A 53,981-nucleotide genomic window follows, 5' to 3' on the forward strand; every position below is an offset into this window, starting at 1 on the left:
GCTGCCAGCTCCTCGGCCGCGGCGAAGAGCTCCGCCGACTCGTCGGCGCGTCCCAACGCGCCGACGGCAGCGGCGTGTACGGTGCGGGCCGCGGTCTCCGTCAGCCGCTCGCCCGCCTCGGTGGCCCGCTCGATCTCGTCCCGCGCCAGCTCGGCGGCCCGCTCGGCGCGCCCTGCGGCAAGGTGCGCCCACGCGGCGATGTGGACGGCACCGGACCCGGTCACCTGGTCCAGCAGCGCCAGAGCCGCCTCGGGGTCGCCCTGCCGGATCCGCCATTCGGCCTGCGCGGTCAACACCTCGTGCTGGGCCTGGCGGTCGGTGTGCACCACCGCCCAGCGCAGCGCGGTCTCCAGCAGCTCGGCCGGGTCACCTGCGGCCGTACGCATGCTGACCCGGGCCCCTGCGAGCAGCGCGTACGGCGTCGACCAGTCGGGCTCGGTCCGCGACGCCTCCACCGCGGCGGCGGCCTGGGCCGAGGCCTGCTCGCACTCCTCCAGCAGCAGATACAGCTCGGCCAGGTTGGCCCGCTCGAAGGCGACGGTCGCCGGATCGCCCGCACGCTGGGCGACGGCCAGGGCCCGGTGCCCGGTCTCGACGGCCTCACTCAGCCGGCCCGCGCGCCGTGACTGCTCGCGCTGGACGGACAGGACGGACCCGAGCAGCCTGGGTTCGCCGAACGCCTCGGCGTGCGGCAGCGCCGCGTCGGCGACCGGCCCGGCTTCGGTGAACCGTCCGTCCAGGGCCAGTGCGGCCGCCTGCAGCATCAGCGCCCGTCCCCACAGGCCGCGCCGCTCGGGACCGACGACCCGTTCGGCGGAGGCGCCGGCCAGCCGGGCCGCTTCGACGGCCTGCGCGTAGCGGCCGACGGTGAGACAGACCGCGGCCCTGCTGGCGTGATGGACCGCGGTCGCCCGAGCGGAGGTGGCGGGACCGGGTGGCTGGGCGTCGAGCAGGGCCAGGCCCTCCTCGGCGGCGCGCACCCTGGCCAGCACGTCGGCGAGCCGGCCCGTGGCCAGCACGAGCCCGTCCGCGTCGCCGCGTCGCCGCAGGTCCTCCACCGCCCCGCGCAGCAGACGGACGGCGTCGTCGTAGCGGCCCATCCGCTGGAGCACGGCGCTGTGGTCGATGCGGGCCCAGGCGGCCTCGGCGGTCAGCGAGTCGAGCAGACCGGTCAGCTCGGCGTAGTAGTGGTCCGCGGTGTCGTTGGCGCACAGGGCGGCGGCCCGCTCCGCGGCCTGGCGCAGATAGCCGGTGGCGCGCGGGTCGTCGGCGCGGGCGAGGTGCGCGGCGAGGGTGTCGACCGCGTCGGGGCTGCGGCGCCGGACCACGTCGGCGTACGCGGAGTGCAGGAGCCGGCGGCGGGCCGCGGAGAGCTGCTCGTAGCAGGTGAGCCGGATCAGCGGGTGGCGGAAGGCCAGTCCCGGGACCGGGCGGCCGTCGACGACCACCGCACGTTCGGTGAGCACGGACGCCGCGACGGCCGCGTCCGCGCCCGCGGTGGCGCTCGCGGCGGGTATCCGTGGGTGCATGCCGTCGGCGGCGACGTCCAGCACCTCCGGCAGCGCGGCGTTGCCGCCGGCGACGGCGACCACCTCCACCACCCGGCGGGCCTCGGGGCCGAGCCGGGCCAGTCGCCCCGCGACGAGCTGGCGTACGCCCTGCGGAGCATGGACCTCCTCGGGTTCCCCGGCGTGCTCGCCCCATTCCCGCGCGAGCTCCAGGGCGAACAGGGGGTTGCCGAGCGACAGCTCCCAGACCCGCTCCGGGGCCGCGGTCCCCTCGGGCAGACCCAGGGCGTGCGCGGCGAGCGCCAGGCAGTCGTCGCGGCCGAGTCGCTCCAGCCGCAGTCGCCGGGAGAGCCCGGCCCGTTCCAGGGCGTCGAGGGCGGCCTGCCGCGGGTCGGTCTCGGCCAGTTCACCCGTCCGGCAGGTGACGGCGAAGCGCCAGCGGAGGCCGGCGGCGGACGCCCGCCGGGCCAGATGGCTGAGGAGCTGGAAGGAGCCGGTGTCGGCCGCGTGCAGATCGTCGAGCACGACGAGGACCGGTACCGCCGCTCCGAGGTCGCGCAGCAGTCCGGCCGCCGCGCCGAACAGCCGCTCGCGCTCCTCCTCCGGGCTGCGCGCGGCGTCGATGCCGGTGCGGCCGAGTGACGGCAGCAGCGCGGTCAGCTCCGGGTACTCGACGCCCACGCGGGCCCGGTCGGCCGCCGGCCGGTCGACGAGCCAGCCGTCGAACGCCTCCACGAAGGCGCCGTACGGGGTGCGCCCCTCCGCCTCGTGTCCGGCTCCCCACAGCACGAGGGCGCCCTCCGACGCGGCCCGCCGTGCCGCCTCCGTCACCAGCCGCGTCTTGCCGAGGCCGGCCTCGCCGGCGAGAAGCTGGACCGGAGGCGCGTCCTCGGCCAGCAGTTCGGCGAGCGCCCGGTCCCGGCCGTGCAGCGGAACGGGGGCCGGGACCCGCAGCGGAGCGGGCAGGGTGAAACCCGGCCCCGTCGAGGTCAGGCCGCTGCCCGGCGCGCCGAGGGCCAGCAGATGCAGTCGCTCGGTCGCTGGGCCGGGGCGGATGCCCAGCTCCACGTCGAGGATCTCGCGGCAGCGGTGGAACTGCCGGACCGCCAGTCGGGGCAGGCCCTGCCGGAGATACGCGTCGATCAAGAGCTGGTGGGCGCGCTCGTCCGCGGCGTTGTCGTCGAGGACGGCCCGGGCGGCCGCGGCCGCCTCCTCGGTGAGCCCGTCGGCCAGCAGCGCGGCGGCGTGGGCGAGGCGCAACCGGTCCCGCAGCTCGACGGCCCTCTCGCGGCGGGCCCGGGCCCACGGCGCGTAGCGGTCCTCGGGGAGCAGTTCCCCGGGGAAGGCCGCCAGGGCGTCGGCCAGCCGGCGGATGCCGCCGGCCTCCAGGGCCGCGACGGCCCGGTCCTCCGCCTCGTCGGCGTCGATCCGGACGGTGGCCGGTTCGAGCCTCAGCAGCTCGCCATCGGTGGTGAGGTAGGAGGAGACGGTGCGAGGGGCGAGCTCGGGTTCCAGGGCGCGGCGGGCGGCGTGCAGGGCGACCCGCAGGCTCCCGAGGGCGGCCGCGCGGTCGGCCTCGGGCCAGCAGGCCTCCATCACCAGCTGGCGGTGCAGCTGGTGGTCGGGAGCGACCGCGAGCAGCTTCACCAGGGTGCGGGCGCCGGGCCGCGGCCAGCGTTCGGCCGGGGCGGGACCGCTGTCCCGCGTGGCCCTGAATCCGCCGAAAAGGTGCAGCCGGAGCAGGGGGGCGGCGGTGGAACGGTGCTGTCGGTCCGCGATTTCCCTGTTCATGAGGGCAGCAACTGTAATCCGTCCGGTGCAGTGCGACCGACGGGTCCCGTGTGCTCTGTCGAACATACGGGACCCGTCGGTCAGCAGGTGATCGGACTCACGGCCTGTCGATGGTGAGCGTGGTCAGCTGGCGGATCGCGGTGTACGGACGGACGTACTCGTCCCCGGCCAGAGCGTAGGTGCGGTCGGTGCCGTCCTCGTCGAAGTTGAGCGAGACCACCTCGTCGACGCCGTCTCCGTCCAGGTCACCGGTGAAGAGCTCCTGGGCCCCGAGGATGATCTTGCTGACGGTGGGAAACGGGTAGTCCGTGCCGGCGGTGAGCACCGACGGTTCGTGGACTTCGACGGTCTGTACCCCGCCGGAGACCAGCAGGGTCTGTCCGTTCGGGCCCGTGGCCATCGCCGCGCTGCGGGTGTCGGCGTACATGTACAGCTTGTGGTCCTCGCCGTTCGCCGCGTACGTCCGGTAACCGGCGTTGCCGACCATGACCAGGCCCTGCGGGCCGGTGAACCAGTTCCACAGCGTCCTGGCGCCGCCGGCCAGGGCCTCGTGCAGGAGCTCCCCCGTACGGCCGTCGCGGATCTGGGTCGTGATGGTGAACTGGCCGTTGTACACCGGATCGTCGGAGACCTGGCGCGTCACGTACGTGTACACCACCGCGTGCCCGTCGGCGTACGGGATGCCCGCCGCGGCGAAGGTGCCGGCGCGCAGCGGGACTCCGTAGACCTTGCCGTCCGTTCCCGCACCGGGCTGCGGCGTGAACGACCAGGCGACCGAGCCGTCCCTGCCGTTCAGGGCCACGCCGCCCGCCGGGGTGACGTTCGGGGTGCCGGTCCCGCGGGTCTGGAACTGGGCGTAGACCCGTCCGTCGCCGGTCGAGACGTCGGCGAAGACGGCCTCGCCCACGCTCGCGGGGGCGGCGTACTCCCACAGCGGCTTGCCGTCGCCCTGGTACGCCCGGACCTTGTCCGTGGCCACCACGATCTCGGCCTTCCCGTCACCGTCGAGGTCGGCGGCGGCGGCGTTGCGCACGAACCGGCCGCCGCCGTCGACGACGGTGAGGACCTTGCCGGTCCGGGCGTCCACGACCGCGGTCGCGGAGTCCGCGGCGACGACGAGTTCGTCGCGGCCGTCGCCCGTCACGTCGGCCTTGACGACCTGGTGGACCTGGCCGGGCAGGACGGCGGTCCACAGCCGCTTCGGGGCCCCCGCGACCAGTGACGGGCCGTCGAAGGCGAAGAGCCCGTCGGACTGGCCGCCGACGACCAGGTCCTGCTTGCCGTCGCCGCTGATGTCCGTCGAGGCCGCGGTGAAGAGCCTGCCCTGGAGCGGCAGCAGGTCCTCCTGCTTGCCGCTGCCCATGTTGTAGACGCGTACGTTCTGGTTGTTGTCGACGGTGCGCAGGTGCCAGCCGTTGTCCTGGTGGTACGGCTGCGCCGCGAACTGCGAGGCGACCGGGCCGCGTTGTTCCCACCTGACGGCACCGTTGTTCCCGGCCAGTACGGCGAGCCGCGCGTGGCGGGCGGCTCTGCGGTTCTCCGCGGTGGTGCTGCCCCTGTCGTCCAGGTAGGAGGCGACGACCTTCCCGTCCACCGTCCTCAGGCCCCACGCCCCGCCGCCGTCACCGATCGAGCCGGGGTCGCGCTTGATCGTGCGGGACCACAGCGGCGTGGCGTCGTCGCCGTTCAGGGCGCGCACGGTGTTGGCGTTCAGAAGCAGGCCGCCGCTGTCGAGCGTGGACTCGCTGACGACGTACTCGGGTTCGGCGTCGCCCTGGACGTCACCGGTCGTCATGGCCAGCGGAAGCGCGTTGACCCGGGTGTCGAGGGAGGTACGGGTTCCGTCGGCCGGCGCGTAGGAGACGATCTCGTACTTCACGCCGTCGTTCGGATCGGACTGCTCCAGGGCGACCAGCCGGTCCCGGGCTGCGTCGAGGTACAGCCCGCGGGAGTACAGGCGGTTGGTCACCGCCCACTTGAGGCTGCCGTCCACGGTGTCCAGGACGAGGGTGTGCCCGCTCGGAGTCCTGTCGGGGCTGTACGCGCGGCTCTGGTTCCAGGAGGCGGCCAGCAGGCCCTTCCCGAGCGGCTCCAGACTGCTCCACGCGACGCCGGTGTAGGCGCCCGCGTCATGGGTCCAGGTCTCGCTGGGGACGAGCTTTCCGTCGCTCTTCGCGAAGCGGATGCCGTTCAGCGTCGTGCGGGAGCCGGCCTTCGAGTTGAGGTTGTAGAAGGCCGAGTCGGCGACGATCAGCGTCCTGTCGACGATCTTGATCTGGAACGCGCCCGCGTACAGCTTGGACCAGAGCGTCCTGCCCGTGGCGCCGTCCAGGACCGTGACGAAGGTCCCGGTGGGCAGGGTGGAACCGGGCGACACGAACGGGCGGTAGGGGTTGTCGCCGACCCTGGCGGTGAAGACCACGTCGGCCACGCCGTCCCCGGTCAGGTCGCCCGTGTCGTAGCCCTGGTCGGAGCTCGCGCTGAAGGGGCTGACCGCGTTGAAGCCCATGACGATGCGGGCCGGGTAGGGCTCGGCCTGGTACGGCCGGATCGGGGTGACCTGCCAGTCCGTGTACAGCGAGGTGGTGTCGCGCATCCACAGCTGCCTGCCGTCGGCGGTGCGGCGCTGCACGGTGCCCAGGGAGTGCAGGGTGAAGAAGTCGCCGTCGGTGCCGGCCACGGGAACGGTGGCGGCCATGCCCTGGACGCCCTCCATCGCCGACCGCTGGGTCAGCTTCCCCAAGGAGGCGTCGGTGCCGGTGCCGTCCAGGGACGACTGGCCGTCCGTGGCGGTGGTGTCGGTGGACCCGGACGGCACGGAGGTGTCCGGTCGGGCCGTGGTGTCCAGCGGGTCGTCACTCGCCCCGTCGCCGTAGACGTCGATCCGGGCGTGCCGGGCCAGCGCCTCGCTCTCGGCGGCGGTGAGGGTGAGCAGGCCGCTGTCGTCGGCGCCCAGGGCCGGCGGGGCGACGCTCAGCGTCAGGCCGGCCGCCACGAGGACGGAGGCGAGGCGGAGGCCTCGGTGGCTGATGGTGCTCATCACGCGCCCTTCCGGGAGAAGCGGATCGCGGTGGCGTCGCTCAGGACGCCCGCGTCGAAGGAGTACGGGAGGGCGTCGGTGCCGGCCTGGTTCTCGATGCCGACGGTCGCCGAGGCACCCCGCTGCAGGGTGTTGGCGCCGATGCCGCGGTACTGCAGGGTGATGGCGCCGGTGGCCTCGTCGAAGACGGCCTCGAAGGAGATCCGGACCGAGGTGTCGGCGGCGAACACCGCGTTGTTCCAGACGATGGCGAACTTCCGGGAACCCGGGCCGCCGGTGGTGGCGGTCTGGACGCTGGACTTCTTGTCCAGGACCAGGTCGTCCCAGAAGGCGGCGAGGATGCCGTTGGGCTGGGCGGCGGTGGGCAGTGCGGTGTTGGCGTAGTCGCCGAGGCGCGGCTGGAGGAAACCGACGAGTCCGTTGGTGGTGACCGAGGCGCTGGTGTACTCGACGCCGTAGAACGTCACCGGGAAGGGCAGCGTCACGGTGGTCGCGTCCTCGTCGCCGGTGAGGCCGGTCCTGGTGGTGCCCGCGATCCAGGAGGAGGCGACCGGGGCGCAGCTGTAGGTGCCGGCGGCGTCGGTGCGGTGGGGCAGCCGCACGGGGGCGGACTCGTCACCGTCGACGGTCAGGGCGCCGGTCCAGACGCCGTTGCACAGCACCGGAGCGGCGGGCGTGGCCTTGAGGGAGAAGGAGCCCTCGGCGACGTCGGGAAGGGTGAAGCGGCCGGTGGCGTCGGTGGTGGCGGCGGGTACGGGGGTGCCCGGGAGCTGCACGGTGGCGCCCTTGAGCGGATTGCCCGTGACGTCGACGACGGTGCCGGTGACGGCGTGGTGCGGGACGGCGGTCAGGCCGAAGTCCTTGGTGGCGTCTCCGCCGGCGGTGACCTGGTAGCCGGTCGCGGCGTCGGCGTATCCGTAACCGCTGAGGGTGAAGGAGTAGCTGCCTGCGGGCAGGGTCAGCCGGTAGCCGCCGTCGGCGGTGGTGGTGACGCTCCGGGTGTCGGTGTCGCCGGTGGCCTTGACGACCATGCCGCCGAGCGGGGCGCCGGTGACCTGGTCGGTCACGTGGCCGCTGATGACGGCGGCGGTGTGCGGGGCCGCGTCCACGGCGCCGAGGATGTCGAGCTTGCCCTCGCCCCACACGTTGTTCATCCCGGCGGTGCCGCCGCAGTGGGTGTCGTCCACGTCGCGGGCGGAGCCGTTCAGCAGCGCGCGGGTGGCGTCGATGTCACCGACCAGCGACGGCGCCTCGGACCACAGCAGTGCCACGGCGCCCGCGACGTGCGGCGTGGCCATCGACGTACCGTTGATCGCCTTGTACGTGGAGCCGGGCCAGGTGGAGCGGATGTTGACGCCCGGGGCGGAGATGTTCGGCTTCGCCGAGCCGTCGACCAGGGACGGGCCGAAACCGGAGAAAGAGGCGATCTTCCCACTGGAGTCGTAGGCGCCGACGCCGTACGAAGGGGCCTGCGCGCCCGGCGCGTGGGAGGTGGAGCAGGTGACGCCGTCGCCGTCGTTGCCGGCCGCGAAGGCCTCGAAGATGCCGGCGGAGTTCCACGCCTCGACGATGTCCTGGTAGAAGGTGGTGTCGCCGCCGCCCCAGGAGTTGTTGACGATGTCCGGCGCCAGGTCCGGGCGCGGGTTCTGCCCGTTGCGGTCGGTCGGGGCGAGGATCCACTGTCCGGCGGCGAGCAGCGAGGAGTCGGAGCAGGACGAGGTCTCGCAGCCCTTGGCGGCTATCCACTTCGCACCGGGCGCGACGCCGATGCCGCCCTTGCCGGCCATGGTGCCCATGGTGTGGGTGCCGTGACCGTTGTTGTCACAGGGGGCGCCGTTCGACGAGGCGCACTGGCCGGTGGGGTCGTACCAGTTGTAGTCGTTGCCGAAGGTGCCGCCGCCGAGGTTGCCCCGGTAGTTGTCGACCAGTGCCGGGTGGTTGAACTGGACGCCGGAGTCGATGTTGGCGATGACGATGCCCTCGCCCCGGGTGCCGTACTGGGACCAGACCTGGTCGGCCTTGATGTCCGCGACGCCCCACTCGGGGGTGCTGTCGCCGGTGGCGAGGGAGTCGGTGCCGGTGGTGGGGCCGGCCGTCCCGGAGGCGGCCTCCACCTCGTCCAGTGCGTAGTGGCGTTCGGGCACGATGGCGGCCACGTCGTCACGGGCCGCCAGTTCCTCGACCAGCGACTCGTCATCGGTGGTGACGAGCAGCGCGTTGGCGATCCAGAAGGGCCGGTAGCCGATCTTCTGCTGGTCCAGGAAGGTGCGGAGCGGCCCCTGGCTGCGGCCGGCCTCGGCCCGCAGGGCGTCGAACGCGGCCTTGGTCTTCTCCGCATGGCCGCGCTTGCCGCGGGCTGCGGAGAGGTCGGCATGCCGCTTGAGCACGACGAAGAAGGCCGATTCCCTGCCGGCGGCGACGGAGTCGAGGACTGCCGAGTCGACCTTGGACCGGGCGGCGTCCGCACCGGCGGGAGGCTGAGCGGCGACGGGTACCGCGCTTGCCAGCACAGCGGCGAGCGCGGCCGTCGCCCACAGGGCGCGTCTGCGGCCGGGCGTACGGGGCACGTGCATGGGACGGCTCCTTGATGAGCGAGTGAGGGGAGTGATCCCGGCGCGCCTCGGGCCGGTGCGCAGAGGGGGGATCAGGCAAAACGCACGTTAGACCAGGTGTCATTACTGGCCCGTTACAGCACTTCCGGCCGGCCGGTACGAGGAAGGATGCCGTGCTCGTACTACCAGCTGACCAAGAACCTGCTGTTCCTCAGCGGTGGAGGAATCAGGCGGCTTCCCAAAGGCCGGCTCCCAGGGTCCGGGCGGCCTTGGTGATGCTGCCCGGCATCAGGTGCCGGTAGGTCCGGTACGTCTCCTCGATGGACTTGTGGCCCATCCACTCCGCGACGTCGGTGATGGGGATGCCGTTCCCGAGGGCGTTCGAGGCGAAGTAGTACCGGAAGCCGTGCATCCCGACACCTTCCTCCGGCGGGAGGTCTTCGAAGAGCTTCTTCACCCGGCGTCGCTCCATGCCTTCGGTGAAGTAGCCGCCCGGGCCACGCAGCAGGTAGCCGTCCTTCGTGGTGCCGTACTTGGCCTCGTAGCGCTCGATCGCCTCCCGCACCGACCGGGGCAGCGGCACCTCGCGGAACTCCCCCGCCTTGCGGTGCTTCAGCTTCGCCGGCCTCAGCGTGTTGAAATGGATCTGCTCGCGCACGTATTCCGGCTCCTGGACGCCCTTCACCGGGTCGTCCGCCATGGCCCCCTTGGCGTAGGCGTCGCGCAGGATGGTCTTCAGGACCCGGAAGATGTTCACCTGGTTCCCTCGGCCGACCCCGTCGCCCTCCATCTCGTCCAGGAACCGCTCGACCACCATGGGCGGGACCGAGTTCAGCTTCCGCGATCCCGGGCGCGGGACGATGTGCACGTTGATCGAGCTGTCGACGTGCCAGCCGGTGGAGTAGTCCGTCATCCTGCGCTGCCGGGGCCGCCACTGCTTGGCGTATTCCTCTGAGACGGCTCCATGCCTGCTTTGTGCAGGTCAAGGGCGGTGTCGACCGTACACCGGAACGCCCCGACCGATGATTGCGAAGAACATCGCTCCGGTAAGGCGAGACAGGGCTTCGCGCCTGTGTTCTCTCGCCGCACCGGCGCCCGCTGGTCCGGCACCGGCAGTACGCAGGGGAAGGGCCCCGCCCCGGGGTGAACCGGGGTGGGGCCCTTCCTGTTGGTACTGCTCGGTCGGGCTACTCCTGGGCGGTGCGGCGACGCCGCATCCACCAGACCAGGGCCGCGCCGGTGGCGGCGATCGCGGCGGCGATGCCGGAGATCAGGCCGATCGGGGTGTCCGAGCCGGTGTCGGCGAGGCCGCCGTCCGGGTCCGGGCGGTTCGCCGGAGGCGTCGCGCCTCCGCTGCCGCCGGTGTCGCTGGTCGGGTCCGGGCTCGGAGACGTGGGCGGGGCGGTCGGGTCGGTCGGCTTGGGGCCGGTCGGCGTCGGCGTCGGCGTCGGGTCGGGCTTCCCGTCGTCTGTCAGGGCGGCGCCGTTGCCGCCCAGGAACGCGGTGTCGCTGTCGCGGGCGGAGGTCTCCGTGCGGACGGAGTCCTTTGTCGTGCGGGGCAGTTCACGGTGCTGGGCGGTGAACTCGACTGCGGTGACGTTCCGCTTGGGGGCCTTGGCGAAGTCGATGCCGCCGACGAAGAACGTGTAGATCCGGCCGTCGCCGAGGGGCCATTCGTAGGTGAAGTCGCCCTCGGTGAAGGACTTCACCATCTCCCTCCACACGGTCCGCTTGTCCCAGTCGGCGTTCTCCCCGCGAAGCGGCCACCGCTTCAGGTCGTTGCTGTTGATGAGGGGACGGAAGTCGGTGGCCTTCTTCGCATCCTGCTGGCGGATCCACTCGGCCGCGACGCGGGACTTGTAGACGCGGCGCAGGTCGGCGTACTTGGGGTCGGTGTTGATCTGCTTCTCGACGTGCGGGACGAGATACTGGGTGATCAGCCGGTGGCCGCGCTCCTTCTCCTCCTTGCTGAGCTTCTTCGAGCAGTCCTCTCCCGGTACGGGGGTGTCGAAGTCCATCGCCGCGTGGTTGACCTCCAGCGGGGCGTCGAGGATGTAGATCCCGCCGTCCTGCTCGCGGACCTTCGCCCGGCCGGGAACGATCCAGTTGCGTCCCGATCCCCAGCACGGCACCCCTTCGACCTTGGGGGCGGCGTCCATGAACTCCTTGCCCGGGGACTTCTTGGGGTCCATGGCGCGGGAGAAGTCCCGCTTCATCTCCATGTCGGCCACGAGGAGGACGCGGCCGGCGTCGGTTTCACCGAACGCCTTGTCCATGATGGTGTCGGGCTGGTCGGGGTTGAGGTTCACCCACTGCCGGTCCGGGGTGAGCGCAAGCCACGTGAACAGGGCGTCGGAGGCGAGTTCGAGCTTCGCCTGTCCGCCCCAGCCCGGGTTGTCGTCCTCATCGGGCATGAGGTCGGCCTTCATGGAGTAGTCCAGGGCCTTGCCCTTGACCGGGTTGCCGACGTACTGGAGCTCCAGGGTGGAGAAGTCCACCCCGCCCGGGCCCCGGCCGAGCGCGGACCGGGCGTTGTCCGCCAGGTACTGGTTCTGCAACTGCCGGGCCTGGGCCGGGTTCCGTCCCGACCCGTAGGCCATCGAGGCGCCCGGGCCCTGGGTGCCGCGGTTCGGCAGCGGGTTGAACACGTTGTACGTCTTCGTGTACTTCGTCTGCGGCCACAGGCCCTTCGCGGTCGCCCGACGCTCCGCGACCCGGATCGGGTTGCTCCCCGTCCCCCGCTCCGCCCGCAGCTTGTCGTTCTCGGCCTTGTAGTCGCGGAGGGTGGCCCCGTTCGGCTTCTCCGACGTGAACATCGTCAGGCGGTGCCGGGTGAAGTCGTACGTCGCGTCCTTGTGCCGCAGGATGATCCTGTCGGCCCGGAGCTGGGCCGGCTTGCGCTTCCCGTCGGACTTGAACTCCCCCAGTTCACCGGTGCGCTGGTTGTAGGAGTCGTACCGCCGGGAGGCGATCTTCTTGCCGTCCTTGTCGAAGATCTCGATCGTGACCTCGCACAGCCAGTCGGGACCGACCATGTTGAAGTCCTGAACCGCCTTGACCTCGAACACGCCTCCCTTCTGCTTGCTGACCTGCGCGCTGATCAGGTTGACCTTCCAACTGCCGAACGGCTTGGGGTTGTTCGACTCGCTCCGGTGCCGCTTGTAGCGGGAGTAGATCGCCTTGCGCATGTCCTCCGGGTCCTTGGAGGCCGCATACGCCTTGTCCCACTTGTCGATGTCCGCACGGCTGCCGGTGACCTGCCCCAGCTCGGCAGCGGTGGGCGCGGGAACGTTCTCGAATCCCTTGAACGCGTTGTTGTAGTAGTACTCCTCGTCCGGCCCGGACTTCGTCCAGTGGTGCTGCCCCGTCGGCGCACCCGAGTTGTTCGGCGTGCGCGGGACGGTCCTCTTCAGGTGCATCTGATCGCACCGCTTGCCACCGGTGATCTTCGCGTAGTTCCCGGGCTCGGCCGACGCCACGGACGGCAGGCCGACCAGCAGCACCGCCGCCGAGGAGACGACCGCCAGCGCGGCAGATAAGCGCCTTCTCAGGCGCTGTCGTATGGATGTTCTCACGTAGTGTCCCTGGTCGTGGGGGCCACGGGACTCAAAACTGCGAGGGCAGGCCGGACATGGGGCCCCCGTATCGTGCCCGCTCCTGCCGACGAACCACACTAGAGGCCGTCAACACCCCACGTACAAGCGGTTGTTGACGTGCCGTGTGATGACTCCGCGAAGATACTGCGCGGGTGGCGGCACGCTTCGGTAGGTTCGGACCCATGGCCACACCCCCCTCCGACTACGACTCCACCCGCCATCCCGGACTCCTGGCGTGGCTCGGCGAACGCCGGGCCGCCTTCGAGCCCTGGGCCCAGGAAGCGGGCGGTGTCGACCGGTTCGACTTCTCCGACGCCTCCCTCGACGTCCTGGAAGATCTCGTCAAGGAGTCGTTCGCCGAGTCTGCGGAGATCACCGCACGGCGCCGCTCCCCCTTCGTCCAGGGTGCCGTGTGGTACATCGGCGAGACCCTGCGCCGCCGGCGCGAGGGCTGGGTGTGGTCGTTCGAACCGGATGCCGCCTTCGGCCTGCTCCCGGCGTTCTATCCGCCGGTCCCTGATCCCGCTTACCTGGACACCCCCTGCGTCGGCGCACCCGACGCCAAGCCCGGCGAGCACTGGTATCCGCTGAACACGCTGCGCCGACTCCTCGCCACCGAGGACGAGTTCGACAACCCGATTAACGAACGACTCGTCGGCATGATCGAAGGCTGGTACGACGAGGACGAGGAGGACGACGAGTAGTCCGCACACTGGTGCCGGCGTCCAGGGTTCGGGCGGCCTTGGTGATGCCGCCCGGCATCAGGTGCCGGTAGGTGCGGGCGCCGGCCCTGGACCGCGGCAGAGCGGCCCGGGCCCAGAAGCTCGTCGGCGGCGCCGCTCGGGAACCGCGACTCGCCTCCCCGGCCGTCAGGCGTGCGGTACGACGGCCACAGGGCAGGTGGCGTGGTGCATCACGGCGTGAGTGACCGATCCGATGTGGGCGCCCCGGGCCGCCCTGCGCCGACCGACGACCACCATGCGTGCGTCCGACGCGGCCTCGACGAGATGCTCGGCCGCTCGTCCATGAGCGGACACCTCCGCCACCTCCGTCGCCGGAAACCTGTCCCGGAACGGTCGAACCGCTGCGGCCAGTGCGGTGGCCCTCTCGTCCTTCGCGGCTGCGCCGGGGTGGTGGACGAAGGACTCGTGCCACGTGTGCACGATCTCCAACGGGGCTCGGTGTCGCCCGGCGAAGTCGAACGCGAAGTCCAGCAGCTCGTCCTTGACGTCGTTCACATCCAGGCCGAGGACCACCTTCCGGCGGTTCCCTCCCCCGGACGCACCGGAGCTGTCCTTCTCGTATCCGGGGCGAACGAGAACCACCGGACGCTGCGCTCCGGCGACGACCTCCTGCCCCACCGAACCCACGACGAACCCCCGGACGCTACCCAGCCCATGAGAGCCCACGACGAGCAGCTCGGCCTCGGCGGCGGCGGTGAGCAGCACGCTGACGGGGGCGTCTTCGACCTCGTCGGCCGTCATGGCGAGGTCCGGCTGCCGGGAACCCACCCGCCGCTCGGTCTCGGCCAGCACGCCTTCCGCCGCGCCGGCACGGTCCTCGTGCGACACCTTCATCGCCCCCAGCTGGTGCTCCGCCCACCGTGTGGCGTACACCAGTCGCAGGCCGTCGCCGCGCAGCGCCGCCTCGTCGGCGGCCCAGTCCACCGCCGCCGCGCTTCCTTCAGAGCCGTCCACTCCCACAGTGACAGGTCGGGACACGCTGCTCTCCTCGCCTCGATCCATCGTCGACAGGCCCTCGCGGGGGCGCCGATCGGCATCCGTGTGCGAGGGCACCTGGTCAGGACGCTACCGATTCGCCGAACCAATGATGTGCACGGCGTTCGGCGGCGCTGACGAAGTACCCCGTCCGGCGGAGGGCACCGGGACACCCGCCCTTTCGGGGCCCTCCGTGATCGCCGTCGGTTCGGAGGTCCCGCACCTCGTCACTTTCCCCACCCGTCCGCGGGCGGGCCGGTCGGCCTCCGGTCGATCAGCCTCTCCTCGATGTCGCCGCCCGCGCCGAGCAGGCCGGTCTGCTCGAACGCGTGCGCCCGCATGAGACGGGGCAGTTCACGCCGGGAGAGCAGGCGGGCCAGTCCGGCGCCCGGTCCGCGGGCCGCGCCCGTGACGACGGCGGTACGTCCTTCCGGTTCCCAGGAGCGGGGCATGAGGGCCTCCGGTTCTTCGGTGGGGTCTCGTGTCCGGTTCCGCCGCGGAGCGGGCGACAAATGCGGCGGGGCGCTCCGAACCGGGCCTCGCCGCATCCGGCGGGCGCGTCCGGGGCGAAGACGGGGGACGGGGCGTACGGCGGCCCGGAGAAGGACGGATGAGGCATGACGCACACGCACTGGCTCTTCGGGGACCAGCTGGGGCCCGCCTTCCTGGCGCCGGGCGGGGAGGGACCCGCCCGTGACGCCCCCGTGGTGATGATCGAGGCCCGCTCGGTCTTCCGCCGCCGGCGCTTCCACCGGGCGAAGGCCCACCTCGTCCTGTCGGCGATGCGGCACCGCGCCGCGGAGCTCGGCGACCGGGTGACGTACGTGCGGGCGGAGACGTACCGGGAGGGGCTGCGGCGTGCCGTCGGCCGCGGCCGGGTGACGGTGCACCACCCCACCTCCCGGGCGGCGCTGCGCCTGGTCCGCTCGCTCGACGGCGTCACGGTACTGCCGCCGCGCGGGTTCCTCGTCGGTCCGGAGGAGTTCGCGGCCTGGGCGAGGGATCGGCGCACGCTCCGCATGGAGGACTTCTACCGGCGGGTCCGCCGCAACCACGACCTGCTGATGGAGGGGGACGACCCGGCGGGAGGCGTGTGGAACCTCGACCACGAGAACCGCGAGCCCCCGCCGCGCGGAGCCCGCTCGCTGGGCGCGCCGGCTCCGTACCGCCCCCGTGAGGACGGCATCGACGAGGAGGTCCGGCACGACCTGGACCGCTGGGAACGGGACGGGGACGTGTCCTTCGTCGGCCGGGACGGTCCCCGGGCGTTCCCGGCGGACCGACGGCAGGCGCTCGCCGCGCTGCGGCGCTTCCTGGACCACCGGCTCGCCGGCTTCGGCGCGCACGAGGACGCGATGCTGGCCGGCGACGGGGTGATGAGCCACAGTCTGCTGTCGACGTCCCTGAACCTTGGACTCCTCGACCCGGCGGAGTGCGTGGAGGGGGCGGAGGCCGTCTGGCGGGCGGGCGGAGCGCCGCTCCGGTCCGTGGAGGGCTTCGTCCGGCAGGTCGCCGGCTGGCGCGAGTACGTCTGGCACCTGTACTGGCATTTCGGCGAGGAGTACCGGGCGAGCAACCTCCTCGGGCACACGGGGGCCGTCCCCGACTGGTGGGAGGAGCTGGACGCGGACGCCGTGTCGGCCCGGTGCGTGGCGACGGCCCTGCGCGAGGTCAGGGACACGGGCTGGACCCATCACATCCCGCGCCTGATGGTCCTCGGCAGTTACGCTCTCCAGCGCGGCTGGGACCCGGCCGCCGTGACCGACTGGTTCCACCGCAGCTTCGTCGACGGCTACGACTGGGTGATGCTGCCCAACGTCGTCGGCATGTCCCAGTACGCCGACGGCGGCCGGATGACGAGCAAGCCGTACACCTCCGGCGGCGCCTACATCGACCGTATGAGCGACCTGTGCGGGCCGTGCCCCTATCGCCCCGACCGGCGGGTCGGCGACGACGCCTGCCCGTTCACGGCCGGATACTGGGCCTTCCTCCACCGGCACCGCGACCGGCTCGGCCGCAATCCGCGCACGTCCCGGCCGGTGGCGGGCCTGGACCGGCTGCGGGACCTGCCCGCCCTCCTGGCGCAGGAGCGGAAGCGGGGAACCGGCCCGCCCTGACGGCCCCGGGCCGCACGCCCGCCCCGCCGGGGGCGGCGCGGCCGGGCCACGGCACGAGGGCGGGGGGTGACCTCGCGGACACGGAGAGAGGACGGCATGAAGAGGATGACGGACGACACACGGTACGACGCGGTGGTCGTCGGAGCGGGGGCCGCCGGCCTCGCCTGCGCCGCCGACCTGCGTGCGGCGGGGCTGCGGGTGCTGCTCCTGGAGGCGGGGGACGCCGCGGGCGGGCGGATGCGCACCGACCGGGTGGCGGGCTTCACCGTGGACCGCGGCTTCCAGGTCTTCAACACCTCGTATCCGCAGGTGAAGCGGCGGGTGCGGCTGAGGCCCCTGAGGCTGCGGCCGTTCACGCCGGGGGTGCTCGTGCACACCGAGCGCGGGCCGCGCCGGTTCACGGATCCGAGCCGCCGCCCGGGCGAGGCCCGGGACCTGCTGCCGGGGCGGCTCGCGTCGGGCCGCGACCTGCTCGCGCTCTCCGTGCTGTCGGCGCGGGACGCGCTGGCGCCGGTGTCCGTGCTGCGGCGCGGCGCCGACGGGACCACGCGCGAGGCGCTCGCCGCGGCGGGCGTGTCGCCGCAGTTCGTGGAGACGTTCTTCCGGCCGTTCCTCTCCGGCGTGTTCCTGGAGGACCGGCTGGAGACCTCGGCGCGCTTCTTCCACCTGGTGTGGCGGAGCATGCTGCGCGGCACCCTGTGCCTTCCGGCCGAGGGGATCGGCGCCGTGCCCGCCCAGCTCGCCGCGCGGCTGCCGCCGGACACGCTGCGCACCGGGACCGTGGTGTCCGCGCTGGGGCCGGACGGCGTGGTCCTCGCGGACGGGCGCGAGGTGCGGTCGCGCGCGGTCGTCGTCGCCACCGGGCAGCGGGTCGCGGCGGAGCTGCTGCCGGGACTTCCCGTCCCGGACGGCCGGACGGTGACCACGCTGTACCACGCGGTCGACCGGCCTCCCCTGGACGAGCCCGTGCTGGTCGTCGACTCCGCGCGCCGGTTCCTCAACACCTGCGTCCTCACCGCCGTCCAGCCGGGGTTCTCCACCGACGGCCGGGCTCTGGTGTCCACGTCGGTGCTCGGCTCTCCCGGACCGTCGGACACGGCGGCGGTGCTCGCGGCCCTGGGCGAGGTGTACGGCGCGGACACGGGCGGCTGGGAGCCCGTCCACCGCGTCACCGTCCCGGACGCGCTGCCGGCCATGCCGGGACCGATGCCGCTCTCCCGGTCCGTGCGGTGGTCACCCGGCCGGTACGTGTGCGGGGACCACCGGGCGACCGGTTCGGTCCAGGGCGCACTGGCCTCGGGTACGCGGGCGGCCCGCGCGGTCCTGGACGACCTGCGGGCGGGCACGGCCTGAGGGGCCGCCCCCTCGGGGGAGGAGCAAGCGGCGGCCCCGCGTCCCCCTGTTCTCCGGAGGACTCCTGTTCTCCGGAGGACGCGAGGCCGTGTGGTGCGCGGACGTCCCCGGGGCCTCCGCGCTCCTTGGGCATCAAGGCGGTGTCGACGACGTGGACGGTGGCGTCGGCCGTCTTCACCTCGCCGCGCACGGCCTCGCTCATCCGTCGTGGTGCCGCGACTTCTCCGGCAGGCCCGCCTCGCGCCGCTCCTCGTCGCTCCACGCCTGCGTGTCGCGCGGCCTGACGTACGGTTCCCGGTCCGGCGGCATGCCACCGGCCACCGCGCGCCGGCGCAGCAGCTCGGCGTCGAACTCCAGGCCCAGCAGCACGGCCAGGTTGCTGATCCACAGCCAGACGAGGAAGACGACGACGCCGGCCATGGTGCCGTAGACCCGGTTGAACGAGGCGAACTCGGAGACGTACACCGCGAAGCCCGCCGAGGTCGCCATCCAGATCAGGAGGGCGAGCACGCTGCCCGGGGTGGTCCAGCGCCATCCGCGGCCCTCGGCGTTCGGGCTCGCCCAGTACAGCAGGGCGATCATGACCACGGCGAGCAGGAGGAGGGCGGGCCACTTGGCCACCGACCAGACCGTCAGGGCGGTGTCGCCGACGCCCAGGGCGTCTCCGGCCCGGCGTGCCACGTCACCGCTGAACACGAGCATGAGGGCGCCCGCGGCAGCCATCGCCATGAGTGCCGCAGTCATGCCGAGCCGGATCGGCAGCAGCTTCCACAGGGGGCGGCCCTCGGGGATGTCGTGGACGCGGTTCGCGGCGCGCATGAAGGCACCGACGTAGCCGGACGAGGACCAGAGCGCCACCAGGAGTCCGACCACGGCCATGGCGGTGCCGGTGCCGGCGTTGCCGCTCACCGCGTCCAGGCCCTGTTCCAGGACGTCGCGGGCCGGTCCCGGGGCCAGCTCGCGCAGGCTCTCCGTCACCCGGTCGGTGGTCCGCCGCCCGCTGATCCCGAGCAGCGAGACGAGGGCGAGCAGTCCGGGGAAGAGCGACAGGACGCCGTAGTACGTCAGCGCCGCCGCCCGGTCCATGAGCTCGTCGTCCGTGAACTCGCGCACCGCACCCTTCAGGACCGCGAACCAGGAGGCCCCGGGGAGATCGGCGGGCGAATCGGGGGCACGCTCCTCGACGCCGGGGCCCGGTCCGGCGGCCTCGGCGTCGGAGAGGTCGGGGGGCGGGGTCCGGGACTCCGGAGCCCGCCGTTCGGGGAAGTTCCGTTCGTCCATGCACCGGCGGGTACCCCCTTCGGCCGGTCCTACGCCGGAGCCCGCCGTCCCGGCCGTCAGGCCGAAGTACGGGCCGGGTGCCGGCGCCGCCACCAGCGGGGGCGGGTGCGGGGGTGCACGGCCCGGCCCAGCCGCCGGCCGACGGTCACGTAGCCGAGCAGCGCTCCCGTCGTGTTGAGGAGGACGTCGTCGATGTCGAAGGCGCGGCCCGTGACGAGCGCCCCCTGCACCAGCTCCACGAGCAGCATGGTGGCCGCGGTGAGGAGCGCGACGCGGAGGAAGCCTCGGGCCTTGCGGGACAGCAGCGGCAGCAGGATCCCGAAGGGGACGCCGAGGAGGATGTTGCCCCCGAGCTGCTTGACGGTGTCCACGAACGCGGGCCGGCCGAGGTAGGCCTCGATCGAGCGCCCGGGCGTGAGGTTGCTGTGGGTGAGGGGCACGGAGGCCGGCGAGGCCTCCAGCGTCAGCCGGGCCAGGACCACGGCGAACGCCACCATGCCCGCGAGGGCCGTGAGGGCGACGAGCGCCCGCACGAACCGGCCCGGTCCGGGCCGGACCGCGGCCCGGGGCGCCGCGGTGTCCGGCTCCTTCCGCTCCGGGCTCCCGCCGGCCGGTGCCACACCGCCGGCGCCTCCCCCGTCCCCTCCCGCGGGCGCACCGCCCCGTCCCTTCGACGCTCTCCGACCGGACATGAGCCGTCTCCTCCCCTTGGCGTCCTGGTGCGAACGGATCCCGCATACCCCCGCCGGGGGACCGCATGCCCTGCGGTCCCCCGGGGCACTCCCCTCCGGCCCAAGCCCCTCAGGGATCAACAGAGCTCTTTTCGTCCGGAGTTGGGTGTGGAAACGGCGGACTCGGGCATCCGGCCCGCATGGGAGAAGAGACCGAGAACAGACCCGCGCCGGCCCGCCGTTCGTGGAAGCGCCCCGGAGGGAGGTGGCCCCTCACCGCCGTCGTCCTGCTCGTGCTCGCCGTCGCCCTCATCCTGATCGGCCAGCTCCTCCGGCTCCCCGGCCTGGACGTCCTCGGGACGGACGTGAAGGACCGCACCGGCCCCGCGGTCCTGAAGTCCGTCCAGGACCTGAGCCGGTACGAGGGGGCTGCGGGGACCTACCAGGTGGTGGTCGACCTGGAGCACGACGCGCGGTTCCTGCCGGACGCGATCCGCGGCACCCGCACGCTGTACGTGGCGAGCGGCAGCGTCGCCTCCTACGTCGAGTTCGGCGGTCTCGGGGACGGCGCCGTGACCGTCGACGCCGACCGGACCGAGGCCATCCTCCGGCTGCCGCACGCCCGCCTGGCCGACCCGGCGCTCGATCCCGAGCGCTCGTACGCCGTGTCCAAGCAGCGCGGCCTGCTCGACCGCATCGGCGACCTCTTCTCGGACAACCCCGCGAGCGAGCAGGCCGTCCACGCCCTCGCCGCCCGGCGCATCGGCGACGCGGCCCGTGAGTCCGACCTGACGTCGCGGGCGGAACGGAACACCGCCGCGATGCTGCGGGAACTGCTGCGGGGCCTGGGCTTCGAGCGGGTGACCGTGACCTTCGTCTGAGCGGGATCCGCCGGGCCGGAGGGCGTTCCGCGGGGCGGGCACCCTCCGGCCCGACCGCGCCGTCCGGCCGACCGCGCCGTCCGACCCGACCGCACCCTCCGGCTCGACTGCACCCTCCGGCTCGACTGCGCCGTCCGGGTGATGCACCGGCCGTGACGCCCGTACCGCTCCTCCGACGGGGCAAGGGGTCCCTATGAGCACTCACGACGACGTCCGGGACGGCCCCGGACCCGCCGCCCCGGACGCCACCACCGTCGAGGCCCTCGGTTCGCTGTCCAAGGCCCTGGAGACCGTGGAGCGCGCCCGGGGCCACCTGTACGGCTTCCACCAGCTGACCGGCACCGCGGACTTCGAGCTCGACCGGGCGGTCGGGCTCCTGCGGAAGGCGGGGCACCACACCTGGGCGGACCGGGTGGAGACCGAGATCCTGGGGCGCAACGTCATCCCGGGCCACTGGACGTACCAGATCGTCGACGCCTACAACGAGACCTACTACGAGCCGTTCCGGGAACTGGAGCGCGCCGCGGTCTCGGCCCTGGCCGGCGGCCGCGAGCACCGCTTCGAGGCCCGGCTCCGGAGCGAGCGCCGCACTCCCGGCCACCCCGACCACTCGCCCGCGTGAGAACGGCTCCGGGGTTCCCGCACCGGACGCGTGTCCTGTACGGGAACCCCGGAGCCGTCCGGGCCGGTCGGATCAGCCGGCGCAGGTGCCGAGCAGGCCCTCGCGCAGGCGCTTCACGGTGCGCGCGAGCAGCCGCGAGACGTGCATCTGCGAGCAGCCCAGCCGTTCACCGATCTGAGCCTGGGTCAGTTCCTCGACGAACCGCAGGTGGATGATCCGGCGGTCGCGCTCGTCGAGGTCGGCGATGAGCGGGGACAGCGAGTGGAAGTCCTCCACCAGTGCCATGGCGGGGTCCTCGCTGCCGATGAAGTCGGCCAGGGAGGAGTCGCCGTCCTCGTCCTCGCCGCCGAGGGCGGCGTCCAGCGACGAGGAGTTGTAGCCGTTGGAGGCCAGCCGCGCCTCGGTGACCTCCTCCTCGGTGAGGCTCATCAGCTCGGCCAGCTCCTTGACCGTCGGCATCCGGCCGAGGCGGGTGCCGAGTTCCTCGGTCGCCTTGGCCAGCTCCACCCGCGCCTCCTGGAGGCGGCGGGGCACGTGCACCGCCCACGAGGTGTCCCGGAAGAACCGCTTGATCTCACCGACGATGTAAGGGACGGCGAAGGTGGTGAACTCGACCTCCCGCGACAGCTCGAACCGGTCGATCGCCTTGATCAGGCCGATCATGCCGACCTGGACGATGTCCTCCATCTCGTCGGCACGGTGGCGGAACCGCCCGGCGGCGTAGCGGACCAGGCTCATGTTCATCTCGATGAGGGTGTTGCGCGCGTACTGGTACGCGTGCGTCCCCTCCTCCAGCGTCGCGAGTTCCCGGAAGAAGACCTTCGACAGCGCCCTCGCGTCCTTGGGCGCGACCGCCGACGTGTCCGGGATCTGCGGCAGCGTCCCCGCTCCGGACTCGACTCGCGTGATCGGCATCGTGGTGACCGTCACACCGTTCCCCTTTCACGTGTATTCCTCGGATGCGTGCCCCTGAGGCTGCTCGCCTACCCGGACTCCTCACGTCCACACCCGTCAACTCCTCACGGGTTTCCGGTCGGTTCCCTCCTCCCGGTCGATGGGCAGACGAATCTCGAACCGGTCGTTCGTTCGAAGGAGAGTCATGGCACGGGATCCCTCGGTGAGGGCCGTCGGCTGGGCGCGGTCCCTGCCGATCGGCAGCAGCGTGAAGACGGCCCGGGACTGGACGCGCGAGCACCTGGCGGCGCTCGGCTGGGACCGTACCGCCCCCGGCGTGGCGGACTCCGTCGTGCTGACGGTCTCCGAACTCGTCACCAACGCCCATGTGCACGCCCGCAGCGACGCGCAGCTGATCCTCACCTGGGACGAGGAATGCCTGCACGTCACCGTGCACGACGCCTCGCCGCTGGTTCCCGAGCAGCGCAGCCCGGACGACGGCGCGCTGGGCGGGCGCGGACTCCTCCTGGTCGACGCGCTCGCCGACGACGTGCAGACCCGCCCCTGCCCGCGGGGCAAGGTCGTCACGGCCTGTTTCCGTCCGGCCGCCCCCGGCCGTCCCGGCTGAGGGAGCCGCTCCACGGTCCCCTCGCGCGGAAGGGTGTCGTCCCGTACGCCGTTCCGGAGCACCGCACTTCAGCTCCTCAGGGACGCGAGCAGCGGTTCCCAGTCGATGTGGCGCTCCTCCGTGCCCCGCGGCACCAGGACGAAGGTGTCGCGCAGGAAGCGGCCGAGTTCCTCCTGCCCGCACCTGACGACGGCGCGCCGTCCCGCCGGTCCGAGCAGCAGGAGGAGTCCGCCGTCGGGGGCGGGACGGAGCCGGATCTCCCCGTCGCCGGTGGGCTGGAGCGATCCGGTGAGGATCATCTCGCGGTCCACGCGCCACACCACCGGGTCCTCGCCGAGGACGTGGAAGGCGATGCTCAGGGCGTGGGGGTCGCGGGAGTCGTAGCCGACGGTGGTGTCGATCCGGACCTCCGTGTCCGGGGTGAGCAGGTCCATGGCCAGGGGCCGGGCGAGGACGCGCGGTGCGGGGAGCGGCGCGACGGGGTGCTGGGGCATGGGTCCTCCGGCTGAAAGGCTGTCGGGCGAGCGGGTGCCGTGTCCACTTGACCCGTCCCGCCCCTGTTACACCTCGTGCCGCCGTGGCGGATGTGCCGATGGTGTCGTGATGTGGTGAAGGCGGTGAAAGGTCGTCAGGGACCGCTGGGACGAGGGCACTCCGCCGCGCCGCTCGGGGTGTCGCCGTCGGGCCCGGCGGTCTCGGACCGGCCCGTCAGGTGCTCGTACGTGCCGGTGAGGAGGAGCAGCCGGTCGAGGAAGGGCGGTCTGCGGTCGAGGTGCAGCGGGACGCCCGCGGCCTCGGCGAGCCGGTGGAGGGCCAGCAGGGCGGAGAGGCCCGTCGAGTCGCACAGGGTCAGTCCGGCGCAGTCGACGCGGAGGTCCGCCGGGGCGGCCGCCGGGTCGAGGTGGGCCCGGGTCGCGTCCAGCAGTTCCTCGGCGCCGTCCCAGCACAGGTCACCGGCGAGGGTCACGTACAGGATCCCGTCGGGCGCGGCGACGGCCTTCACTTCGAGGGTGTGGTCAGGGGTGTTCACGCGTGGGGTCCCGGGGCGGGCGGGGCGGGTACGCGGAGGAGGGCGCGGCGCCCGGCGGCGAGGTGCGCCCGCGCGCGGGGGAAGTCGTGCTGGGCGTCGGCGAGCAGGTCGAGGGCGGCCACCAGCGCGTCGCCCGGGACGCCGCGGGCCCGGAGGATCCCGGCGGTCCAGGTGACGAAGCCGGTGAACAACTCGGCGTCGTCGACGTAGAGGGACGCGCCGAGGAAGTCGACGATGTGGGCGATGTCCTCGGCGGTCCGCTCCCGCTGCCGGTCGGTGTACGAGACCGTCGCGGGGACCGCGCCTGCGAGGCCTTGGAGGACCTGACGGACCAGCTGGGTCCGGGCGCGGGTGACCAGGGTGTACTCCTGGTCGGCGAGATGGGGCAGGTCCCCGGCGGGCCGGGCGGCGTCCGGCCGCGGCGGGCCGGCGGCGAGGAGACGGGCGGCGGCCCGGGCGTCCGGCGCCCACCCGTCGGCGCCCAGCAGGCGGGCGTAGCGGCCGTCGGGGCCGAAGGCGGCGCCGCCGACGAGGACGGGAAGCCCGATGGCCCGGACGGCGGTGACGGCGGCGTGGGCCGTCGGGAGCAGGACCGGCAGCGAGGACGAGAGGGCGACGACGTCCGTGCCGGTCTGGTGCAGGTGGGCGATGAGGTGGGGGGTGGGGACGTGCGCCCCGAGGTAGTCGACGAGGAAGCCCCGGCCGCGCAGGACCTCGGCGAGGAGACGGGCGGGCAGGGCGTGCCACTCGCCGTCGACGCAGGCGACGGTGACGCGCCGGGGCGCCTCCCCGGTCCCCGGCCGGGGGCCCGTCCCGTCCGCCGCGCGGTGGGCGAGGGCGGCGACGACACGGTCCTGGACGGCCGTGGCGGCGTGCTCCTGGGCGACCCCGATGCGCCCGGCGGCCCATGCCGCGCCGATCCCGGCCTGAACGGGGCCGATCACGTCGAGGAGGAGGTCCTCGGCCGGGACCCCGGCGTCGTGGGCGCCGAGGACGGTGGCGGTGGCCGCCGGTTCGTCCCTCGCCTCCAGGGCCGCCCACAGCTGTCGGCGGACGGCGGCGAGGCCGGCGGTCGGGGTGGTGGTCCGCGTACTCATGCGGTGTACCTGCCCCGGGTGCGGCCGTTCACCGCGGACAGGTGGGTGGTGTGCGGCGCGGTGATGGCGACGACCGCCATGTCGTCGTGAGGACCGCGGCCCACCCAGTCCCCGGCGATCATCTGCACGCGCTCGACGACGGCCTCGGCCGGGAGCCCCACGCATTCGGCGAGCACGGAGCGCAGCCGGTCCTCGCCGAACATGTCCGAGCCGAGCGGCCCGCCGCGGGCCTCCGTGATCCCGTCCGTGTAGAGCAGGCAGGTCTCGCCGGGCGACAGGTCCACGTTCGCCGACCGGCTGGTGACGTCGGGGAGGGCGCCCACCAGGGTCCCGCCGGTGTCCGCCTCCTCCACCTCTCCCGTGGCGCGCAGGACGAGCGGGCGGGGGTGGCCGGCGCTGGTGAGCCGGAGCCGCACCCGGCCGCCGGTGCGCCGCACCGAGGCCAGGACCAGGGTGGCGAAGCGGGTGTGCCGGGCGGTCAGCAGGGCGCCGTTGAGCAGCCGCAGGACGTCCTGGTGGTCGCCGGCGAGGGGCAGCAGGGCCTGCAAGGTGCTGCGGATCCGGCCCGTGAGCACGGCGGCGTCCAGCCCCTTGCCGCACACGTCGCCGAGGACGGCGAGCGTCTCCTGGCCGTCGTCGTTGCCGGGGTGCACGTCGTAGAAGTCGCCGCCGATCCGCTCGGTGTCCTGGGAGGTGCGGTAGCCGCCGGCGAAGTCGACCCCGCCGACGTGGTGGAGCTGGGGCGGGAGGAGTTCGGCGATCAGCGCCCGCGTGATGCGGGCCTGCTCCGCGTAGAGGCGCGCGGCCGACAGGGCGGCGCCGGCGCGGGCGGCGAACAGCCGGGCGAACAGCTCCTCCGAGGCGTCGAAGGCCCGCTGTCCGCCGCGCCGCAGCAGGATCAGGGCGCCCGCGGGCACGCCGTGGCCGGGCAGCGGGGTGACGGCGACGGACCCGGGGGTCCCTCCGAAGCCCTCGGGCACGGCCCAGGACGGCAGTTCGGCCGGGTCGATCCAGCGGGCGGGCACCGGCGGGAAACCCTGCAGCGCCTCGGCGAGACCGGGCACGAGGCTCGGGTCCAGGGTGAGCCGGGTCCGCTCGAATCCCCCGCCCATGGCGGTGACCACGGTGGAGCGGTTCCGCACGGGCGGGGAGATCACGAGGGCCGCGTCGCCGAGGTGGTCGGCGGCGAGCAGGGCCGCCTTCTCCAGGCAGCGGTCGGGGTTGAGCGAGGCCAGCAGCTGGGTGGACGCCTCGGCCAGGATCGCGTGGCGCTCCCGTTCGATGCGCAGGGCGTCCTGAGCGGCCGTCAGCTCGGAGTCGTCGACCAGCCACCAGGCCACGTCGCCGTGGCCGGACTCGGTGGGATGGGCCCTCAGGAGCCGGCCGTCGTGGCTGCCGCGCAGCGGGGCGCCTCCCGCCCGCGCCGGAGCCGCGGCGGCGGGTGTGCGTGCCGGGTGGGCCAGCCGCCGGTGGGCGTCGGCGAGCCAGCCAGGGACGACCTCGTCCAGCCACTTGCCGACCCCCATCCGCGGAAAGAGGTCGGCCGCGGCGGCGTTGAACCCCACGACGCCGCCCTCGCGGTCGGCCACCACCGCAGGATGCGGCGATCCGAGCCAAAAGGTGCTTCCCGCTCCCGTGGTCTCCCGGGAGCGGCCGGACTCGTCCTCGAAAACAGTCATAAGCGTGGCCCGCGCTTCGTGGCCCGCCACCTTCCCACTCGACGACAGCTCGTCCGCCCACCCTTCCGCAGGGGGCGCCACACATCAAGTGAACCCCCCTCTTCCGGTACGCATCCCCCTCTTCCCCGCGCTACCCCCACGATTCCGGCACAGGTGCTTCACCGGACCGCTCGCCCGCGCCGTCCTGGAGTCTCAGGAAGTCAGGGCGGTGGTGCCCACCACGGCGTCCCGGCCCCGGTGACGCCCCGGAGCGGTCCCGCCCGGGTTTCACGGACGGACGAACGGTCAGGCGAACGGGGACACGAATCCCTACTCATGTGCCAGGAGGCTCACATGGACGGCTGGCGTGCGGCCGCGGCCTGCCAGGAGGTCGACCCCGATCTGTTCTTCCCGGTGGGGACCGGCTCCCCCGCCCTCGCCCAGGAGGAGGAGGCCAAGAGGGTCTGCCGGCGCTGCCCGGTACGCGAACCGTGCCTGCGGTCGGCCCTGGCGCAGCCGCACCCGCCGTCGGGCGTGTGGGGCGGCCTGACCGAGGCCGAGCGGCTTGCTCCGGAACGCCGGGCCCTACGCCGGGCGGACGACCGCCGGTGACCGGCCGCCGGATCACGGCCCCGGCACCCCTGAGGCCCATGGTGCGCCCGGGAGGCTGGTGGTCCGTGGTGCGCCCGGGAGGCCGGTGGTCCGTGGTACGCCCGGCGCCCCGAAGGTTCCGTGGTGCGCCCGGCGGGCCGGTGAGCTGTCGGCGCGCAGGCGCGGCGTCAGCGCGATCGCCGGTCGGGCGGGTTCGCCGTGTCGGCGTACTCCGGCAGGAGGGAGAGGCGGGCGCGGACCCGCTTCCCTTCCGGGGCCGGCTCCACGGTCAGGCTCTCGCAGACGGCGACGACGATCTCGACGCCGTGCTGACCGATGCGGCGGGGGTCGTGTCCGCGGGGCACGGGAGCGGCGGCCTCCTGGTCGAAGACCGAGATCTCCAGGACGTCGCGGCCCAGTTCGAGGAGGAGACGACAGGGGCCGGCCGTGTGCCGGATCGCGTTGGTGACCAGTTCGCTGACCACCAGCCGCGCGAGCTCGACGCGCTCCTCGCCGACCGGTGCGGGCAGCACGGTCCAAGCGGCCGCGAGGAACTCGGCCGTGAAGGCGCGGGCGGAGGCGATCGCCCCGCCGCGGAAGGCGTCGTCGTAGACGGCACCCGCGGACAGCAGGGGCTCCGGGGCCGCGCGCTCCGCGGTGATCGCGTCCGTCATGGCGCTGGTACTCCCCTCGTCCTGGGTCGGCGGCTGGGCTCCTGGTACCCGCCTTTCCCCTCTTCATGATTCCCACACCGCCCGCACCGCGCATCACACCCGCCGACGGCGCGTCAAGGGGACGCCGGCGCGGTCGGCGTGGGCCCCCGGTGCCGTCCCTCGCCCCGCGTCCCGGCGTCCGGCCTCGCGGCCGCGCCGGTCGAGGCAGAGTACGAGGACGGCGTCCGGCGCGCCACGGGGTGTCCCGCGCAGCGCCCGTGCGACGGCCCGGGGGGACGTCAGCGCCCCTCCGGCGGCGTGCCCTGGTGAGGGAGCGGGCGACGGAACCGTCCGGGGCCTCGTGCCCGTCGCCGGCCGCCGGCCCCCGGTGCCGTGGGCGACGAGGACCAGCCGCTCGCCGCGCAGGAGGCGCAGGCGCTGGGGGGAGCAGACGGTGTCCTCGAACATGCCCAGGGGCAGTCGGCGGTCCGGTTCGACGCGCTCGGTCACGCCACGGGCGGGCGCGCGCCGCGAGGGCGCCCACCAGTCGCCTACCAGCGGTACCAGCGGCCCGTGCCGCCCTTCGGCCGGGCCACGAAGCCCAGCAGCCACAGGACGAGCACGACGACGGCGATCCACCAGAGCGCCTTGACGGCGAAGCCGGCGCCGAAGAGGAGCAGGACGAGCAGCAGGACGAGAAGCAGGGCAACCATGCGGATCGACCTCCGTGAGGGTGGTGACGGAAAGGTAAAGGGAGACGGCCGGACGGCGTACACACGCGCACCGGCCTCCTACGGGGGGGCGGGAAGCGCCCCGCTCAGCCGCGGCGTGCGAAGAGCCGGGCCACCGGGCCGAGGTCACGCCGCGCGGGCCGGCGCCCGGCCCGGCGCCCACACCCGTACGCGAGGGCGAGCACGGCCGCCGCGCCGGCCGCGGCACCGGCCGTCACGGTCCGGTGCGCACGCGCGGCGGCCCACAGGTCCCTCCCGGCACCGCGGGCCACGTACGCGGCCGCACGGGCCTTCTCGGCGAACGGTGCGGGCAGGATGCGCGGCGCCCCGAGAGCGGCCGGCTCGTACCCCTCGTCCACGTCGGGGTCGTCCACCCGCGTCCGGTCGGGGTGGTCCGGGACGGCGTGGGCGCCGGTCCAGGAGACCTGGTTGCGTTCGCTGTTCTCCGAAGCACTCATGGACATCGTCTCGCCGGACTCCCGCACGTCAAACCTGTTGACCCCGGGCCCGCCGGTCCCGCAGGTCCGCCCCCGTTCCCCTCGTGCGCGCTCGACCGCGCCTGTCCGGGACGGGCGGCTGTCCACGGTGACGTCGCCGCTCGTGTACTTCGCCGCTCGTGTACTTCGCCGCTCGTGCACTTCGCCGCTCGTGTACTTCGTCGAGGGGAACGTCGACGTCGTGCCCTCCCTCCCGCCCCTCCGGCCCGTCCCGTCCGCGCGGCGCGTCGGGGGTCACGGTGGGAGCGTACGTACGGCTCTCCCCGCTCCGGCCCGAGGCACTGGGGTCCTCGGACGGGACTGCGGCCTCCGGCGGCCGCGACGGCGGCGTCACCGGAGAGCGGGTCGGGCGACGGAGCGGGCGGACCGGTGAGGAGGGCTCTGCCTCGGCGAACCGCCGGAGCGCGCGGGCCACGGCGCCACGCGGACGAGGACTCGGGTCGGGTCGGGTCGGGTTCGACATGAGCGCCTCCTGCATGGGTTCCGCGGGCTGATTGCCCGTCACCCTGCTTCCAGTGCGCACCAGTTCGTCTTGCCGCTCTTCTCGGGGTCGAACCCCGAGGATTCAAACCCCGAGGATGCGGGGAGACCGCTCGGCGGTCCGGCCCGCCGGGGCACGCCGTCCCGGGGCGCGGGCTCGGGGAGACGTGCCCCGGCGGGCCGGCTCGGGACGGCGTGCGAGCGGCCCGCACCTCCAACGGGTGCGGGCCGCTCGCGGGTGCCGCCGACCCACGGGAAGGGGGAACCGTGGATCGTCCGGCGTGAGCGTGTCCCGTCGCTCGACATCCGCATGCCCCGCCGACCGGGATCCATGCCACCCGGTACGGTTCCGCCGGGGCGGGGCCCGGGCGGCTCGCCTGCTGCCCGGGGCGCCGGCGGCTCCGCTCCGCCGGCGCACGGAGACGACGACGAAAGGAGCGCCCCGTGACCACCACGGCCCGCGCGAGCATCCAGCACGAGGACGACCGGACCCGCGTGACCCGATGGGACTTCGAAGCCGGTCAGTCCACCGGCCGCCACGTCCATGCGTACGACTACGTCGTCGTCCCCGTCACGGACGGGCGGATCCGGGTGGTCGGTGCCGACGGCACGGTCACCGTCTCCGAGCTCCGGGCGGGCGAGTCCTACGCCCGCCCGGCCGGCGGCGAACACGAGGTCGTCAACGCGGGCTCCGCCCCGCTGGCGTTCGTCGAGATCGAGCTGAAGCAGCCCGCCGAAGGACGGCCGCGGGCATGCGACCGCCCCGCATCGAGAGGCGGCCCGAGCGGGGCGGTCGCAAGGCCGTCGGCGCGTGGCGTGGTGGGTGGCCGCGGGGCCGACGGCGGGGAGAGGTGGACGGACCCGAGCTCTTCGCCCGCCGGTTCCGTCGACCCCTCAGGGGCGGAGTCCCTCGGGCGTCAGAAGCCGCCCATGCCTCCCCCGAAGGGCCAGGAGGCGCGGTAGTACTGACCGATCTCCTCGCGGTACTGACGGTCCGCGAGGTGCTTGTCGGAGACGAACTCGGGCGAGTCCTTCACCTGTTCCTTCGACAGGGCGAGGTGGAGGGACCGCTCCTCCAGGTCGACGCGGGTCACCGCCCGGGCCGGGACGAGCACCTCCTTGCCGAAGATCCAGACGCCGGTGTCGACGACCAGGTAGGAGTCGTCCACCTCGTCGGAGTGCTTGTCCACCTTGCCGATGTGCCCGTCGGAGGCCTCGACGCGCCACCCGGTCAGGTCGGTACCCGCCAGGTGGCCGGACTCGGTGCTGAAGGACCACAGATGGTCGGTCATCGCTGTCACTCCTCTGTCGCTGTGTTCGTGCGGGGCGGGCGGCACCGGACGTGCGGGCCGCCTCAGAGCAGGTCACGACGGTCGTCGGTGACCGTGGGCGCCACCGGCGGGACCACCATCCGGCGGCGGCGCAGAACGCTGGTGCAGACGGCGGTCCCGAGCAGGCCGACGCCCATCAGGATCAGGCCGACCAGATCGAGGTCGACCGCTTCGAGCTCCCAGTCGGTCGCGAACGTGAGGATGGCGCCGACGGCGATCATGATGATGAACAGTCCCAGACCCATGGTTGTCTGCTCCTCCCCTGCGGGTTGGACATCGTCCGCGTACCCGGGTCCCGGTGGATCATTCCGCCGTACACGGAGACGTTCGGATCGGGCCCCTCCCGGCCCGGAGACACACCGGAACCGTCGATTCGCCTTCTTCCAGCGGATGTTCATGGACGGACGGGGCACGCGTTCAGCCGCGGGCCCGCGCACGCACCGGCGGGCGACGCACCCGACTCCCGGCCCGTCGGCAGAGGGCCGGTCACACCCCCAGGGAGCCCCGGTGCAGGTCCGAGCGATGCCCGTACATCCGGACGCCGCATGGACGGCCCGCCCCGTCGCCGGGCGCTACCGGCTCGACCGCCTCCTGGGCCGCGGCGGCGCGGCGGACGTGTACGAGGCGCTGGACCTGCGACTGCGGCGCCCCGTGGCGGTGAAGGTGTTCCGGCCCGCGGGCACCCTCCGGACCGACGCCCAGTGCGGCGAGGAGGCCCGGTTGCTGGCCCGGATGCACCATCCCGGCCTGGTGACCCTCTACGACACGGGCCGCGACGAGAGCCGGCCGTTCCTGGTGATGCAGCTCGTCCGGGGGACGACCCTGCGGCGGCGGATCGCCCGCGGGGTCCTCGCGCCCGCCGAGACCTGCCGGACGGGGGCCGCCCTGGCCTCGGCCCTCGCCCATGTGCACGCCCACGGCGTCGTCCACCGCGACGTCAAGCCGTCGAACATCCTGCTGGACCGCTCGGACACCCCGTACCTCACGGACTTCGGCATCTCCCGCCGCGTCGGGGCCGCGGACGACGCCCCCGAGGGCGCGGGCACCCTCGTCGGCACCGCCTCGTACATGGCGCCCGAACAGGCCCTGGGCCGCGAAGCGGAGCCCGCGGCCGACGTGTACAGCCTCGGCCTGGTGCTGCTCGAAACCCTCAAGGGCGAGCCGGAGTACGGCGGAGCGCCGCTGGAGGCGGCGCTGGCGCACCTGCACCGCCCTCCGGTGCTGCCGCCCGGCCTCCCGGCGGAACTCGCCCGCCTGCTCGCGGCGATGACCGACCGCTCCCCCGAGGCCCGCCCGGACGCCTCCGCCTGCGCCCGGATCCTCGCCGACCCGCGGACCTCGGGACGCGTTTCCCCGCCCTCTGCCGCACCCGGCTCCCGGGAGGCGGGCGCACACCGTTCGCCCTCTTCGCACCGATCACAACCGTCACACCCGTCACACCGGTCGCCCAGGCCTCGCCGGTCCCCCGCCGGCCGGCCGGGGCGGCCCGCCGCCGGGCGGACCGTGGCGGCGACCCTCGTCACGCTCGGGCTCACGCTGACGGGCTCGCTGGGCAGCGCGCCCGCCGGCGAGGCGGCGCCCCCGCCCCTGGACGGGGCGGCGTCCCGGACCCGGACGAGCGCACCGGCATCACCACTCCCCCACGCGAACGACCTTCCGGGAAACCATGTCTGATGCTTCATCAGAAACTTGGGGGGTGTGAGACGGCCGCTCGGGGCAACACGAAGTACCAGGACACGGAAGGAAGGCGGGGGCGTTACCGAAGGCCGGGGCCGGAGGCGGTTCACCGGCCCCCTCCCCGCGTTCTTCCCGTAGGTGGCGCCCTCTCGGGAACCGCCCCGAGCGTTCGACATCGGAGGAGAAACCCATGACCGCGTTGCTGGACCGCATCAAGCGATTCGCCCGCAGCTCCCAGGGCCGTGGCGCGGCGGCGTCCCTTCGCCGCGCCACGGCCGACCCGCGCAGGCGCGCCCAGGCACGCCGCCTGTTCGGCAGGCTGCGCCACCGCTGACGCCTGCTCGCCCGGCCCTCAGCGCCGGACCGTCGACGCCCCGCGCGAGGTACTGCGCGGGGCGTCGGTGTGCGTACGGCGCGTGCACCACCACCGTACGAAGGCGCCGCGCGAAGGCGCCGCGCGGCCAGGATCGCCGGAGAGGAGCGCCCGCGGGGAAGCCGGTGCCGGACATGCCGCCGGCCCGGCGGTGCGGGCCGCGAGGACGATCGCACCGCCGGGCCGGCGGGAACGGGTGCGCCCCCGGGCGTCAGCTGGACAACAGGCGCTGGAACAGGGCGCGGTACTGGCAGAGCGCGAGGCGCAGGCTCTCGGTGTCGGCCTCCATCCCCTGGCTCCACTGCCCCTCCAGGGTGTGCCGGTGCTGGGCGAAGGTGTCCGCCAGGGCCCTCATCACGTCCCCGACGAGGACGTCGGCCGCGTGGACCGCCTGGCGGGGGTCGTCGACGAACCGGCCCTGGACCTCGTGCCAGCGGCGGCGGAACTCCCCGTCCTCGGCCGGGCCGAGGAGATCGGGGATGCCCTCCGCCTCCGCTCCGGCCGCGCCGGGTCGCGCGGCGCGTCCGTCGTCCGGCCCCTGCGGGGCGGGGGCGGCGTGCCGGGCGTGACCGCCGTGGGCCGCGGGCGCCGGGCCCGGCGGCGCGGAAGGCAGGGGCGGGGCCGGGAGCACGGCCGGCGGGTACGCGGGAGGCGTCCTCTGCGCCGGTACCTGCGGGAACGCCGCGGGCGGGGGCGGCTGGCCGCCGGGACCGCCGGGCCGGGGCTGCTCGCGCCCGGGCCGGCCGGGCTGCAACTGATCGTGCTGCGGCCCGCCCTGTTGGAGCTGGTCGTGCCGGGGCAGACCCTGCTGGGGCCGATTCTGCTGCGACGCGCCCGGCCGGGGCCCACCCTGCTGCGACGTGCCCTGCTGAGGCTGGTCGCGCCGGGGCGGGGTCGGTGCGACCGCCGGGCTGCCCGGGGCCGCCGAACCGGTCGTGGGGCCCGACGGCGCGGGCGGGGCGGAGGACGGGGCCTGGGGCGCGACCTGGGGCGCGGCCTGCCGGCGCCCGTCCGCCTCCTCCGCGCCGGGCTGCCGGGGCGGGGTCGGTGCGACCGCCGGGCTGTGCTCCGGCGGGTGCACCGCGTCGCCTCCGGTCGTCGCGGGCGCGGGAAGACCGGGGCCGGACCGGCCCCGTCCGGTCCGCGGCTCGGGGCCGCCCGCCGGCTCGGGGCGGCCCTCCGACCGCTCGGGGCGCTCGCCCGTCGGGTTCGCGTGGTGTCGTCGCCCCGGCGCCCGGTTCGTGCGCTCGGACGTCTCGTGGTGTCGCATCTCTCCTGCCTCCGCGTCAGGACCGGCGGGTGCCGGTCGGCTCGCCGTCGGCGAGCAGGTCGTCGAAGAGGGTGCGGTAGGACGTCATCGCACCCCTCAGCTGTTCGGTGGTGGCGGCGTCGTGGGTGCTCATCGCGAGGACCTCCAGGGCCGCCCGGTAGTACTCGAGGGTGCGGCCGTGCCGCACCGACAGGTCGCGCAGCCGCTGCTCGTAGCCCTCGTCGGGGTAACCCCGGTCGCGCATCAGGGCCGCCACCAGTCCGTCGGCATCGCGGACGGCGGCCTCGGGCCGGTCCACGAACTCCTCCTGGACGCGCATCCACCGCCGCGCGTACCACTCCCGCGCCTCGCCCGGCACCGGCTTGATCTCCAGGTCGGCGAAGCGGCGTTCGCGGGCGGCCAGTTCCTGCTCCGCGGCCCGTCTGCCGCCGGTCGCCTCGACGACCCGTTCGTACTCGGGTCCGAAGCGGTCGCGCAGTCGGGTTCGCCGTCGGCGGTCCACCGCCACACCGGCGGCGAACCCCACCACGACGACGACCGCGACGACGACCAGGACGATTCCGATCGACATCGGCTCTCACCCTTTCGCGTTCTCTCTCGGAGTCAGGCTCTTCCGTCCCGGCCCTTCAGGGGCCCGGAACCCATGGAGGTCCGCGTGCCCCTCCCCCGGAAAGGCAAACCGGGCAGCCAGGACAGGACGGACCGCCCTGCGGAGGCGAGCGGACGGGAGAGCGAGAGCGGGAGCGGGAGCGGGAGCGGGAGCGAGAGCGGGAGCGGGAGCGGGAGCGGGAGCGGGAGCGGGAGCGGGAGCGGGAGCGGGAGCGGGAGCGGGAGCGAGGGCGGGAGCGGGAGCGGGAGCGAGGGCGGGAGCGGGAGCGAGGGCGGGAGCGGGAGCGAGGGCGGGAGCGGGAGCGAGGGCGGGAGCGGGAGCGAGGGCGGGAGCGAGGGCGAGAGCGGGAGCGGGAGCGGGAGCGAGGGCGGGAGCGGGAGCGAGAGCGGGAGCGGGAGCGAGAGCGGGAGCGGGAGCGAGGGCGGGAGCGGGAGCGAGGGCGGGAGCGAGGGCGGGAGCGAGGGCGGAGGTCGCGCCGGAGCCCGCCCCGGCGCACGACGGGAGGGTCACCGGGGTCCGCCGGTGACCTCCAGCGCCGTCCCGGAGCCCGCGTACGACATCGGTGGGGGCGCGTACGGCCACAGCCCGGCGGGAGACGTACCGCGTCCGACGCTGCTGGACGCCCTGGGCCGCGGCCTCGCGTCCGGTGGCTGCATCGCCGCAGCGCCGGCCGCCCGCCGCGGCACCCGGCGCGCCGACGGCGGCCTCGACGGCCTCGCGGTGGAGATCGACCGCACCCTGGAGCGCCGCACGCTTGAAAGAACCCCCACCCGCCCCTCGGGCCGACCGGCTACGGCGTCGGTCCCCCGCTCTCGTCCCCCTCGCCGAACGGCACCCCGGGCGCCGGCGAACCCACCGGCGCCCGCGTGCCCGTCAGCCGTCGTGCCCCCGCGTCTGCTCCTCGCGTCCCACCCCGGGGCTCTGGTTCTTGGCGGCGTGGCCGCCTGCGCCCTGCCGGTCGGTGGTCTCACGGCCGGAGGTCCCGCGGCGCTCCCCGGCCTCGCGCCGGCCGCCGGAGGACACGGCCTCGCCGGCCTCCCTCCGGGCCTCCTCGTCGCCGCTCTCGCCCACCGCGTCGGCAGGCGTGGTGCGCGGCCGGCTGCCGCGGCCCTCTGCCGTCCTGCGCTGCTTCTTCTCACCCATGGCGTGTCCTCCGCTCGATCGCGGTACGTACGCGTCCCTCCTCATCGCTCCGGCCCTTCCTCGGGGACGGACCAGGAATCCCGCCTCGCCTCCGCGGGCGGCGGCTGGGCGACGCGGGCGTTCCGCCGCCTGCGGGCGACGCGCCGGGAGCCCCACCAGAACGCGGCGAGCAGCACGACCACCAGCACCGCTCCCACCAGGATCAGGAGCAGCGAGGGCGATCCGGACACGGCGAGGCCGGATGCGGCAACAGGGGCGAGGGGCATGGGTCCGCCTTCCTGACGGGACGAAAACGGGGCAAAGCGTGATGTCTGCGCGGCTACCCCGGCATCGGCTCAGCAATCGCGGCGCGCACCGAGCCGGAGGAGAGTCCGGTTCGAGGCGGCGGCGACGTACGTGACCAGGGAGAAGGCGAGGCGCCCCTTCTTCGCCCGCCCCCGTACGTAGCCCCCGGCGACCCCGGCCCCCGCAGGCGCTTCCAGGCCGTCAGCGCGCATTCAGCCGTTGAAGTCCGCATCGGGTTCCGGGCCGAGGGGCGGGACGCGCTCGGCCGGGGGCGGCGGCCCGGGTGGGGTGCCGTCGCCGAACGGACGGCCGCCGAGTTCCTCCCGGTGGTGCGGTGCGAGCCAGCCGCGGACGTCCGGGCCCCGGGGGACGATCCCGGTCGGATTGATGTCGTGGTGGACGACGTAGTAATGCGCCTTGATCTGCGCGAAGTCGATCGTGTCCCCGAAGCCCGGCGTCTGGAACAGGTCCCGCGCGTAGGCCCAGAGGGCCGGCAGTTCGCTCAGCTTGTGCCGGTTGCACTTGAAGTGGCCGTGGTAGACGGCGTCGAAGCGCACGAGGGTCGGGAACAGGCGGACGTCGGCCTCGGTGAGGGTGTCGCCGACCAGATAGCGCCGGTGTCCGAGCCGCTCCTCCAGCCAGTCCAGCCGCTCCCACAGCATTCGGTACGCCTGGTCGTACGCCGCCTGGTCACCGGCGAAGCCGCACCGGTAGACGCCGTTGTTGACGTCCCGGTACACCTTGCCGGCCACGTCGTCGATCTCGTCGCGCCACTTCTCCGGATACAGTTCCGGTGCCCCGTCCCGCTGATGGGCCGTCCACTCTCCGCCCAGATCGAGCGTGATCCGCTCGAAGTCGCTGGTCACCACCCGGCCGGTCGGGACGTCGACGATCGCGGGCACGGTGACGCCCTTCGAGTAGCCGGGTTCGCGCGCCTCGTACGCCTCCCGCAGCCACTCGATCCCGAGGACCGGATCCCGGCCTCCGGGGTCGAGGTGGAAGCACCAGCTCCGCTCGTCGTGCAGGGGTCCGGCGATCCCCATCGGGAGCACGCCCTCCAGTCCCATCAGACGCCGCACGATCGCGCTCCGGTTCGCCCACGGGCAGGCGCGGGCGATGATCAGGCGGTAACGCCCGGGCTCCACCGGGTAACCGTCCCGCCCGTCGGCCGTGATCCGGGTCGTGATGTACGTGCGGTCGCGCTCGTACGAGCCGCCACCGGTCATCGTTCCGCACCCTCCTGCTCGTGTGCCCTCCTCGTGTGCGGGGCGCCGGCCCGCCACGGAACCCATTCCCGTGTGTGGCTCCCGCCCGCCACGGAACCTCCTCCTGCCCGGGGCTCCGGCGGGCCGCGGAACCGCCCGCCCGCCGGCGGAACCGGCCGGCCCCTCCGTACGGGTCGGCGGGATCAGTCGGCCGGTGACCAGCAGGCGGTCACCCTTCCGCTGCCGGGGGACAGGCGCTCCCAGCCGCCGGGCACCTCGACGACCACCACTCCCGAGGTCGGGAAGCCCGCCCTCACCCGCTCCAGCAGGTCAGGAGGGCCGCTCCCGCACAGGGCGGCGGCCAGCTCGTGGATCCCCGGGTTGTGGCCGAGGAGGAGCACGGTGCGAAGGCCCGGGGCCCGCTCCGCCAGTACGGAGACCAGCTTGCTCGGCGGCGCGTTGTAGAGGCGCTCGTCGTAGACGACGGGCGGCGGGTCCTCCAGCGCGGGGGCCGCGAGCCGCCAGGTCTGGCGGGTCCTGCGCGACGGTGAGCAGAGCACGAAGTCGGGCCCGGGACCGAAGTCCGCGAGCCAGCGCCCGGTCCGGGGCGCGTCGCCCCTGCCGCGCTTGCTCAGCTGACGGTCGACGTCGTTGACCGGCCGGCCCTTGCGCACGGCCTTCGCGTGGCGCACCAGCAGCAGTCGGACCCCGGTCGCGCCGTCGCCGCCCGGTGACGCCGGCCGGGATCCGGATTCCAGGGACATGGCGTCTCCTTCCTCGCGCGTACGGTTCCGGGTCGTTCCGGAAGGTGCGCCTACCCCGTCTCGGTGGCCGCACGCACCGGCGCGGCGGCGCGGCGCCCCGCCGACGGCTCCCGGTCAGCCGGACCGACGGGCGGGGGCGGCAGGCATCGGCGCGACGCCGTCCTCCGCGGCGAGGCCGTCGGCCGGCCAGGACGGCGGTCGGACGCGCCCGCTCCCGCGTGGTGGACGGGGGCCCGGACCGCAGGGGCACCTCACGCCTCTGCCGCGACCTCGGCCACGCCTTCGCCCTCGACTTCCGCCACGCCCTCGCCCTCGACTTCCGCCACGCCCTCGCCCTCGACTTCCGCCACGCCCTCGTCCTCGGCCTCCGCCACGTCCTCGGCCTCCCAGCGCAGCAGGTCGCCCGGCTGGCATGCGAGCACCTCGCAGAGCGCGGCGAGCGTCGCGAAGCGCACCGCTTTCGCGCGGCCGTTCTTCAGCACGGCCAGATTGGCGGGCGTGATCCCGACCCGGTCCGCGAGCTCCCCGACGGACATCTTCCGCCGGGCCAGCATCACATCGATGTCGACGGCGATCGGCATCAGATCACCTCGTCCAACTCGGCCCGCATCCGCGACGCTTCGACATCACGCGCGACGGCCTGCACCAGCAGCATCCGCAGCACGAGCACGATCAGCGCGACCCCCAGGATCGCCAGCCCCACCCCGGCCATGATCACCGTCACGCCGGGATCCTCCCGCTGGCCCGGCGCGTTGATCGCCGTCACCGCGAACCACACGAGGGCGGCCGCCACGATCGAGCCGATCACCCCGTCCACGTACCGGAACGCGGCGTGTGAGAACACCGTCCCGCGCCGAACCATCGTCACCAGCCGCCACACGCACACCAAAGCGACCTGCGCCGCCCCCATGCCCAGCATCGTGACCACCCGCAGCGGCGTCAGCGGCAGCGACCCGTCCTCCGGGTCCGTCGCCAGCGCCCACACCATCAGCACCTGCACCCCCACCGTGCCGGCGAGCACCACCGCGAGCACGACGCGCAGCGCGCGCACCGTCAGCTTTCCCATGACCCAGCCCTCCATCGATTCACGATGGGAATCTATCGATATTCGATAGGTCCAGCAAGAGGTCGGAGACGGGAGTCCATTGAGTAGACGCAACGTCTAGCCCAATCTCCAGGTCAGACGCAGCGCCTCGTCCATTCACTGACGTGCGCGTCGCGTCGGCGACCTCACGCGTCTCGTCGAAGGGTTGGCCTCATGCCGTACAAGAAGGACCGTGCTCGGATGGGTGCGGGGAGCTCGGTGGGGAGAGGGCGGTTCGGGGCGGGGGCCGTGGCGTTCGTGTTCTGGGTGGTGATGGCGGGGACGACGGTGCCGACGCCGCTGTATCCGCTGTACGGGGAGCGGTTCGGGTTCTCGCCGATGACGGTGACGGTGGTCTTCGCCGTGTACGCGATGGGGGTGGTAGCGGGGCTGCTGGTGTTCGGGCGCTTGTCGGACCAGGTGGGGCGGCGGCCGGTGCTGATCGGGGCGGTGTTGCTCGCGGCGGCTGCGGCCGGGGTCTTCCTGGGGGCGGAGCAGGTGGGGGCGCTGCTGGTGGCGCGGGTGGTGTCGGGGTTCTCGGCGGCGCTCGTGACGGGGCGGGGACGGCGGCGCTCACCGAGCTGATGCCGTCGGGCGGAAGGGTCCCGGCGCCGATGGTGGCGTGGGGGGCGAACATGGGCGGGTTGGCCTGCGGGACGTTGCTGGCGGGGATGTCGGCCGATGTCGCGCCGGAGCCGTTGCGGACCCCGTGGATCGTGATGCTGGTGCTGGCGGTGGTCGGGCTCGTCGGTGTGGTGGTGACGCCCGAGACGGTGACCCGGCGGTCCGCCTTGACGCTTCGCTTCCAGCGGTTGCGCGTCCCGGCGGAGATGCGGTCGGACTTCCTGCGTGCGGCCATGGCGGCCGGGGCGGGGTTCGCGGTGCTGGGTGTGCTGACCGCGGTGGCGGGGCTGTTCCTGGGGAGGGTGCTCCACGAGTCGAGCCACACGCTCGCGGGGCTCGTCGTCTTCGTCGCCTTCGCCTGCACGGCGCTGGGGCAGTTGGCGGTGCGTCGGTTCCGGGCCGAGGTCGCCCTGCCCGCGGCGTGCGCGGGGCTGATCGTCGCCGCGGTGCTGATCGCCACGGCCATGGCGGCCGAGAGCCTCGTCCCGCTGCTGATCGGCGCAGCCGCGAACGGGCTGGCGACCGGCGTCGCCCTCGGGCACGGCGTCGGGAGCATCGCCACGCGGAGCGCCCCGGAGCGGCGTGGTGCCACGGTGTCCACGTTCTTCGCCGTCCTCTATGCGATGCTCGCCGTCCCCGCGATCGGTGTCGGCGTGCTGATCCGGGCGGCGGGTCTGCGCCCGGCCGGAGCGGTGTTCAGCGCCGTGGTCGCGCTGCTCGCCCTGGTCGTGCTGCTGAGTCTGGTCCGGCCCCGTACCCGTGCGCGTACGCGCGCGACGTACGGTGCGCGCACGTGAGCGGGACGGTGGCGGCGGGCGGTGGCGTGCCAGAATCGCGGGAGGTGCACGAACCGAGGAGTGAGCGACCATCAGTGCCGCAGGGAAGACCGACGGACGGACCGGATCCGAGAGCGGACGCTCCCCGTCCGCGGTCGTCAGCCGGACGGGCCCCCGGCGCAGCGAGAGCATCCGCCTCGCGGTGCTGAACGCGGCGGACGACCTGCTGGTGGAGCAGGGGTTCACGGCGACGACGATCGAGGGCATCGCGGCGCGGGCCGGTGTCGCCAAGCAGACGATCTACCGGTGGTGGAAGTCCAAGGTCGACGTCCTGCTCGACGCCCTCACCGACGACGCCCGCGAGGCCCTGGCGTGGGCCGAGCCCGCGGGCACGGCCGCCGACGACCTCACCGCCCATCTGCACCGCGTCGCCGACTTCTTCCAGGAGCCGGCCGGGCAGGTGCTCCAGGCGCTGCTCGGCCACGCGCAACTCGACAAGGACGCGGCCGCCGCGCTGCGCGAGGGCTTCCTGCTCGAACAGCGCGAGCGGGACGTGGCCGGACTCGGCGCCCTGCTCGAACGCCACACGGGCCGGGCGCAGGACCCGGCCGCCGTCGACCGGCTCGCCGATCTGCTGCTCGGCCCGGTCTACTACCGGATCCTCGTCCTGGGCCGCCCCGCCGACAGGGAACTCCTGGAGGCCACGGCCCGGATCGTGCTCGGTTCGGCGGGCTGAACAGAGTTACGGACAGACGGAGTTGCAGACAGACGGAGTTGCGGACAGACGGAGTTGTGGCCGGACGGAGTTACGGACAGACGGAGTTGCGGCTGGGAGGGCGCGCCGGCCCGGGGGCGCGCCACCGGGAACGCGTGCGTCCCGCCCCGCGGTTCAGGCGCTGTTCACGTCCAGGAGGCGGTGGGTGCGGGGGCTGGCGCCGCCCAGGGAGAGGGTGATGCCGAGGCTCGCGCACATGCGGTGGGCGCGGGCCAGGGCGCTGAGGGTGGCGGGGGTGGGATCGGCGGCCGGGAGCTCGATGACGACCCGCGCGGGCCGGTGCGCCTGGACGAGCGCCTGGATCTGGAGGGCCGCTGCGGCCCGGTTGGTGACGTCCAGGTCGGAGTGGAGGGTCACGTGGAGGACGTCCGTCCCCACGGCGTGGCTGATGAGCATGGAGTCCCTCCGCGCAGGACGACGAGGGCCCACGACCGTGTGCGGTGTGGGCGGTTCGTCCGAGGATGTCACGCGAACGGTCCCGGCGGTGTCCTCGTGACCCCGACGGCGCGGAGTGTCTGTCCGGACGGGGCCGTACGGGCCGTACGGGGCGCTGTCGAGACCTTCTGCGTCACGTTCGACGGCTTCGGCGGGCGGCCCGTCAGGCGCGGCCGCGCAGGGCGGCCGCGTAGGCCTCGTCGGGGTCGAGGCGGCGGAGTTCCTCGGCGATGAGTTCGGCGGTGGTGCGGACCTTGAGGGCGAGGACGCGGCTGGGCTGACCGGGGATCGCGAGCCGGGCCACCGGGCCCTCGGGCCGGTCGATGCGGATCTCGCCGTCGGCGGTGTCCATGCGTACGGCGGTGACGACGGGGCCGTCGGTGACGACCCGGTCGACGGGGACGCCGAGGCGGACCTCGAACCAGCGGGCGAGGAGTTCGGCGCTGGGATTCTCCGCCTCGCTCTCGACGGCGGCGGACGTCACGGTGGCGAGCGGCGCCTGGTCGAGGGCCGCGGCCAGCATCGAGCGCCACGGGGTGAGCCGGGTCCAGGCGAGGTCCGTGTCGCCGGGGGCGTAGGAGGCGGCGCGGGCTTCGAGGGCGGCGAGGGGATCCTCGACCGCGTACATGTCGGTGATGCGGCGCTGGGCGAGCGATCCCAGGGGGTCGAGGGAGGGGACCTCGGGGGCGTCGACGGGCCACCAGACGACGATCGGGGCGTCCGGGAGGAGCAGCGGCAGGACCACGGAGTCGGCGCGGGCGCCGAGTTCGCCGTGCATCCGGAGCAGGACCGTTTCGCCCGACCCGGCGTCGGTGCCGAGCCGGACCTCGGCGTCGAGCCGGGTCTCCTGTCGCCCGCGGGGCGCCCGATTATGGCGCTTGATGACGACGAGCGTACGGGAGGGGTGCTCACGGGAGGCCTCGTTGGCGGCCTTGACCGCGTCGTAGGCGTTCTCCTCGTCGGTGACGACGACGAGGGTGAGCACGGCGCCGACGGCGGGGGTGCCGACGGCTCTGCGACCCCGCAGGATCGCCTTGTTGATCCTGCTGGAGTCCGTGTCCGTCAGATCGATCTTCATGCGCGGCGCCCGTCCCTTCCTCTGCGGCGAGCCTAACCCTCCCGCGCGGTGGTCGCGTGCGGGTCCCCCGGCTTCCCCGAGCGTCAGGGGGTTTCAGGCTCCGGGCCCGGCTCCGGTTCGGCTTCCCCTTCGTCCTGTTCGACGGCGCGGCGGCCGACCACCGCGGCGGCGGCGAGGGCGGTGCCGATGAAGGCGGTGGCGACCACCCAGGGGCGGTCGAGGACGTGCCCGGTGGCGTGGTCGAGGGAGTAGCGGCCGGCGCCGGTGATGCCGATCGCGGCGGCGGTGAAGCCGAGGAACGCGGGGTACTCGTAGCCGCCGGCCGCGGCGAAGAAGCCGGCGGGGGCGTGGACGGCGACGGCACCCGCCATGGCACCGGCCGCGGCGGCGCCGGCGGCGGGGGTGGCGAGGCCGAGGGCGAGCAGGGCGCCGCCGCCCGCCTCGCCTAGCCCCGCGGCGATGGCGCTCTCGCGGCCCGGGTTGAAGCCCATGGCCTCCATGGCCTTGGTGGTGCCTTCGATGCCGCCGCCCCCGAACCAGCCGAGGAGTTTCTGGGTGCCGTGCGCGGCGAGGACGGCGCCGGTGCCGACCCTCAGCACGAGCAGCCCGAGGTCGCGTCGGTTGAGGTGGGCCATGAGGTTCTCCAGGTGCGGGAGGCGGAGGCGTACGCGTCCACTCTTGTCCCGGTCGCGTCCCGGCGCCCTTCGAACCACCAACCGAATGGTCCGCTTGAGTCATCTTTTGCGGTGTTTGGCCACTGTTGCTTGACTGAGTGGGCTTTCGACCCCCGAGGGAAGTGGGTAAGCATGACCGCCGAGGCCAACGGGACCGCAGACCTGCGCGAGAAGGTCCGGGCGCTGATGCCCCGGGCGAAGGAGGACCTGACGGAGCTGGTGTCGATGCGCTCGGTCGCCGACCCGCGCCAGTTCCCGCCCGAGGAGTGCGCCAGGACCGCCGACTTCCTCGTACGGGCCTTCACCGAGGCGGGGCTGCGCGACATGCGGCGGGTGACGACCCCGGACGGCACGGACGCGGTGGTCGGCCACGCACCGGGTCCCGAGGGGGCGCCCACGGTCCTGCTGTACTGCCACTACGACGTGCAGCCGCCGCTGGACGACGACGCCTGGCGGACGCCGCCGTTCGAGCTGACCGAGCGCGACGGGCGCTGGTACGGGCGGGGCTCGGCCGACTGCAAGGGCAACATCGCCATGCACCTGACGGCGCTGCGGGCACTCGGCGGCCCGGAGGGCCGGGGGTTCCCGGTGAACATCAAGTTCGTGGCGGAGGGTTCGGAGGAGCAGGGCACGGGCGGCCTGGAGCAACTGGTGCCGCTCCAGCCCGAACTCTTCGCCGCCGACACCCTGTTGATCTGTGACACGGGCAACTTCGCCCTGGGCCTGCCCACCACGACCACCTCGCTGCGCGGGCTCACCAACGTCGTCGTCACCGTCTCCACACTCAAGGGCGAGATGCACTCCGGCATGTTCGGCGGGCCGGCACCCGACGCGCTCGCCGCGCTCGTCCGGATCCTCGACGGCCTGCGCGACGAGCACGGCAACACGGCGATCAAGGGGCTGTCCGGCGACGGCGTCTGGGAGGGCGTGGACTATCCGCCCGAGCAGTTCCGCGCCGACGTGGGCGTCCTCGACGGCGTCTCCCTCGTCGGTACGGGCTCGGTCGCCGACGAGCTGTGGGCCCGGCCCGCCGTGACCGTGCTCGGCATCGACTGCCCGCCGGTGGTGGGCTCTTCGGCGGCCGTGCAGGCGAAGGTACGGGCCCGGGTCAGCCTGCGGGTGCCGCCGGGGGTCGACGCCGACGAAGCCCGTCGCGCCCTCACCGACCATCTGACCTCGGCCGCGCCCTGGGGAGCCCGGGTGGAGGTGGAGCCGGAGAGCGCCGGGCAGCCGTTCCGCGCGCGCACCGACGGTCCCGCCTACCGGGCCCTCGGGTCGGCGCTCCGCGAGGCGTACGGGAAGGACATGGTCCAGTCCGGGCAGGGCGGGTCGATCCCGCTGTGCAACGTGCTGGCCGAGCACTTCCCGGACGCGGAGATCGCGCTGATCGGCGTGGAGGAGCCGGGCTGCCTCATCCACGCGCCGAACGAGAGCGTGGACCCCTCGGAGATCGAGCACATGGCGCTCGCCGAGGCGCTGTTCCTGAGCTCCTACGCCACGGCGCGCTGAACCCTCGACCGGCGCCCGCCTCCGTACGGCGCGCTGAACCCGCGACCGGCGCCCGCCCACTTCCCCCGCTTCCCACTCCTCCTCCCCCACTCCCGTCCTCGACGAAAGGACCGGTGCCGTCCCATGACACAGACTCATGACCGACCCCCGCATCAGGAAGTGCCGCCCGGGCCCCTCGGTCTGCTCGCCGGGGTCGCGTGGCAGGTGCTGCTGATCGCCGGGCTCGTCTCGGCGGTCCTCGGCGTCATGGTCCTGGCCTGGCCGGACGCCTCCCTCTTCGTGGCGGGCGTGCTGTTCGGCCTGTACCTGCTGTTCAGCGGTGTGATGCAACTGGTGGCCGCCTTCGGGACGCACGCGTCCACCGCGCTGCGGGTCATGGCGTTCATCAGCGGCACGCTCTCGATCCTGCTGGGCCTGTTCTGCTTCAAGGGCGCGACGCAGTCGGCCGTGCTGATCGCCCTGTGGATCGGTATCGGCTGGCTCTTCCGGGGCATCACCCAGACCGTGGCGGCGGCCTCCGACCCGGAGATGCCGGCACGCGGCTGGCAGGTCTTCCTCGGCATCGTCAGCGCGCTGGCCGGCGTGGTGCTGATCGTGTCGCCGCTGGAGTCGGTCACGGTCCTCACGCTCCTCGGCGGCATCTGGCTCATCGCCGTCGGCGCGGTGGAGGTGATCACGGCGTTCATGGTGCGCTCACGGGCCAAGAACCTGCCGCCGGGGGCCTGACCCGAGAAGCCTCACGGGAGGACCTCCACCGCCCGCCGCCCGCCCGATCACCGGGCGGGCGGCGGTCGCCGTTGACGCGTGCGCTACATTTTGCCGGTCCTTGACCACCGATCCCCCGTGATCGCGATCTTTCGGAGCCGGCACCCCATGAGCGACATCGTCAACGGCCTCGGCCGGGCCGGCGCCTACGGCGCCCTGGGCGTGGTCCTGCTGATCCTCGGCATCGTGCTGGTGGACCTGCTGACCCCCGGGAAGCTCGGGCGCCAGATCTGGGAGGACCGCAACCGCAACGCGTCGATCCTGCTGAGCTCGGCCCTCCTCGGCATCGGCGGGATCGTGTTCACGTCGATCTGGACGACGTACGACGACTTCGGCAAGGGGCTCGTCTCCACGGCCGCGTTCGGACTGCTCGGCCTGGCGATGATGGCGGTGGCCTTCCTGGTCGTGGACCTGGTCACGCCGGGGAAGCTCGGAGCCACCCTCGTCGACCCCGAGCCGCACCCGGCGGTCTGGGTGACCGCCTCCTGCAACATCGCGGTCTCCGCGATCGTCTCCGCCTCGATCGCCTGACGCTCGCGACCCCGGTCCGCCGCCGTCCGGGTCAGTCCGCCATCGGCTCCACCTCGAGGAAGCGGCGGCCGCGCGGCCCCCGGTAGAGCAGGGCCTCCCAGCCGAGCCGCGCCAGGGCGGGCACGCACGCGCCGAGCGCCGCCGCCTCCTCCCGGGCGGCGCCCGAGCCCGGCGGGCCGAGCCACTCCACCACGGCCGTGCCGGGCCGCTCCCCCGCGGCGACCCGGTATCCGGTGCCGACGCGGCCGCCGGACCCGTCGACGGACGAGGGGGCGAGCCCGCCGCTCTCCAGGGCGAGGGCGACCGCGCGCACCGGCTGCCGGCGCTCCCAGTCGGCGGGGGCGGCCCTCGGGTCGCCGCCCCGGCGGCCCGTCAGCCTTCTGATCTGGAGCAGCCCGTCGACGGCGGCGCGGATCTCGCGCGAGCGCTGCTCGGCGTCGGCCCCGGGCAGCGGAGGGCCGTCCCCCGTGGCCGCCTCGAAGACGCCTCCGCCGCCGTCCCGCGGGTCCTGACCGCCCCTCACAGCAGTCGCCGGATGTCGCCGCGGACGCGATAGAAGCCGCCGGCGGCGGGGTGCAGGGAGTCCACCACGTACCGTGCGCCCGGTTCCCGGATGGCGCGCGGGAACTGCACGTTCCACCCGGAGTCGTAGCCCGCGGAGACGACCCGGACGCGGGTCCTGCCGGACTCGTTCACGCACTCCACGACGACCGAGCCGGCCGGGGCGTCGTGGACGGTGGTCACGGCGGTGACGGTCGTCGCCGGCTCGTACACCGGCAGGGCGGCGGCCAGTTTGACGTCCCGGGCGACCGGGACCGTACCGCCCTTGGCGGCCTCGATCGCCGTCTCGCTCGCGTCCACGCACACCAGTGAGCCGTCCGTGGTCACCAGGTAGAGCCGCTCGTCGCGGTACTGCATGGAGAGCGCCGACCCGCCGCCCGTGCCGAGCTTCCACAGCCGGGTGCCGTCCTCGGCGAAGCAGTAGACCGAGGAGGCCGAGTCGGCGGCGAAGACGAACCGGCCGCCGGGCGAGGTGGCGCAGGAGTACACGGGGCTGTCGCAGGAGTACACGGCCTCCACCCGCCCGTCCTTCTTCGCGAGCCGCTGGACCTTCTTGCGGGACGTGCCCGCGTAGACCGCCGTGTCCTCCTGCCAGCCGAAGAGGACGCCGCCCTCGGTCGCGGTGTGCCACAGCTCGCCGCCGCCGTCCGGGGCGTGGGCGGCGACGCCCCTGGTGTCGCCGTAGTAGACGGCGTCGCCGTCGGCGCGGACCATCCAGGCGTGCTCGCCGAGGCCGCCGCGGGCCCACTGGTGCTCGTCCTCGTGGTCGATGACGGTCAGCCGGCCGGAGCGGTCGGCGACGTGCAGGACGCCCTCGTGGATGTCGAGCCAGAAGATGTCGACGTCGGTGGCGATGTCGTAGGCGGCGAAGGGGAGCTTGGACGACAGGTCGTACACCTTGCCGTCGTCGCAGCCCGCGTAGATCCAGAAGTCGTCGGCGACCAGGCACTTGACGCCGTCCGGCAGGCTGAAGCGGGCCTGCACCTCTCCGGTGCGGTCGAGCGTGAACACGTCCCCCGCCTGGTTGCCGACCCAGCAGCGCTCCTCGTCGACGTGGATGCCGAAGGCCGCGGAGCCGGTGCGGAAGCGCCAGAGGACCGGGGCGACGGCGCGGGCCGTGGAGGGCGCGGAGGCCACCTCGCGGCGGGTCACGGCGCGCGCGGCGCGCTGCCCCCTGACCGCCGGGGCGTACCCCTTGCGGACCTTCTCCCCGATCTTCTTCGCCGCCGCGGCCTGCGCCTTCGCGGCGGTGGGGAAGGTGGAGCGCTGGGTCTGCCCGTCCGCTCCGATCCGGCCGTAACGGACCGACACCGCGAGGTCGTCGACGGTCACTTCGTAGAACTTGTGGGCACCGCCGCCGTCCTGCGACAGCTCCAGATAGGTCGTCGTCGTCATGGGGAAAACGGTAGGGGCACCCACTGACAACGGCCCGCCGTGAAGCCTTGGCCAAGGGACCAGAGACCTGGACATTCGAGACCTTTGTCGCGACATTTCGGACATTCATCCCTGTGACGATGGTGCGTGAAGATCATCCGACGTGCCGTCACCTCTCCCCGGTGCGGCCGGAAGGGCCACATGACCGAGCAACCGAAGCGGCCCCTGCCCGTCCGCGTGCGCCGGCAACCGGACGGCATACCGATGGACGACCTCTTCCGGTCGCGCCCCGCGCGCGGCCCTCCTCCCCCGCCGGCCGCCGCCCGACGAGCCCGACCTCGACGAGAGACCGGGGCCCGCACTGCCCGGCCGGGCGGCCGCCCGCCACCGGGCCGCGGACGGACAGCGGGCCGGAGCGGCCCTGCACGGCGTGCGCCGCGCGGTCGTCGCCACCGTGGGCGCGGTCGCCCTGGCCGGCCCGGCCGCGGGCACCGCGGCGGCCGAACCGGCTCCCGCGCACGCGGGCTGGGACGGCATCCGGTACTGGTCCGGGAACGAGGCCGGCGACTGGCGCTGGACCGGCCACTGCCTTTCTGTTGGGCTGGTGACCTAGGAGCCCTCCCCTCGGTAGGCATCTGTGCTGGTCAAAGTCTCAAGGACCGGTGCGACGGTGGTCGACAGATGTCGTGCATGGCATACGAGATCATGGGCGTGGACCGGTCGGGGAACACACAGGGGTAGGGGAATCATGGTTGCGTTCCACGCATCCGCGCTGGACGGAGTGGCCCGAAATCCGGCGCTGCCGACGCCGCTGCTGCTGCGCCTGTTCGCCCTCGGGGCAGACGGTGACCGTCCGCCCCGTGACGTTCTTCACCGGGCCGGACTCCCCGAGTCGGCCGTCGCGCTGATCCTGGCCCACCCGAACCCGGGGGCCCGGATTGATTTCGCCATGAGTGCCAGGGCGGAGCCTGCACAGCGGGCTCGGCTCGCGGACGATCCTTCTCCCAAGGTGCGGGCAGCTCTCGCATACGGACCCGAGGTGTACGACCCGCGCGCAAGGGTCGCGCCGCTCCCGGATGCCGTGTGCGCCCGCCTGCTCGACGACCCGGATCCTTCCGTACGCACGGCCCTGCTGGAGTCGCCCCATCTGGCGCCATCGTTCGCGGCATCGATGGCCACTCATCACCGTGCGGCAGCGCGCCGGGAAGCGGTGAGTGCATGGGAGGCCCTGTCGGCGGGCGAGCGGTCGGCACTGCTGGCCGACCCCGACCCCGAAGTGCGGCGGGCCGCCGAGCTGCAGAAGTGCCGGCGGGACGCCCGCGTGACCGCCGAACTCCTCCGCGACCCGAAGTCCGCCGCCGAGGCGCTGCGCCGCGGGCTCCTTGACCGTGCCGCCGCCGAGCGGTGCGTCGCCGAGCGGACACACCTGACCTCCCTCGCCGAGAACCCGTCGCTGCCCGCCGACCTCGTAGAGCGGCTCGCCGTGGACCCCGACGAAGCCGTACGGCTCGCCGTCTCCCTGCGGCCCGAGCTGGACGAGACGCGGCGCATGGCCATCGACTTCACGGCCGGGGACCTCGACAGGGGCAACGGCGTGTGGTGGGTACGGGACGGGCTCGCCGACCCAGAGGTAATGCGCCGGGCCGCGACCTCCGCCCACCCGCTGCTCCAGCGCGCCGCCGCCCGGAGCCCCCATCTGCCGCCTGATCTGCTGCGCCTGCTCGCACGCGTCGAGGACCCGGTGGTGGAGAACCTCCTGGGCATTCACCACCCCGACGCTCCGGAGGAGGTCCTGATGCGGGTGTTTGCGCGGCTGGGTGGGACGTTCTCCTCCTGGATGGCGGAGACGCACCCTCGGTTTCCACGCGAGGGCCTGGCCACCCGCTACGCGAACCACCCCGACGGGAACTACCGCCGGCTGGCCGTACGGGATCCGGCCGCCACGCCGGAGCTGATCGAACGGCTCAGCCACGACCCCGTCGTCTGGACGCGTCAGGCGGCGGCCCGCGACCCGCGCCTCCCGTTCCACCGGCTCCGCGAGGCCCTCCTCGTCCCCGAACTTGCATCCAGCGCGGGTGCCAACCCGGCGCTCCCCGAGGACGATATGGCCGCCGTCCTGGACCGGGCTGGCGTTCCCGCCTGACCGCCGGGCGGAACCGACTTGCTCGCACCCCAAAGCGAAGGCTGCGATCCACCGACCAGCGGTTGGTATCTGGTTCGCAGGTCAGCGGGGGCGGTGAGGGGTGCTGTTGAGCTGGGTCATCAACTCGCGGTTCGTGGCTCGGGATGCCTGGAGGTCTTCTTCGCGTTCGGAGAGCTGGTCGCGGAGCTCGGCGACTTGTTGTTCAAGGTGGTCGATCTTCCGCTGGAGGGTGTCGGTGTCGGTGGGAGCGCCGAGGCCAGTGGCGTGCCAGGCGTCTTGGCCAAGGGCTTCGGACAGGCGTTGTTCGAGGCGGGCCACATGGCCCGCAAGGCGGGTGTTGCGTTCGGTTAGGTTGGCCAGATCGCTCAGCAGGGAGTTCCGGCTGACCTGCGGTCCGTTGGTGTTGTTGGGTGGCTGGGCGGCCTTGGCTGCCACGGCTGCCTGGAGGTCGCCGTGGCGGTAGATCAGGCTGCGGTGGACGCCGGCCAAGCGGGCGACGGCGGAGACGCTGATCGGCTGGCCGTCGCGGGTCAGGTCGTCGATCGCGGCCAGCACGCGCCTGCGGCGGCGGGTGGAGTCATCGGTTCGGGCCTGGGCGAGCCGGTCGGCCGGAGAAGTTGGCTTCATGCTTCCCGTTCGAGTGGAAGGCCACCGGCGGCTGGCCGGAGGGTGGGCATGCCGAGCTGTACGGCGCGGGACCGGCGCAGGGCCGAAGTGGCCTGACGGATCTCCTCCCGTTCTTCGTCGGTGAGGGCGTCGAGGTTGCTCTCGACCCTGCGGATCAGACGCCGCAGGCGACTGATCTCCTCCTCGGACGGCGTTGCTTCCGCCCGCGCCCAGGCGTCGAGCTCGTCGGCCGCGGCCAGCCGTTCCCGGTCCCGCAGCAGGGTGTCCAGGTAGGAGCGCAGGTCCGGAAGGTAGGAGGGGTCGGTGCGGAAGTGATCACAGCCCAGGCACCGGAACCGGAACGGGCAGGCGTGTCCGCCGGCTTTGACGTTGCTGGGCTCGGCGCAGATCCCGAACGGTACGGCGACCTGCCCGATCCGCATCCGGGTGTGCTCGTGGTCCAGGAGGGCCTTGGCCTCGTCCCATAGCCGGCCGCCGTGTCGGTCGAACTGGAGGGTGACCAGGCGGTCGACGGCCTGACGCGTGCGCTTCTCGGAGACCCGGTAGTACGTCTGTGTAGTGCTGAGGGTCTTGTGTCCCATCAGCTCCCGCAGCACGTCCACTGGCGTCCCGGCATCGGCGTGCCGTTGGGCGTAGCTGTGCCGGTAGGCGTAGAGCGTGATCCGTGCCTTGTCGAACTCATCCCCTGCGGCGGTGAGCAGAGGCGGCATGGTGTTCAGCCACTCGCGATGGAGTTGGGAGAGGAACATCGACCGGTAGGGCTTGGTGCCGTCCGGGTTGAAGTTCGGGTTCGGGAACAGCACGAGCTGGTCCGTGGGGGTGTCCGGGAAGCGGCGGCGGACGCGGTCGCGCTGCTCGCGGATCATCGAGGCGGTGGTGTCCGGGATCGGCAGCTGGCATCGCAGCCTGTTGTTCTTGAAGTCGGTGTAGACAAGGACGTGCTTGCCGTCCGCGTCGGTCTCCAGGCAATCCCAGGGAAGTTTTTGCACCTCGTCTGGGCGCCGGCCAGTGTCGATAAGGATCTCTACCGCGATCCGAGCGTGCCGCCCTCCGGCCGGGGCTCCCGACCGGCCGTTGCGCCGGCTGGTCTCCAGGGTGTCCAGCCGTGCGCACAACTGGGCCAGGATCTCCTCCGGCAGAGCCCGCCCGCCGCCCTCGTCCTCTGGAGGCCGGGGAATGTCGCCCTTGCGGAACGAGAAGTCGTCGGGCAGCCCAGCCAGCATCTGGCGGGGCCGGGTCAGACCCATCTCACGGATCTCGCGCAGGAACCGTGCGCACCATCGGCAGATCGTCACCCGCAGGTTCGGACTGATCTGCCCGGTGTGCTCCAGGTAGGCCAGACGCTGCTGGAAGACCTCAACGTCGGTACGGCGCAGCCGCTCCGGAGCGTCCCCGTGGTCCTCGCGGTTGATGCGCAGGCTGTCGGAGAGCCGCTCCAAGCAGACGACCATGGACATGAGGGAGTTGGGGATGTTCCGGCCGTAGCGGCGGGGAATGGCATCCACCACCCACGCCTTGGCCGCGCGCCGCAGCCACTCCTGACTCAGGCCGGTGAAGTTCATGGTGCGGCCCTTGCCCAGCCCGAAGACCTCCGCGTCCCACACGTCCTTCAGCTGCTCCAGTTCCGGCGTGGCCAGACCGACGCGGATGTCGGCCGTCATCGACTTCCACACCCCCGCCATCCGCGTGTTCGCCTCAACCGTCAGCTGGCTCAGACTGGTGACCTGCTGGGCGCGAGCCGTGTCGCACAGGGCCTTGAAGGCCGTGTGCAGCAGCCGAACGTGCCGGTCCAGGCGCTGCTGGGTCCCGAACAGCAACTCGGCGACGACGAGGTCCGGTAATCCGCGAAAGCTGATCAAGGTGCCGTCGTGGACCGCTGGCGCGGTCCGGGACCACAGCCCGAGATCGACGTCCGGATCCTTTCGCCTCGCTTCGTTCCAGCTCCAGCGGTGCCCCGCGCAGAATCCGCCGCGATCCTTACTCTGCCGGTGGCACGCCGCCACCGAGCACGGCTCCAAAGCCGGCTTCGGTCCCACCCGTGGATCGAGGACGAAGTCCTCGATCGTCTCGATCCCGAGGCGGTACTTCTGATCCATGTGGCTGAGGCAGACCGGGTTGTCGAACGACCTCCAGACCCGCTCGCACCCCGGCACCCGGCACGGGCCATCGGTGCCCGTGAAGATCCGAACCGCTGTTGTCAGGAAGTCCTCCAAGTCCTGCTCGCCGGCCCGCCAGCGTCCTCGGCAGGTGGCACACAGCGGAGCGGCACCGCCCAGACGGGCAGGCGCGATGCAGTTCCGCACGGCACAGGACCGGTACCCGATCAAGGGATGATCCGGCGACGGCCGTGCGATCCGCAGCGGCTCGTCCCAGCCCAGCCCGACCAAGAAGTCCTGCCGCACTCGCGAGAACAGCCGCTCGGCCTGGGCGTCCTCCCGCCCGCTGTCGGGCGGCGGTGCCAGTGCGGCCTCACTGTTCATGAGCGGACCCCCTCGACGAGCGATCCCACGCGGTCGACCGCGGCCCGCAGGCGCTGTGGCGACGGGTGGAGGTAGACCTGGGTGCTGGTCACCGAGCGATGGCCCAGCAATTGCTGGACCTCGTCGATGGCGGCACCGGCCTCGACCACGTTGGTGGCGAAGGCGTGCCGCAGAGAGTGCGGATGGACCACCCGCTCCAGCCCCGCCCGCCGGGAGAGCCGCACGAGCAACTCGTTGACCGCCCCGGGCTTCACCGGTGCCCCGGCCGGCGGCCGGGCCAGGTTCACCAGCACCATGTCGCTGAGCGCCGCCTCAGCACACCTCGCACGCTCCACCGCGTACTGGTCGAATGCCTGGACCACCAGGAAGTCCACGGGTACCGCTCGCGACCGACGCGACTTCGCCCACGCACCCGAGCCGTTGTCCCGACGCACCACGTGAAGGTGCGAGCCCGGCACCGAACAACCCAGGTGTCGGGCACTGACGACGAAGTGGATG

The 53,981-nt window shown here is 73.4% G+C and carries 53 protein-coding genes and 1 pseudogene (2 of these 54 running past the window's edge); 18 read left to right on the forward strand and 36 right to left on the reverse strand.

The annotated features are described in order from the left end of the window. The 5 genes from ACIQFX_RS15995 to ACIQFX_RS16015 all read right to left on the reverse strand — a co-directional run. A protein-coding gene (locus tag ACIQFX_RS15995) for an ATP-binding protein (protein WP_402463281.1) crosses the window boundary here: on the reverse strand, nt 1–3,299 show its 5' portion. The gene continues 61 nt to the left of window position 1, outside the view; the window shows 3,299 of its 3,360 coding nt (coding positions 1–3,299); the start codon lies at nt 3,297–3,299; its stop codon lies beyond the left edge, outside the window. A gap of 97 nt (nt 3,300–3,396) precedes the next feature. Then, the gene (locus ACIQFX_RS16000; protein ID WP_402463284.1) at nt 3,397–6,339 is read right to left on the reverse strand and encodes an FG-GAP-like repeat-containing protein; all 2,943 of its coding nucleotides are present in this window, start codon (nt 6,337–6,339) and stop codon (nt 3,397–3,399) included. Next, nucleotides 6,339–8,912 (reverse strand): S8 family serine peptidase, encoded by a 2,574-nt coding sequence (locus ACIQFX_RS16005; protein ID WP_402463287.1) that lies wholly within the window; start codon nt 8,910–8,912, stop codon nt 6,339–6,341. The genes ACIQFX_RS16000 and ACIQFX_RS16005 overlap by 1 nt, the downstream gene beginning before the upstream one ends. Before the next feature lie 205 nt (nt 8,913–9,117). After that, the gene (locus ACIQFX_RS16010; RefSeq protein WP_402463290.1) at nt 9,118–9,804 is read right to left on the reverse strand and encodes a tyrosine-type recombinase/integrase; all 687 of its coding nucleotides are present in this window, start codon (nt 9,802–9,804) and stop codon (nt 9,118–9,120) included. Between the two features lie 274 nt (nt 9,805–10,078). Beyond that, nucleotides 10,079–12,394 (reverse strand): hypothetical protein, encoded by a 2,316-nt coding sequence (locus tag ACIQFX_RS16015; RefSeq protein ID WP_402463293.1) that lies wholly within the window; start codon nt 12,392–12,394, stop codon nt 10,079–10,081. Nucleotides 12,395–12,669: 275 nt separating this feature from the next. On the opposite strand from ACIQFX_RS16015, the gene ACIQFX_RS16020 reads away from it, so the two are divergent. Next, nucleotides 12,670–13,191, forward strand: a complete 522-nt coding sequence (locus tag ACIQFX_RS16020; RefSeq protein WP_402463295.1) for a hypothetical protein — start codon at nt 12,670–12,672, stop codon at nt 13,189–13,191. A 165-nt stretch (nt 13,192–13,356) separates the two neighbouring features. Here ACIQFX_RS16020 and ACIQFX_RS16025 read toward each other — a convergent pair whose 3' ends face one another. Both ACIQFX_RS16025 and ACIQFX_RS16030 read right to left on the reverse strand, forming a co-directional pair. After that, complete coding sequence (locus tag ACIQFX_RS16025) at nt 13,357–14,208, reverse strand: universal stress protein (RefSeq protein ID WP_402463298.1); 852 nt, start codon at nt 14,206–14,208, stop codon at nt 13,357–13,359. Nucleotides 14,209–14,432: 224 nt separating this feature from the next. Next, a complete protein-coding gene (locus tag ACIQFX_RS16030; protein WP_402463300.1) occupies nt 14,433–14,657 on the reverse strand; it encodes a hypothetical protein in 225 nt (74 codons plus the stop codon). A 165-nt stretch (nt 14,658–14,822) separates the two neighbouring features. Between ACIQFX_RS16030 and ACIQFX_RS16035 the strand changes: the two genes are divergently transcribed. Both ACIQFX_RS16035 and ACIQFX_RS16040 read left to right on the forward strand, forming a co-directional pair. Continuing rightward, nucleotides 14,823–16,322 (forward strand): cryptochrome/photolyase family protein, encoded by a 1,500-nt coding sequence (locus ACIQFX_RS16035; RefSeq protein WP_402463302.1) that lies wholly within the window; start codon nt 14,823–14,825, stop codon nt 16,320–16,322. 105 nt (nt 16,323–16,427) lie between these two features. After that, nucleotides 16,428–17,675, forward strand: coding sequence for an NAD(P)/FAD-dependent oxidoreductase (locus ACIQFX_RS16040; RefSeq protein ID WP_402463305.1), 1,248 nt, complete (start codon nt 16,428–16,430; stop codon nt 17,673–17,675). A 198-nt stretch (nt 17,676–17,873) separates the two neighbouring features. Here ACIQFX_RS16040 and ACIQFX_RS16045 read toward each other — a convergent pair whose 3' ends face one another. Together ACIQFX_RS16045 and ACIQFX_RS16050 are read right to left on the reverse strand one after the other, a co-directional pair. Continuing rightward, nucleotides 17,874–18,956 (reverse strand): YihY/virulence factor BrkB family protein, encoded by a 1,083-nt coding sequence (locus tag ACIQFX_RS16045; RefSeq protein WP_402463308.1) that lies wholly within the window; start codon nt 18,954–18,956, stop codon nt 17,874–17,876. A 56-nt stretch (nt 18,957–19,012) separates the two neighbouring features. Further along, complete coding sequence (locus tag ACIQFX_RS16050) at nt 19,013–19,576, reverse strand: VanZ family protein (RefSeq protein WP_402463311.1); 564 nt, start codon at nt 19,574–19,576, stop codon at nt 19,013–19,015. A 251-nt stretch (nt 19,577–19,827) separates the two neighbouring features. Between ACIQFX_RS16050 and ACIQFX_RS16055 the strand changes: the two genes are divergently transcribed. Both ACIQFX_RS16055 and ACIQFX_RS16060 read left to right on the forward strand, forming a co-directional pair. Next, the gene (locus ACIQFX_RS16055) at nt 19,828–20,508 is read left to right on the forward strand and encodes a DUF4230 domain-containing protein (protein WP_402463314.1); all 681 of its coding nucleotides are present in this window, start codon (nt 19,828–19,830) and stop codon (nt 20,506–20,508) included. Nucleotides 20,509–20,701: 193 nt separating this feature from the next. Next, nucleotides 20,702–21,130 (forward strand): hypothetical protein, encoded by a 429-nt coding sequence (locus tag ACIQFX_RS16060; protein WP_402463317.1) that lies wholly within the window; start codon nt 20,702–20,704, stop codon nt 21,128–21,130. Nucleotides 21,131–21,202: 72 nt separating this feature from the next. Here ACIQFX_RS16060 and ACIQFX_RS16065 read toward each other — a convergent pair whose 3' ends face one another. After that, nucleotides 21,203–22,060 carry an RNA polymerase sigma factor SigF gene (locus ACIQFX_RS16065; protein WP_402463319.1) on the reverse strand — a complete coding sequence of 286 codons (858 nt, stop codon included), beginning with the start codon at nt 22,058–22,060 and terminating at the stop codon, nt 21,203–21,205. Nucleotides 22,061–22,229: 169 nt separating this feature from the next. Here ACIQFX_RS16065 and ACIQFX_RS16070 point away from each other — a divergent pair, with 169 nt between their 5' ends. Beyond that, nucleotides 22,230–22,652 carry an ATP-binding protein gene (locus ACIQFX_RS16070; RefSeq protein ID WP_402463322.1) on the forward strand — a complete coding sequence of 141 codons (423 nt, stop codon included), beginning with the start codon at nt 22,230–22,232 and terminating at the stop codon, nt 22,650–22,652. Nucleotides 22,653–22,720: 68 nt separating this feature from the next. Here ACIQFX_RS16070 and ACIQFX_RS16075 read toward each other — a convergent pair whose 3' ends face one another. The 4 genes from ACIQFX_RS16075 to ACIQFX_RS16090 all read right to left on the reverse strand — a co-directional run bounded on the left by ACIQFX_RS16075 (nt 22,721) and on the right by ACIQFX_RS16090 (nt 26,458). After that, nucleotides 22,721–23,146, reverse strand: a complete 426-nt coding sequence (locus ACIQFX_RS16075; RefSeq protein ID WP_402463324.1) for an SsgA family sporulation/cell division regulator — start codon at nt 23,144–23,146, stop codon at nt 22,721–22,723. Between the two features lie 134 nt (nt 23,147–23,280). Further along, on the reverse strand, nt 23,281–23,682 hold the full coding sequence (locus tag ACIQFX_RS16080; protein ID WP_402463327.1) for an STAS domain-containing protein: 402 nt from the start codon (nt 23,680–23,682) through the stop codon (nt 23,281–23,283). Beyond that, a complete protein-coding gene (locus ACIQFX_RS16085) occupies nt 23,679–24,779 on the reverse strand; it encodes a B12-binding domain-containing protein (RefSeq protein ID WP_402463329.1) in 1,101 nt (366 codons plus the stop codon). Before ACIQFX_RS16085 ends, ACIQFX_RS16080 begins: the two co-directional genes overlap by 4 nt. Continuing rightward, nucleotides 24,776–26,458, reverse strand: coding sequence for a PP2C family protein-serine/threonine phosphatase (locus tag ACIQFX_RS16090; protein ID WP_402463333.1), 1,683 nt, complete (start codon nt 26,456–26,458; stop codon nt 24,776–24,778). Before ACIQFX_RS16090 ends, ACIQFX_RS16085 begins: the two co-directional genes overlap by 4 nt. 333 nt (nt 26,459–26,791) lie before the next feature. Here ACIQFX_RS16090 and ACIQFX_RS16095 point away from each other — a divergent pair, with 333 nt between their 5' ends. Continuing rightward, on the forward strand, nt 26,792–27,049 hold the full coding sequence (locus tag ACIQFX_RS16095; protein ID WP_402463336.1) for a WhiB family transcriptional regulator: 258 nt from the start codon (nt 26,792–26,794) through the stop codon (nt 27,047–27,049). 167 nt (nt 27,050–27,216) lie between these two features. Here ACIQFX_RS16095 and ACIQFX_RS16100 read toward each other — a convergent pair whose 3' ends face one another. The 4 genes from ACIQFX_RS16100 to ACIQFX_RS16115 all read right to left on the reverse strand — a co-directional run bounded on the left by ACIQFX_RS16100 (nt 27,217) and on the right by ACIQFX_RS16115 (nt 28,870). Continuing rightward, a complete protein-coding gene (locus ACIQFX_RS16100; RefSeq protein WP_402463339.1) occupies nt 27,217–27,702 on the reverse strand; it encodes an ATP-binding protein in 486 nt (161 codons plus the stop codon). A 93-nt stretch (nt 27,703–27,795) separates the two neighbouring features. After that, nucleotides 27,796–28,191 carry a hypothetical protein gene (locus ACIQFX_RS16105; RefSeq protein WP_402463342.1) on the reverse strand — a complete coding sequence of 132 codons (396 nt, stop codon included), beginning with the start codon at nt 28,189–28,191 and terminating at the stop codon, nt 27,796–27,798. 41 nt (nt 28,192–28,232) lie between these two features. Then, on the reverse strand, nt 28,233–28,394 hold the full coding sequence (locus ACIQFX_RS16110) for a DUF5670 family protein (RefSeq protein ID WP_402463345.1): 162 nt from the start codon (nt 28,392–28,394) through the stop codon (nt 28,233–28,235). Nucleotides 28,395–28,498: 104 nt separating this feature from the next. Beyond that, entirely contained in the window at nt 28,499–28,870 is a 372-nt protein-coding gene (locus ACIQFX_RS16115; protein ID WP_402463348.1) for a hypothetical protein, read from the reverse strand. Nucleotides 28,871–29,833: 963 nt separating this feature from the next. On the opposite strand from ACIQFX_RS16115, the gene ACIQFX_RS16120 reads away from it, so the two are divergent. Continuing rightward, on the forward strand, nt 29,834–30,352 hold the full coding sequence (locus tag ACIQFX_RS16120; RefSeq protein WP_402463351.1) for a cupin domain-containing protein: 519 nt from the start codon (nt 29,834–29,836) through the stop codon (nt 30,350–30,352). On the opposite strand, the gene ACIQFX_RS16125 is transcribed toward ACIQFX_RS16120, so the two are convergent. Both ACIQFX_RS16125 and ACIQFX_RS16130 read right to left on the reverse strand, forming a co-directional pair. Next, complete coding sequence (locus ACIQFX_RS16125) at nt 30,307–30,681, reverse strand: PRC-barrel domain containing protein (protein ID WP_402463354.1); 375 nt, start codon at nt 30,679–30,681, stop codon at nt 30,307–30,309. The genes ACIQFX_RS16120 and ACIQFX_RS16125 overlap by 46 nt on opposite strands. Nucleotides 30,682–30,743: 62 nt before the next feature. Beyond that, nucleotides 30,744–30,965, reverse strand: coding sequence for a DUF6458 family protein (locus ACIQFX_RS16130; protein WP_402463356.1), 222 nt, complete (start codon nt 30,963–30,965; stop codon nt 30,744–30,746). A gap of 277 nt (nt 30,966–31,242) precedes the next feature. On the opposite strand from ACIQFX_RS16130, the gene ACIQFX_RS16135 reads away from it, so the two are divergent. Both ACIQFX_RS16135 and ACIQFX_RS16140 read left to right on the forward strand, forming a co-directional pair. Continuing rightward, nucleotides 31,243–32,394, forward strand: coding sequence for a protein kinase (locus ACIQFX_RS16135; RefSeq protein ID WP_402463359.1), 1,152 nt, complete (start codon nt 31,243–31,245; stop codon nt 32,392–32,394). 193 nt (nt 32,395–32,587) lie between these two features. Beyond that, nucleotides 32,588–32,731: a hypothetical protein gene (locus ACIQFX_RS16140; protein WP_402463362.1), complete on the forward strand. Its 144-nt coding sequence runs from the start codon at nt 32,588–32,590 to the stop codon at nt 32,729–32,731. Nucleotides 32,732–32,981: 250 nt separating this feature from the next. Here ACIQFX_RS16140 and ACIQFX_RS16145 read toward each other — a convergent pair whose 3' ends face one another. From ACIQFX_RS16145 to ACIQFX_RS16180, 8 genes and pseudogenes are all read right to left on the reverse strand, one after another. Next, entirely contained in the window at nt 32,982–34,040 is a 1,059-nt protein-coding gene (locus ACIQFX_RS16145) for a hypothetical protein (RefSeq protein WP_402463364.1), read from the reverse strand. Between the two features lie 16 nt (nt 34,041–34,056). Beyond that, nucleotides 34,057–34,611 carry a hypothetical protein gene (locus ACIQFX_RS16150; RefSeq protein WP_402463367.1) on the reverse strand — a complete coding sequence of 185 codons (555 nt, stop codon included), beginning with the start codon at nt 34,609–34,611 and terminating at the stop codon, nt 34,057–34,059. A gap of 912 nt (nt 34,612–35,523) precedes the next feature. After that, the gene (locus ACIQFX_RS16155) at nt 35,524–35,793 is read right to left on the reverse strand and encodes a hypothetical protein (RefSeq protein WP_402463369.1); all 270 of its coding nucleotides are present in this window, start codon (nt 35,791–35,793) and stop codon (nt 35,524–35,526) included. A gap of 41 nt (nt 35,794–35,834) precedes the next feature. After that, nucleotides 35,835–36,059 (reverse strand): DUF6479 family protein, encoded by a 225-nt coding sequence (locus ACIQFX_RS16160; RefSeq protein WP_402463371.1) that lies wholly within the window; start codon nt 36,057–36,059, stop codon nt 35,835–35,837. A gap of 231 nt (nt 36,060–36,290) precedes the next feature. Beyond that, nucleotides 36,291–37,304 carry a glutathione S-transferase family protein gene (locus ACIQFX_RS16165; protein WP_402463373.1) on the reverse strand — a complete coding sequence of 338 codons (1,014 nt, stop codon included), beginning with the start codon at nt 37,302–37,304 and terminating at the stop codon, nt 36,291–36,293. Nucleotides 37,305–37,486: 182 nt separating this feature from the next. Then, nucleotides 37,487–38,047, reverse strand: coding sequence for a SixA phosphatase family protein (locus ACIQFX_RS16170; RefSeq protein WP_402463376.1), 561 nt, complete (start codon nt 38,045–38,047; stop codon nt 37,487–37,489). Nucleotides 38,048–38,415: 368 nt separating this feature from the next. Continuing rightward, nucleotides 38,416–38,628: pseudogene (locus ACIQFX_RS16175) on the reverse strand (helix-turn-helix domain-containing protein); the annotation flags it as partial. Next, a complete protein-coding gene (locus tag ACIQFX_RS16180; protein ID WP_402463379.1) occupies nt 38,628–39,113 on the reverse strand; it encodes a DUF2975 domain-containing protein in 486 nt (161 codons plus the stop codon). The pseudogene ACIQFX_RS16175 and the gene ACIQFX_RS16180, both read right to left, overlap by 1 nt. A 267-nt stretch (nt 39,114–39,380) precedes the next feature. Here ACIQFX_RS16180 and ACIQFX_RS16185 point away from each other — a divergent pair, with 267 nt between their 5' ends. From ACIQFX_RS16185 to ACIQFX_RS16195, 3 genes are all read left to right on the forward strand, one after another. Next, on the forward strand, nt 39,381–39,716 hold the full coding sequence (locus ACIQFX_RS16185; RefSeq protein ID WP_402463382.1) for an MFS transporter: 336 nt from the start codon (nt 39,381–39,383) through the stop codon (nt 39,714–39,716). A gap of 86 nt (nt 39,717–39,802) precedes the next feature. Continuing rightward, complete coding sequence (locus ACIQFX_RS16190) at nt 39,803–40,552, forward strand: hypothetical protein (RefSeq protein ID WP_402463385.1); 750 nt, start codon at nt 39,803–39,805, stop codon at nt 40,550–40,552. A 181-nt stretch (nt 40,553–40,733) separates the two neighbouring features. Continuing rightward, nucleotides 40,734–41,267, forward strand: a complete 534-nt coding sequence (locus ACIQFX_RS16195) for a TetR/AcrR family transcriptional regulator (RefSeq protein WP_402463388.1) — start codon at nt 40,734–40,736, stop codon at nt 41,265–41,267. A gap of 153 nt (nt 41,268–41,420) precedes the next feature. Here the strand turns inward: ACIQFX_RS16195 and ACIQFX_RS16200 are convergent, their stop codons facing one another. The 3 genes from ACIQFX_RS16200 to ACIQFX_RS16210 all read right to left on the reverse strand — a co-directional run bounded on the left by ACIQFX_RS16200 (nt 41,421) and on the right by ACIQFX_RS16210 (nt 43,454). After that, complete coding sequence (locus tag ACIQFX_RS16200) at nt 41,421–41,702, reverse strand: hypothetical protein (protein WP_402463391.1); 282 nt, start codon at nt 41,700–41,702, stop codon at nt 41,421–41,423. A gap of 202 nt (nt 41,703–41,904) precedes the next feature. After that, a complete protein-coding gene (gene opcA, locus ACIQFX_RS16205; protein WP_402463394.1) occupies nt 41,905–42,819 on the reverse strand; it encodes a glucose-6-phosphate dehydrogenase assembly protein OpcA in 915 nt (304 codons plus the stop codon). Between the two features lie 83 nt (nt 42,820–42,902). After that, nucleotides 42,903–43,454, reverse strand: coding sequence for a DoxX family membrane protein (locus ACIQFX_RS16210; protein ID WP_402463397.1), 552 nt, complete (start codon nt 43,452–43,454; stop codon nt 42,903–42,905). A gap of 171 nt (nt 43,455–43,625) precedes the next feature. On the opposite strand from ACIQFX_RS16210, the gene ACIQFX_RS16215 reads away from it, so the two are divergent. The 3 genes from ACIQFX_RS16215 to ACIQFX_RS16225 all read left to right on the forward strand — a co-directional run bounded on the left by ACIQFX_RS16215 (nt 43,626) and on the right by ACIQFX_RS16225 (nt 46,298). Continuing rightward, complete coding sequence (locus ACIQFX_RS16215) at nt 43,626–45,002, forward strand: dipeptidase (protein WP_402463401.1); 1,377 nt, start codon at nt 43,626–43,628, stop codon at nt 45,000–45,002. A 123-nt stretch (nt 45,003–45,125) separates the two neighbouring features. Next, nucleotides 45,126–45,728, forward strand: a complete 603-nt coding sequence (locus ACIQFX_RS16220; RefSeq protein WP_402463404.1) for an HdeD family acid-resistance protein — start codon at nt 45,126–45,128, stop codon at nt 45,726–45,728. Nucleotides 45,729–45,875: 147 nt separating this feature from the next. Beyond that, nucleotides 45,876–46,298: a DUF350 domain-containing protein gene (locus tag ACIQFX_RS16225; protein ID WP_367820209.1), complete on the forward strand. Its 423-nt coding sequence runs from the start codon at nt 45,876–45,878 to the stop codon at nt 46,296–46,298. 31 nt (nt 46,299–46,329) lie between these two features. Here ACIQFX_RS16225 and ACIQFX_RS16230 read toward each other — a convergent pair whose 3' ends face one another. After that, complete coding sequence (locus tag ACIQFX_RS16230) at nt 46,330–46,821, reverse strand: hypothetical protein (RefSeq protein ID WP_402463407.1); 492 nt, start codon at nt 46,819–46,821, stop codon at nt 46,330–46,332. Next, nucleotides 46,818–48,254 carry a WGR domain-containing protein gene (locus tag ACIQFX_RS16235; RefSeq protein WP_402463410.1) on the reverse strand — a complete coding sequence of 479 codons (1,437 nt, stop codon included), beginning with the start codon at nt 48,252–48,254 and terminating at the stop codon, nt 46,818–46,820. Before ACIQFX_RS16235 ends, ACIQFX_RS16230 begins: the two co-directional genes overlap by 4 nt. A 409-nt stretch (nt 48,255–48,663) precedes the next feature. Here ACIQFX_RS16235 and ACIQFX_RS16240 point away from each other — a divergent pair, with 409 nt between their 5' ends. Further along, nucleotides 48,664–48,846, forward strand: coding sequence for a hypothetical protein (locus tag ACIQFX_RS16240; protein WP_402463413.1), 183 nt, complete (start codon nt 48,664–48,666; stop codon nt 48,844–48,846). A 597-nt stretch (nt 48,847–49,443) separates the two neighbouring features. Then, nucleotides 49,444–50,376 carry a hypothetical protein gene (locus ACIQFX_RS16245; protein WP_402463415.1) on the forward strand — a complete coding sequence of 311 codons (933 nt, stop codon included), beginning with the start codon at nt 49,444–49,446 and terminating at the stop codon, nt 50,374–50,376. 81 nt (nt 50,377–50,457) lie between these two features. Here the strand turns inward: ACIQFX_RS16245 and ACIQFX_RS16250 are convergent, their stop codons facing one another. The 3 genes in view from ACIQFX_RS16250 to ACIQFX_RS16260 are tightly spaced (each overlapping or abutting the next) and all read right to left on the reverse strand, a layout consistent with a single transcriptional unit that may run on beyond the window. After that, on the reverse strand, nt 50,458–51,003 hold the full coding sequence (locus ACIQFX_RS16250) for a DUF6262 family protein (RefSeq protein WP_402463418.1): 546 nt from the start codon (nt 51,001–51,003) through the stop codon (nt 50,458–50,460). Next, nucleotides 51,000–53,483 carry a tyrosine-type recombinase/integrase gene (locus ACIQFX_RS16255; protein WP_402463422.1) on the reverse strand — a complete coding sequence of 828 codons (2,484 nt, stop codon included), beginning with the start codon at nt 53,481–53,483 and terminating at the stop codon, nt 51,000–51,002. The genes ACIQFX_RS16250 and ACIQFX_RS16255 overlap by 4 nt, the downstream gene beginning before the upstream one ends. Beyond that, nucleotides 53,480–53,981: the 3' portion of a tyrosine-type recombinase/integrase gene (locus ACIQFX_RS16260; RefSeq protein ID WP_402463837.1), read on the reverse strand. 668 nt of this gene lie beyond the right edge of the window; the window shows 502 of its 1,170 coding nt (coding positions 669–1,170); its start codon lies off the right edge, out of view; it ends in the stop codon at nt 53,480–53,482. Before ACIQFX_RS16260 ends, ACIQFX_RS16255 begins: the two co-directional genes overlap by 4 nt.

Source organism: Streptomyces sp. NPDC093089 (assembly GCF_044754405.1).
GTDB lineage: Bacteria > Actinomycetota > Actinomycetes > Streptomycetales > Streptomycetaceae > Streptomyces.

Excerpts from the sequence above, each read along its gene's own strand:
- ACIQFX_RS16045 (WP_402463308.1), bottom strand. The coding sequence starts at position 18,956 with ATGGACGAACGGAACTTCCCCGAACGGCGGGCTCCGGAGTCCCGGACC.
- ACIQFX_RS16125 (WP_402463354.1), bottom strand. The coding sequence starts at position 30,681 with ATGACCGACCATCTGTGGTCCTTCAGCACCGAGTCCGGCCACCTGGCG.
- ACIQFX_RS16010 (WP_402463290.1), bottom strand. The coding sequence starts at position 9,804 with ATGACGGACTACTCCACCGGCTGGCACGTCGACAGCTCGATCAACGTG.
- ACIQFX_RS16235 (WP_402463410.1), bottom strand. The coding sequence starts at position 48,254 with ATGACGACGACGACCTATCTGGAGCTGTCGCAGGACGGCGGCGGTGCC.
- ACIQFX_RS16070 (WP_402463322.1), top strand. The coding sequence starts at position 22,230 with ATGGCACGGGATCCCTCGGTGAGGGCCGTCGGCTGGGCGCGGTCCCTG.
- ACIQFX_RS16110 (WP_402463345.1), bottom strand. The coding sequence starts at position 28,394 with ATGGTTGCCCTGCTTCTCGTCCTGCTGCTCGTCCTGCTCCTCTTCGGC.
- ACIQFX_RS16165 (WP_402463373.1), bottom strand. The coding sequence starts at position 37,304 with ATGACCGGTGGCGGCTCGTACGAGCGCGACCGCACGTACATCACGACC.
- ACIQFX_RS16100 (WP_402463339.1), bottom strand. The coding sequence starts at position 27,702 with ATGACGGACGCGATCACCGCGGAGCGCGCGGCCCCGGAGCCCCTGCTG.
- ACIQFX_RS16145 (WP_402463364.1), bottom strand. The coding sequence starts at position 34,040 with ATGCGACACCACGAGACGTCCGAGCGCACGAACCGGGCGCCGGGGCGA.
- ACIQFX_RS16150 (WP_402463367.1), bottom strand. The coding sequence starts at position 34,611 with ATGTCGATCGGAATCGTCCTGGTCGTCGTCGCGGTCGTCGTCGTGGTG.
- ACIQFX_RS16140 (WP_402463362.1), top strand. The coding sequence starts at position 32,588 with ATGACCGCGTTGCTGGACCGCATCAAGCGATTCGCCCGCAGCTCCCAG.
- ACIQFX_RS16250 (WP_402463418.1), bottom strand. The coding sequence starts at position 51,003 with ATGAAGCCAACTTCTCCGGCCGACCGGCTCGCCCAGGCCCGAACCGAT.
- ACIQFX_RS16220 (WP_402463404.1), top strand. The coding sequence starts at position 45,126 with ATGACACAGACTCATGACCGACCCCCGCATCAGGAAGTGCCGCCCGGG.
- ACIQFX_RS16210 (WP_402463397.1), bottom strand. The coding sequence starts at position 43,454 with ATGGCCCACCTCAACCGACGCGACCTCGGGCTGCTCGTGCTGAGGGTC.
- ACIQFX_RS16075 (WP_402463324.1), bottom strand. The coding sequence starts at position 23,146 with ATGCCCCAGCACCCCGTCGCGCCGCTCCCCGCACCGCGCGTCCTCGCC.
- ACIQFX_RS16085 (WP_402463329.1), bottom strand. The coding sequence starts at position 24,779 with ATGAGTACGCGGACCACCACCCCGACCGCCGGCCTCGCCGCCGTCCGC.
- ACIQFX_RS16130 (WP_402463356.1), bottom strand. The coding sequence starts at position 30,965 with ATGGGTCTGGGACTGTTCATCATCATGATCGCCGTCGGCGCCATCCTC.
- ACIQFX_RS16060 (WP_402463317.1), top strand. The coding sequence starts at position 20,702 with ATGAGCACTCACGACGACGTCCGGGACGGCCCCGGACCCGCCGCCCCG.
- ACIQFX_RS16200 (WP_402463391.1), bottom strand. The coding sequence starts at position 41,702 with ATGCTCATCAGCCACGCCGTGGGGACGGACGTCCTCCACGTGACCCTC.
- ACIQFX_RS16170 (WP_402463376.1), bottom strand. The coding sequence starts at position 38,047 with ATGTCCCTGGAATCCGGATCCCGGCCGGCGTCACCGGGCGGCGACGGC.
- ACIQFX_RS16000 (WP_402463284.1), bottom strand. The coding sequence starts at position 6,339 with ATGAGCACCATCAGCCACCGAGGCCTCCGCCTCGCCTCCGTCCTCGTG.
- ACIQFX_RS16190 (WP_402463385.1), top strand. The coding sequence starts at position 39,803 with ATGTCGGCCGATGTCGCGCCGGAGCCGTTGCGGACCCCGTGGATCGTG.
- ACIQFX_RS16160 (WP_402463371.1), bottom strand. The coding sequence starts at position 36,059 with ATGCCCCTCGCCCCTGTTGCCGCATCCGGCCTCGCCGTGTCCGGATCG.
- ACIQFX_RS16090 (WP_402463333.1), bottom strand. The coding sequence starts at position 26,458 with ATGACTGTTTTCGAGGACGAGTCCGGCCGCTCCCGGGAGACCACGGGA.
- ACIQFX_RS16215 (WP_402463401.1), top strand. The coding sequence starts at position 43,626 with ATGACCGCCGAGGCCAACGGGACCGCAGACCTGCGCGAGAAGGTCCGG.
- opcA (WP_402463394.1), bottom strand. The coding sequence starts at position 42,819 with ATGAAGATCGATCTGACGGACACGGACTCCAGCAGGATCAACAAGGCG.
- ACIQFX_RS16035 (WP_402463302.1), top strand. The coding sequence starts at position 14,823 with ATGACGCACACGCACTGGCTCTTCGGGGACCAGCTGGGGCCCGCCTTC.
- ACIQFX_RS16095 (WP_402463336.1), top strand. The coding sequence starts at position 26,792 with ATGGACGGCTGGCGTGCGGCCGCGGCCTGCCAGGAGGTCGACCCCGAT.
- ACIQFX_RS16115 (WP_402463348.1), bottom strand. The coding sequence starts at position 28,870 with ATGAGTGCTTCGGAGAACAGCGAACGCAACCAGGTCTCCTGGACCGGC.
- ACIQFX_RS16135 (WP_402463359.1), top strand. The coding sequence starts at position 31,243 with ATGCCCGTACATCCGGACGCCGCATGGACGGCCCGCCCCGTCGCCGGG.
- ACIQFX_RS16180 (WP_402463379.1), bottom strand. The coding sequence starts at position 39,113 with ATGGGAAAGCTGACGGTGCGCGCGCTGCGCGTCGTGCTCGCGGTGGTG.
- ACIQFX_RS16255 (WP_402463422.1), bottom strand. The coding sequence starts at position 53,483 with ATGAACAGTGAGGCCGCACTGGCACCGCCGCCCGACAGCGGGCGGGAG.
- ACIQFX_RS16040 (WP_402463305.1), top strand. The coding sequence starts at position 16,428 with ATGACGGACGACACACGGTACGACGCGGTGGTCGTCGGAGCGGGGGCC.
- ACIQFX_RS16055 (WP_402463314.1), top strand. The coding sequence starts at position 19,828 with ATGGGAGAAGAGACCGAGAACAGACCCGCGCCGGCCCGCCGTTCGTGG.
- ACIQFX_RS16030 (WP_402463300.1), bottom strand. The coding sequence starts at position 14,657 with ATGCCCCGCTCCTGGGAACCGGAAGGACGTACCGCCGTCGTCACGGGC.
- ACIQFX_RS16005 (WP_402463287.1), bottom strand. The coding sequence starts at position 8,912 with ATGCACGTGCCCCGTACGCCCGGCCGCAGACGCGCCCTGTGGGCGACG.
- ACIQFX_RS16225 (WP_367820209.1), top strand. The coding sequence starts at position 45,876 with ATGAGCGACATCGTCAACGGCCTCGGCCGGGCCGGCGCCTACGGCGCC.
- ACIQFX_RS16155 (WP_402463369.1), bottom strand. The coding sequence starts at position 35,793 with ATGGGTGAGAAGAAGCAGCGCAGGACGGCAGAGGGCCGCGGCAGCCGG.
- ACIQFX_RS16020 (WP_402463295.1), top strand. The coding sequence starts at position 12,670 with ATGGCCACACCCCCCTCCGACTACGACTCCACCCGCCATCCCGGACTC.